Source organism: Brevibacterium sp. UBA7493 (assembly GCF_002479565.1).
Lineage (GTDB): Bacteria > Actinomycetota > Actinomycetes > Actinomycetales > Brevibacteriaceae > Brevibacterium > Brevibacterium luteolum.
Window position 1 is genome coordinate 115,343 of the sequence record NZ_DLOD01000014.1, and the last position, 57,671, is coordinate 173,013.

Sequence of the window (57,671 nt, forward strand, 5' to 3'; positions counted from 1 at the left end):
CACTCGTGTGCCGGAGCGACTGGTCGGCCTGGTTCTTACCCGCCCGGGCCCGAAATTGGGAGAGTAACCGAAACGTGTCTATCTTCACCGCGGCGAATTCTGTGATTCTGGCAGCAGGGGACGGCGGGTTCCACCCGCCCACGATGCAGGAGTTCTTCCCGCCGGCGATCTTCTTCGAAGGCACGCCATTCGAGTTCAACCGCGTGATGCTCGTGCGGGTCATCGCCGCTGCAGCGCTGTGCATCCTCATGATCGTCGCCGCCAAGCGCGCCAAGCTCGTTCCCTCCCGCGGCCAGTCGATGGCCGAACTCTCCCTTGACTTCGTGCGCAGCAGCATCGCCGAGCAGACCATGGGCAAGGAGCGCGGCCGCAGGTTCCTGCCGCTCATCGCCACCATCTTCTTCATGGTCCTTGCAATGAACCTCACCGGCCTCATCCCGTTCCTCAACCTGGCCGGCACCTCGGTGGTGGGCGTGCCGCTGCTGCTGGCCGTCGTCGTGTACTTCACGTACCACATCGAGGGCATCCGCTCACTCGGTGTCGGAGGCTACCTCAAGAATGCGCTCGTGCTGCCGAACGTCCCGCCGGTCATGCACGTTCTGCTCGTCCCGATCGAATTCCTCACCAAGTTCGTCATCCAGCCGTTCACGCTCACCCTGCGTCTGCTGGCCAACATGCTCGTCGGCCACCTGCTGCTCGTGCTGTGCTTCTCGGCGACCTGGTTCTTCTTCTTCGACGCAGCCCTGGGATTCAAGTTCTTCGGATTCCTCACCCTCTTCGGCGGATTCTTCATGACCGCCCTCAAGCTGCTGGTCTCCGTCCTGCAGGCCTACATCTTCGCGCTGCTGGCAGCGGTCTACATCGACCAGGCCGCTTCCAAGCACTGATCTTTACTGACCTGATTGCAAGACTTGTAACGAAAATCCGTTACGCGTACCGCCCGGTACACAACCGAAAGGAAACATCCAAAGTGGATATTCTCGCTGAAGTCAACGGCTCCATCGCCACTGTCGGCTACGGCCTCGCCGCGATCGGCCCGGGCATCGGCCTTGGCATCGTCATCGGCAAGACCATCGAGGGAACCGCACGTCAGCCTGAGCTCGCCAACGCTCTGCGCGGCAACATGTTCCTCGGCATCGCCCTGATCGAGGCTCTGGCTCTCATCGGCATCGCCACGCCCTTCTTCCTTTGATATCGAGGACTGACTCAATGACTCCGATGATTCTTGCGGCCGAGGGGACACCGAACCCCCTCTTCCCCGCTACCTATGACATCGTCTGGAGTGCGGTGATCTTCCTCATCATCCTCGTGGTGTTCTGGAAGTTTGTTCTGCCGACGTTCAACCGGGTCCTCGACGAACGAGCTGAGAAGATTCAGGGAGGCATCGAAAAGGCCGAACGCGTTCAGGCTGAAGCCGATGCCGCACTCGCTGAATACCAGAAGCAGCTCGCCGACGGCCGTGCCGAGGCAGCGCGCATGCGCTCGGAGGCACAGGAAGACGGCGCTCAGATCATCGCCGAGATGAAGCAGCAGGCCAATGCAGAGGCCGAGCGCATCATCTCCCAGGCAAAAGCACAGATCGAAGCCGAGAAGCAGGCGGCCATGGTCGAACTGCGCGGAGACGTCGGCGGCCTGGCCACCGACCTCGCCTCACGCATCGTCGGTGAGAGCCTCACCGACGACGCCCGTTCGGCCCAGGTGGTCGACCGCTTCATCGCAGATCTCGAAGCAAGCACCCCGGCCCAGTCGGTTAAGGAGTCGTGATGCTGCAGTCGAGCAGGAACTCGCTCAACGATGTGCTGGACGCAGTCGACTCCCGGCTCCAGGGTGCCGCCGGCGCGGCCGCAACCGGACTCGGTGACGGGCTGCTGTCGATCGTCTCCGCAATGGCCGACAGCGCTCAGCTGCGCCGCCTCATGGCAGACGGCGCCATTGCCGAGGAGCGGAAACGCGGTGTGCTTGACACGCTGTTCTCCGGCCGGGTCGACGCAGCCGCACTCGACATCGCCAAGCGCGCCGCCACACTGCACTGGGCTCGCCCTCAGGACAGCGTGACCGCACTGGAGGATGCCGGCGTCACTGCGATCGCGGCACAGGCACAGGCTGAGGGACGCCTCGGCGAGGTCGAGGAGGAGCTGTTCCGCTTCACCCGCCTCATCGAGTCCGATCACGAGCTGGGTTGGGCCTTCGAGTCCGCAGCACCGGCCGAGACGAAGCGCGCACTCGCAGCCAACCTGCTCGACGGCAAGGCCGCGACTGAGACCGTCAAGCTGGCAGCACAGGCTGCTGCACACCCGCGCGGCGCCCGCGTCTCCGAGACGCTCGACCGCTACTCGGAAGTGCTGGCCCGCCGTCAGGCGCGCTCCGTCGCCGAGGTGACGGTCGCCAAGCCGATGAGCGATGAGCAGCAGGAGCGCCTGGCTGCAGCGCTGTCGGCCCACTACGGCCGCGAGCTGGTCCTCAACGTGCATGTGGACCCCGACGTCGTCGGTGGTGTGCGTGTGCAGGTCGGCGACGAAGTGATGAATTCGACGATCTCGAACCGTCTGTCCGACCTTCGCCGTCGCCTGGCAAGCTGATCAACCGCCCGCGCCAAGGGCTACATACACACGTTCAGACAGCGGTCTGCAGAGAAACCGGGTCGCTGCGAGAGAGATTTAAGGAAGCAGGGAAACCAGATGGCGGAACTGACAATTCGTCCGGATGAGATCCGGGACGCCTTGGGGAAGTTCGTTGAGTCGTACAACCCCGAAGGCGGAGACAAGACTGAGGTCGGAAAGGTCGTCACCGCAGGCGACGGCATCGCCAGCGTGTCCGGACTCCCCGGCACCATGGCCAACGAGCTGCTGCGCTTCGAAGACGGCACCCTCGGCCTCGCACAGAACCTCGACGAGCGCGAGATCGGCGTCGTCATCCTCGGTGAGTTCGCCAGCATCGCCGAAGAGCAGCCTGTGTACCGGACCGGCGAGGTCCTCTCGATCCCGGTCGGCGACGGCTTCCTCGGCCGTGTCGTCGACCCGCTCGGCCAGCCGATCGACGGCCTCGGCGACATCGAGTCCGACACCCGCCGGGAGCTCGAGCTCCAGGCTGCCGGCGTCATGGCTCGCCAGGAGGTCCGCGAGCCGCTGCAGACCGGTCTGAAGGCCATCGACGCGATGATCCCGATCGGTCGCGGTCAGCGCCAGCTCATCATCGGTGACCGTAAGACCGGTAAGACCGCTCTTGCGCTCGACACCATCATCAACCAGAAGGCCAACTGGGAGTCCGGCGACCCGAAGAAGCAGGTCCGCTGCATCTACGTCGCCTGTGGTCAGAAGGGCTCGACGATCGCCTCGGTGCGTCGTTCGCTCGAAGAGGCCGGCGCGATGGAGTACACGACCATCGTCGCTTCGCCCGCCTCGGACCCGGCTGGCTTCAAGTACCTCGCTCCGTACTCCGGTTCGGCCATCGGTCAGCACTGGATGTACGAGGGCAAGCACGTCCTCATCGTCTTCGACGACCTGTCGAAGCAGGCTGAGGCCTACCGTGCGATCTCGCTGCTGCTGCGCCGTCCGCCGGGCCGTGAGGCATACCCGGGTGACGTCTTCTACCTCCATTCCCGCCTGCTGGAGCGCTGCGCGAAGCTCTCCGATGAGCTCGGCGGCGGTTCGATGACCGGTCTGCCGATCATCGAGACGAAGGCCAACGACGTCGGCGCGTTCATCCCAACCAACGTCATCTCGATCACCGACGGCCAGATCTTCCTGCAGTCGGACCTGTTCAACTCGAACCAGCGTCCGGCCGTCGACGTCGGCGTGTCCGTCTCCCGTGTGGGTGGCGCCGCCCAGACGAAGGCACTCAAGGGTGTCTCCGGCACCCTGAAGATCTCGCTGGCCCAATACCGCTCGCTCGAGGCCTTCGCGATGTTCGCCTCGGACCTCGACGCCGCCACCAAGCGCCAGCTTGCCCGTGGTGCCCGTCTGATGGAGCTGCTCAAGCAGGGCCAGTTCGATCCGATGCCGTTCGAGAAGCAGACTGTGTCCGTGTGGGCCGGCTCCGAGGGCTACCTCGACGATGTCCCGGTTGACGATGTGCTGCGCTTCGAGAAGGAGTTCCACGACTACCTCGAGCGCAAGACCGGTGTCCTCGATGCGATCCGCGAGACGCAGAAGCTCGAAGACGACACTAAGGATGAGCTCACCACTGCCATCAAGGACTTCTCTGACGGCTTCCAGACCTCCGAAGACAGCGGCGTGCATGTCGGCTCCGAAGAGTTCGACTCCGCTGATGACGACGAGGTCCAGCAGGAGCAGATCGTCAAGCAGAAGCGCTGAGCGCGCTTTGCCCATGACGATCGCTAGCGAAAGGAAGTACTGATGGGAGCCCAGCAGAGGGTCTTCAAAGCGAAGATCAACTCCACCAAGTCCTTGAGGAAGATCTTCAAGGCCATGGAGCTCATCGCGGCATCCCGGATTCAGAAGGCCATCGGCCGGGTGAGGGCTGCCAGCCCGTACGCGAACGCACTCACGCGTGCGGTCTCGGCAGTCGCCACCCAGTCCAACGTCGATCACACCCTGACGACTGAGCCGGATGAGATCCGGCGCGCAGCCGTCGTGGTGATCGGCCCGGACCGCGGGTTCGCCGGTGCGTACTCGGCCAACGTCATCCGCGAGGCCGAAGAGCTCATCCGGCTGCTGACCGAGAACGGCAAGGACGTCCACCTCTACTCGGTGGGCCGCAAGGCCGAGACGTACTACACGTTCCGCGACCGCGACCTGAAGAAGTCCTGGACCGGATTCTCCGAGTCCCCGCAGGCCGAACACGCCCGCGAGATCGGCGAGGTCCTGCTCGAGGACTTCGGCACCGCCTTCGAAGAAGACGGCGTCGACGAGATCTTCCTCGTCTACACCCGCTTCAAGTCCAGCGTGACCCAGGAGCCGGAGTACCGGCGCCTGATCCCGCTGGAGGTCGTCGAAGCCGACGATGCTGTCGAGACCGAGCAGGTTTCGCAGTCCGGCGGCCTGCCCGACCGGGACAAGGCCAAAGCCCATGACGAGGTCTTCCCGCTGTACGAGTTCGAGCCCGGCCCGGCAGAGGTGCTCGACGCACTGCTGCCGCGCTACATCGACTCGCGCATCCTCGCGGCACTGCTCAACGCCGCTGCCTCCGAGCAGGCGGCACGTCAGCAGGCCATGAAGACCGCGACCGACAACGCGGACGAACTCATCAAGACCTACACCCGGCTGGCCAACACGGCTCGCCAGGCCGAGATCACCCAGGAAATCTCTGAGATCGTCGGCGGTGCGGATTCCCTCGCGGCATCCGGCGCCGACGACTGATCGGCCACAGAAGAGAGCAGAAGAGAAAGTAGACCATGACTGCCACAGTTACGGAAACCCCGCAGACGCAGGGAACCGCTGGCCGGATCTCCCGCGTCATCGGCCCTGTCGTGGACGTCGAGTTCCCGCTCGACTCCGTGCCAGCGATTTACAACGCTCTGACCACCGAGGTGTCCCTCTCGGAGGGCACCCGCAAGATCACCCTCGAAGTTGAGCTCCAGCTCGGCAACGGCATCGTCCGTGCCATCTCGCTGCAGCCGACCGACGGCCTCGTTCGCGGCCAGGAGGTCATCGACACCGGTGCACCGATCTCGGTGCCAGTCGGCGACGTCACCAAGGGCAAGGTCTTCAACGTCACCGGCGATGTCCTCAACGACTCGATGATCGATGAGCCCTACGAGATCACCGAGCGGTGGCCCATCCACCGCGAGGCGCCGAACTTCGACCAGCTGGAGTCCAAGACCCAGATGTTCGAGACCGGCATCAAGGTCATCGACCTGCTGACCCCGTACGTCCAGGGCGGCAAGATCGGCCTGTTCGGCGGTGCCGGCGTCGGCAAGACCGTCCTCATCCAGGAGATGATCACCCGTGTCGCCCAGGACCACGGCGGTGTCTCCGTGTTCGCCGGTGTCGGTGAGCGCACCCGTGAGGGCAACGACCTCATCATGGAAATGGACGAGTCGGGCGTGCTCGACAAGACCGCTCTGGTCTTCGGCCAGATGGATGAGCCGCCAGGCACCCGTCTGCGCATCGCCCTGACCGGCCTGACGATGGCGGAGTACTTCCGCGACGTCCAGCAGCAGGACGTGCTGCTGTTCATCGACAACATCTTCCGCTTCACCCAGGCAGGCTCCGAGGTCTCGACCCTGCTCGGCCGCATGCCCTCGGCCGTCGGCTACCAGCCGACCCTGGCCGACGAGATGGGCGTCCTGCAGGAGCGCATCACCTCGACCCGCGGTCACTCCATCACCTCGATGCAGGCGATCTACGTTCCGGCCGACGACTACACCGACCCGGCTCCGGCAACGACCTTCGCCCACCTCGACGCGACCACCGAGCTCAGCCGTGACATCGCCTCGCGCGGTCTGTACCCGGCTGTGGACCCGCTGGCTTCGTCCTCTCGCATCCTCGACCCGCTGTACGTGGGCCAGGATCACTACGACGTCGCCACCCAGGTCAAGCAGATCCTGCAGAAGAACAAGGAGCTGCAGGACATCATCGCGATCCTCGGTGTCGACGAGCTCTCCGAAGAGGACAAGCTCACCGTGCACCGCGCACGCCGCATCGAGCAGTTCCTGTCGCAGAATACCTACACCGCTGTCCAGTTCACCGGTGTCGAGGGTTCGACCGTGTCGATCCAGGACACTGTCGAAGGCTTCCGCGGCATCTGCAACGGCGACTTCGACCACATCCCGGAGCAGGCCTTCTTCAACGTCGGCCCGATCGACGATGTGCTGCGCAACTACGACAAGCTCCAGAAGGAGAACTGATCCCTCATGAGCCTGAATGTCACCGTCGTGGCCGCCGACCGGAGCATCTGGTCCGGTGAGGCCAAGCGCGTCGTCGCTCGTACGACCGAAGGTGAGATCGGCATCCTGACCGGCCACGAGCCCGTTCTGGCGATCGTGGCCGGCGGGGAGGTGCGCATTGTGACGGCTGACGACCAGACCGTCCGGGCGCAGGCCGACGGCGGCTTCCTGTCCGTCGAGAACGACAGGGTGAACATCGTCGCCGACCAGGCCGAGCTCGTCTGAAACATCGCATACACTGGTCAACGTGAACCCATCGACCCTGCTGATCATTCTGCTCTCGTTGGTAGGGCTGGCCGTGGTCCTTGTCGTGCTGTTCCTGGTGCGACGACGGGCGATCACGAAGCTTCAGGGCGCGTTCGACTGTTCTATCAGCGTGGGCGAGGATACTCCTCGCCCACGCTGGCGTTTGGGTGTGGCGGTCTTCACGATCAGCTCGCTCGACTGGTACCCGATCTTCAGCCTCACCCGGTCACCGGCGATGAATCTGCCGCGGCAGGACATGGAGATCGTCCGGCGCGAAGAGCCGGATTCCGCTGAGCGCTATGCCGTCATGCCCGGCGCTGTCATCGTCACGGCTGCCTACGGCACCGCAGACGGCTCATCCCATCAGACCCGGCTGGCCCTCGACTACGAGGCGCTGGCCGCTTTGGCCTCCTGGCTCGAATCAGCGCCACCGGGCTACAACCGCACCGTCGGCCGTTTCACCTAGGCGGCCTTGACGTCCTAGACTGATATGTCCTGTGGGGCTGCGCTCCGCAGGACACTTTTCTGCCAGCGCATCATTCGCCCGAGGAGGACCACGCCCATGGAGATCCTGTCCGTCAACGGACCGCACCGGCTCACCGGTGACGTGACCGTGCGCGGGGCGAAGAACAGCATCCTCAAGCTCATGGCCGCCACGCTCCTGGCCCCGGGCCGCTCGGTGATCTCGAACGTGCCGCGCATCCTCGATGTGTCGATCATGACCGAACTGCTGCGCCGCCTCGGCTGCGAGATCGACTACGACCCCGAGGCCGGGGTCATCGACATCGATGTGCCGGAGGAGCCGGGCATCCAGGCCGACTACGAACTCGTGCGCGCCATGCGCGCCTCGATCTGCGTGCTCGGCCCGCTGACCGGGCGGATGCGCGCCGCCCACGTCGCGATGCCCGGTGGTGACGCCATCGGCTCGCGCGGACTCGACATGCATCAGGCCGGGCTCGAGGCGATGGGCGCGAGCGCACACCTCGACCACGGCTACTTCATCGCCGAGGCCCCAGACGGGCTGACCGGCGCCGAGATCCACCTGCCCTTCCCGTCGGTGGGTGCGACCGAGAACCTCCTCATGGCCGCCACGCTGGCCGATGGCACCACGATCATCGACAACGCCGCCAAAGAACCGGAGATCATCGACATCTGCCTCATGCTCCAGGCGATGGGTGCGCAGATCTCCGGCATCGGCACCAAAACGCTGACAATCGAAGGCGTTGATCGCCTGCACCCGGTGAAGCACCGCGTCGTCGGCGACCGTATCGTCGCCGGCTCCTGGGCGTTTGCCGCAGCGATCACCGGTGGGGACATCACCGTGCGCGGCATCGACCCGCAGCTGCTGCCGCACGTCTTCGAGCACCTGCGCGCCGCCGGCGCCGAGGTGTCGGTCCTGTCCGGCAGCGCGGACACAGAGGGACTCGTCGCCGGAATCGCAGCAGCCAACGAGCACGGTGCCCAGGACATGGGCTTTCGGGTCATCGGGCCGCAGCGTCCGCACAGCATTCGCGTTGCCACCCTGCCGTTCCCCGGCTTCCCGACCGACCTGCAGCCCTTCGCCGTGGCCCTCAACGCGATCGCCGACGGAGTCGGGCTGCTGACCGAGAACCTCTTCGAGGCCCGCTGGCGCTTCGTCCACGAGCTCGCACGTCTCGGCGCTGAGATCACCATCGACGGCAACCATGCACTCGTCACCGGTGTCGATTCGCTCTCCGGCGCCGAGGTGGAGGCCTCTGACATCCGCGCCGGTGCCGCGCTCGTCATCGCCGGTCTGGCAGCCGAGGGCCGCACCGAGGTCTCCGGGGTCGATCACATCGACCGCGGCTATGAGGGATTCGTCGAGCAGCTCCAGTCACTGGGTGCAGATGTGCAGCGGGTGGACAAGCCCGAGCCCTTCGACATCGACTCCCTGGCCTGAGCGTCCGCCGTCAGCGTCACCCCGGCAGGGGAGAGCAGCGCTGCAGGGGAGCGGTGCTGCGCCTGACTCAGAACAGCCGTGAGTCGGGGTCATCCATCCCGCGCAGCGCATCGTAATCAAGGACCACGCAGCGGATTCCGCGGTCTTCGGCCAGCGTGCGCGCCTGCGGTTTGATCTCCTGGGCGGCGAACACGCCGGTGACCGGGGCGAGGAGCGGATCGCGATTCATGAGCTCCAGATAGCGGGTGAGCTGCTCGACACCGTCGATCTCCCCGCGGCGCTTGATCTCGACAGCCACGGAGGCACCGTCATCGTCCTTGGCGAGGATGTCGACCGGACCGATGGCGGTCATGTACTCCCGGCGGACGGTCGAGTAGCCGGAGCCGAGGGTCTCGATGTGCTCGGCAAGCAGCTCCTGCAGGTGCGACTCGACGCCGTCCTTGACCAGCCCGGGATCGACACCGAGGTCGGCTGAGATCTCATCGCGGATCTCTGCGATGCTGATGATGAGGTGATCGCCGGTCTTCTGGTGGGTGACGGTCCAGATCTCGGTGATGCCGTGCTCGGCCTGCTCGTCGCTGGGCTCACTGATCGTCGTCGTGCACGGCGGGCTCATCCAGTTGAGAGGCTTGTAGGAGCCGCCGTCGGAATGGACGAGGACGCTGCCATCGGCCTTGAGCATGAGCACCCGGTCTGCCATCGGCAGGTGGGCCGTCAGCCGGCCGGCATAGTCGACACTGCACTTCGCGATCACTAAACGCACGGCATTACTGTACGTGAGACAATGACGCCATGCCACGTTCGTCGTCTTCGCGCCGCGCAAACAAGTGGGCCCGGCCGCACCGCGAGCTGGGTGCGAGCCTGAATTCCGTGCCCCGGGCCACCGAGGGACCTGACGGTACCTGGGTCGTCCAGCAGGTGCGCGGCAGCAGCTCCGGCAAGGTCTACACGTGCCCCGGCTGCCGGCAGGACCTGCCGGCCCGCATTGATCACATCGTCGCCTGGCGCTCCGAAGAGGAGTTCGGCTTCAACACCGGAGTCGGTGCCCGCCGCCACTGGCACAAGGCCTGCTTCCGCAGCCGCCCGCCGCGGTGAACGACTCGGCACCTGAGCGCAAGACAAAGGCGGGGACTCCCATTCGGAAGCCCCCGCCTTCAGTTGTCGGTGTGTGCTCAGCGCAGACGGTTCGAGTTCTGCGACTTGCGGTTGAGCGAACCGCGGTTGCCGCTGCCGGTAGCCGTCGAACCTGACTGGCCGCCTGACTTCGAGGCGTTCGACTGCTGGCCTGCATTCGCCTTCGCGCCGCCCTGAGCGGGCTTGGCACCGGGCTTCTTGGCGCCGGTCTGTGATCCGCCGGACGAACCGTCAGGACGGGTCTTCATCTCCTGCGTCTCGTCCTCGCCGACGACCTCGGCGTCTTCGATGTCCTCGCCATCGCCATCGGCGGAGGCGCTGTCACCATCAGAGGCCTTCTGATCCTTCGCAGACGCGGTCGACGCATCGCCCTTGGCGTCCTCAGCGGCAGTGAGCTCGGCGAGCTCATCATCGGAGGCGATCTTCTCCGTCGGCAGCGCGGCAGCGGCCTCCTGGTCGGACTTGTCCTCGGTGAAATCGACATCGTCGAACAGGCCGGGTGCTGCGAACATCGACCGCAGCTGCTCGAGCTGGGCGGTGATCGTCCGGCGCTGCTTGGTCAGCAGATCGACCTGCGCCTGAGCGGAGGAGACGTTGCGCTTGGCCTCAGCAGCCGACTCCTCGATCGTCGCCTCGGCAGTCGAACGCGCCTCGGAGATGAGATCCTGGGCGCGCTTGCGACCATCAGCGATGATCTTGTCGGCCTTCTCGACCGCTTCCTTGCGGGTGCGCTCGGCACGCTCGGCAGCGGCCTTCGCATCGTCGTCGGCCTTCTTCGCCCGGGCCTGGGCTTCCTCGGTCAGCTTCTTGTGCTCGGCAGCAGCGGTGTCGAAGCGCTCCTTCTCAGCCGTTTCGGCCTTCTGGCGCTTATCGGCCAGCTCCACGTCGAGCTCATCGGCAGCCTTGCGGATCTCCTCATCCTTAGCCTTGGCGGCAGCGAGGATCTCGTCGGCTTCCTTCTTGGCCTTCGCCCGGATGTCAGCGGCATCCTTCTCTGCGTCGGCCCGCAACTGAGCGATCTCGCGCTTGAGCGACTCACGCGACTCCTCGGCTTCGGTCGAGGCGGTCGAGGCCAGTTGCTCGGCTTCGCGCTCGGCCGCGGTCTGGATCTCCTCGGCGCGGGTCTCAGCAGCCTGGATCGTCTCCTCGGCGCGCAGCTCGGCAGCCGAGCTGATCGCCTCGGCCTCGGAGCGGGCGTTGTTGAGGGTGTCGTTGCTCTCGGTGTGCATGCGGGCGCGCTGGCTGGCGGCATCGGCACGCGCCTTGTTGCGGATCGTCTCGGCATCGGCGGTGGCCTGGGCGAGGGTTTCGCGGGCCTGCGACTCGGCGATCTTGAGCAGGTGGTCGATCCGGGAGCCGGGAGGGCCAGCCGCCTCTGCTTTGTCGCTGGCGGCATCCTTGAGCTGCTGCTTCGCCTCGGAAAGCTCTCCGGCGATCTGCAGCTTCGCCCGGTCAGCGCTGATGACCTGAGACCGCGCATCGGACAGGGCCTTGCGCAGGGATTCGATCTCGGTCCGCAGCTGGCCGATGCGCGCATCGACTTCGTTCTTCTCGTAACCGCGCATCGCGGTCCGGAACTCTTCGGGAGGCGTCACAGTCTTCGACTCCGTTTCATTCATTGCGTGGGAATTTCGGGGGCTCACCATCCCACTCTACTCGTCGCGCGCGCCAACATCCGCCCGATGCCGCCATCTGAGCGGTGCAGGTCACACCACTGAGGGAATTCACAGCCGGCAACCCGGAATTCTCGGCAGTTGGGCCCTCGACTAGGCTGGGATCTGTATCACTACGTGTGGACTGCGGAGCCGTGCACAGGACTGCCAGGACGGCCGCATCCGTCGAAGGAGGAATCATGACCGAAGCTGTGATCGTTGCCGGTTCGCGCACCCCGTTGGGACGCATGAGCGGAGCCCTCGGATCGCTGAGCGCAATGGATCTCGGCGCCGAGGCGATCTCCGGGGCGCTCGACCGCGCCGGCGTCAAGCCCGAGGCCGTCGAGTACGTCATCATGGGTCAGGTCCTGCAGGCCGGCTGCGGTCAGGGACCGGCACGCCAGGCCGCCGCCAAGGCCGGCATCCCGATGTCGGTGCCGGCCATCACCATCAACAAGCTGTGCCTCTCCGGCCTCAACGCCATCACCCAGGCCGCCATGCTCGTGCGCGCCGGTGAGTACGAAGTCGTCGTCGCCGGCGGCCAGGAGTCGATGACCAACGCCCCGCACATGCTGGAGAAGTCCCGTGCCGGCTACAAGTACGGCACCGTCAAGGTCCGCGACCACATGGACTACGACGGACTGTGGGACGCCTTCACCGACCAGGCCATGGGCGGTCTGACCGAGGCCGCGAACAAGGGCGAGCGCGAGTTCAGCCGCGAACAGCAGGACGCCTTCGCCGCCCAGTCCCACCAGCGTGCAGCCGCTGCCTGGGACGCTGGTCGCTTCGACGACGAGGTCACCCCGGTGACGATCAAGACGCGCAAGGGCGAGACCACGGTCGACCGCGATGAGGGCGTGCGCCCGGACTCGACGGCTGAGTCAATGGCCAAGCTGCGCCCGGCCTTCAGCAAGGAAGGCACCATCACCGCCGGCAACGCCTCGCAGATCTCCGACGGCGCCTGCGCTGTCGTCGTCATGTCCAAGGAGCGCGCCGAGCGCGAAGGCCTGGAGATCCTCGCCGAGATCCGCGCCCACGCCTGGACCGCGGGCCCCGACTCGACCCTGCAGTACCAGCCCAGCCAGGCGATCAAGGTCGCTGCCGAACGCGAGGGCATCCCGGCTGACGGCTTCGACCTCTACGAGATCAACGAGGCCTTCGCCGCTGTCGGCCTGGCCAGCGCCAAGGATCTGGGCATCAGCGAGGACAAGGTCAACGTCAACGGCGGCGCCGTCGCCCTCGGCCACCCGATCGGCGCTTCCGGTGCACGCGTGGCGCTGACGCTGGCTCTGGAGCTCAAGCGCCGCGGCGGCGGCACCGGTGTCGCAGCCCTGTGCGGTGGCGGGGGACAGGGCGATGCCCTCGTGCTCTCCGTGCCGAAGAACTGATCAGCTGAAATCTGAAGGAGGACCACATGCTTGTCGCATTCTCCGTCGCCCCGACAGGAGACGCCGAGACCGGTTCGATGCACGAGGCCGTCGCCGCTGCGGTGAAGGTCGTGCGCGACTCGGGCCTGCCCAACCGCACCGACTCGATGTTCACCACCATCGAAGGCGAGTGGGATGAGGTGTTCGACGTCGTCAAGCGCGCCACCGACGCCGTGGCCGCCTACGGCCCGCGCGTCTCACTCGTGCTCAAGGCCGACATCCGGCCCGGGCACACCGGTGAGCTGACCGGCAAGCTCGAGCGCCTCGAAAAGGCCCTCGACTCCGAGTGAGGCGCCACCGCCTCGGGAGCGGACACAGCAGGGGCCCGGCACCAGTGCTCACCACTGGTGCCGGGCCCCTGCGGACTCTGCGCCCCCAGCAGGAATCGAACCCGCATCTTCCGGGTAGAAACCGGACGTCGTGATCCTTTGGACCATGGAGGCACTGGACATCTTAGCGCTTGCGCGCCCACCGTGCCCGCCGGGGGCTGGCGGCCAACTGCGGCAGCTGCGGCGTGGTGAGTGGTGTCAGCCTGGGAAAACCGAGAGAGTAGGAACGTGACTCAAGGACCGAACGACACCAGCCTGTCCTCAGGCGTCGCGCCCGCTTTCAGCGACCTCATCAAACGGGTGCGCGATGCGCGCTTTCCGCTGCACACACCCGGCGCCGAGACCGGCCGCAGCCTGCAGCGCAGCCTCGATGACCAGCTGACCGACTACCTGCTGCCGCGGGTCAGCCAAACTGATGCCCCACTGCTCGTCGTCGTCGGCGGCTCGACAGGTGCTGGCAAGTCCACGCTGGTGAACTCGATCGTCGAAGCTGACATCTCCGCCACCGGCGTGCTGCGCCCGACGACCCGCTGGCCGGTCCTCATCCACCATCCTGATGACCAGGAGCACTTCGCCTCCGACCGGATCCTGCCGAGCCTGGAGCGAGTCATCGGCGAATCGACTGACCTGGAGCGTCCGCAGCTGCGGCTCGTCTCCAGCACCAGCGTGCCGCCGGGCCTGGCCCTGCTCGACTCACCGGACATCGACTCCGTCCGCGAGGAGAACCGCACATTGGCCCGCCAGCTTCTCGCGGCCGCCGACCTGTGGCTGTTCGTCACCACCGCCTCCCGCTACGCCGACGCTGTGCCGTGGGAGCTGCTCAAGCAGTCCGCCGAACGCGGCACCGCCGTCTCGATCGTGCTCGACCGCGTGCCGCCGAAGGCCAACCGGGAAGTCCGCCATCACCTCTCTGGGCTGCTCGCCGAGGCGGGGCTGGGCTCAGCGCCGATCTTCACCGTGCCCGAGCTCGTGCTCGTCGATAGCCGGATCCCTGAGGCCGCAGTGTTCCCCGTGCAGTCGTGGATCATGAACCTCGGTCGCAACTCCCGGGCCCGTGACCGGGTCATCGCCCAGACGCTGACCGGAGCGCTGGCGGCCGTGCCGGCCCGCGCGCGCACCCTGGCCGACTACGTTGAAGAGCAGGAATCGGCCCACCAGCGCCTGCAGGAGACCGTCACCCGTGAGTTCGGCAGTGCCCGCGAGGAACTCGCCGAATCACTCGTCGACGGCCGGGTGCTGCGCGGAGAGGTGCTCGCCCGCTGGCAGGATTTCGTGGGCACCGGACAGTTCTTCCGCGGACTCGAACCCACCGTCGCCCGGATCCGCGACCGCATCACCTCTGCGGTGACCGGCAAGCGCGACGCCGCCGAACCGCTCAACCAGGCGATCGAAGACTCTGTGGCGCTTCTCATCCGCGAGCAGGTCGTCACCGCCGTGTCGAACACCGCCCACGCCTGGCAGGCCAATCCCGAAGGCGATGCCCTTGTGAAGGCGAACCCGCAGATGACGCGGGTGCCAGCCGAGTTCGACGCCGATGTCGGGCGGATGGTCGCCCACTGGTCCGATGACGTCAACGAACTCGTCCGCGAAGTCGGGCAGAGCAAGCGCGCCAAGGCCCGCATCCTGTCCTTCGGCGTCAACGGCGTCGGCGCAGTGCTCATGCTCGCCGTGTTCGCCGGCACCGGCGGACTGACCGGAGCCGAGGCCGGTGTCGCCGGCGGCACGGCGCTGGTGGCCGGCAAGCTGCTCGACACGATCTTCGGCGACCAGGCCACCCGCGACCTGGCGCAGATGGCGCGCACCCGGCTCATCGACAGCGCATCCGAACTGCTCGAGCGCTACCGGGCGCCGTTCGACGCGGCCCTGAATGACAGCGAAGTCCCGCCCCGCCAGGCAGGCAATCTGCGCGGCGCCGGCGACCGATTGGAGGAAGCACTGTGAGCGATGCCACGCGCAGCGAGATCGCGACGCTGACAGAGGGCATCAACCGCGCTCTCACCCTGGGACCGCGCAAGATCTCCGACGAGACCCGCGCGGCAGCCACCGAACTGCTGGACAAGGCCGAAGCGCGCCTGAAGCTCGGCGAGGAATCGACCGTCGTCGCCTTTGCCGGCTCCACCGGATCCGGGAAGTCCTCCCTGTTCAACGCGGTGGCCGGTCTGGAGATCGCCGAGGTGGGCGTGCGCCGGCCGACGACCTCGAAGCCGACCGCCTGCGTCTGGGGCGCCGGTGGCGAGGAGATCATGTCCTGGCTCAAGGTGCCGGTGACCAACCGCACCTGGCGCGAAAGCGCCCTCGACGGAGACGACGAGGAGAGCCTGCACGGTCTCGTGCTTCTCGACCTGCCCGACCATGACTCGACCTCAGCTGAGCACCGCGTCGAATCCGACCGGCTCGTCAACCTCGTCGATGTCGTCTTCTGGGTCGTCGACCCGCAGAAGTACGCCGACTTCTCCCTGCACTCGCACTATCTGTCAGAACTGGCAGCCCACGCCTCGTCGATGGTCGTCGTACTCAACCAGGTCGACACGCTCTCAGCAGACGAGCGGGTTGCCTGCAGTGAGCACCTGCAGCAGCTGCTCGCCCACGACGGGTTCGACAACGCCCGCGTCGCCCTGGCCTCAGCTGTGACCCGCGAAGGCGTGCCGGAGCTGCGCCAGATCCTGACCGAGACCGTGCTCGCCCAGGCTGCTGCCTCCGAGCGGCTGCTGACTGACCTCAAGGAGATGGCCGGCCGGATCCGCGGTGAGCTCGGCACCCCGGTCGACCATCCTGAGCAGCTGCAGGGCGCGGACCGGCTCATCGACGCGATGGTCGATGCCGCCGGCGTGCACGCGGTTGCCCAGACTGTCGAAGACGACTACCTGCGCCGGGCCTACAAGAAGACCGGATATCCGCCGCTGGCGATGGCTCAGCGCGGTCAGGCCGACCCGCTCGGCGCCCGCCACGGTGGTGACCGCGAGGATCTCATCCGCGCTGCCGTGCCGGAGACGTCGCGCACCCAGAGCGCACGCGTCAACCTCGCCGCTCACGAACTCGTCGTCGACGCCGTGTCCACACTGCCGATGGCCTGGCAGGCCGATGTCGCCAAGGCGGAGAAGCAGTCGACTGCCGAACTGACCCACACCCTCGATGAGGCGGTCACGGCCGTGCGCATCGAACGGCGTAAGCCCGGCTGGTGGACGTTGGCCGGTGTGCTGCAGAACCTGTTCTTCCTCGCCACTGTCATCGGCGCCCTGTGGCTGGTCATCCAGCTCGTCCTGCTGCTGACCGGTGTCGACGTCACCTCCGGGTCGACGCTGCTGTGGATCATCCCCGGCGCGCTGCTGCTCATCGGCATCACCGGTTCGGTCATCACGAGCCTCGCTGCGGCCTCAGCTCGGCGCAAGGGCGCGAAGGAAGCCGCCGATGACGTTGCCGAACGACTGACGCAGGCGGTCCATTCGGCTGCGGCCAGCTCGTATCTGGCACCGATCACCGGCGTGCTACGCGAGCATCGCGAGGTCTACGACAGCCTGCGCTGAGCATTGGAGACCGGCGCTTGTGGATGCCAGACGTGCATCCACAGGCGCTGAGTCATATCTGGGCTCTCACTGGCCAGGTTGGGAAGAGTGACAGGCAGGTCTCAGCAGAGGCAAGAGAAAGGACCTGCTCATGAAACAAGTCAATTACTTCGTCGGCACTGCAGGCGGTGACTGTCAGACCGGCACCCTCAGCGATGGACGCGTGTGGGCGTCCTTCAGGCTGGCGGTCAACTTCGGGTTCTACGACAACGAGAAAGGGGAGTACCGGGAGATCGACACCTCCTGGTTCGATGTCTCCTGCTACGGCGACCTCGCCCTCCACGTGAACTCATCGGTGCACAAGGGCGATGCCGTCATCGTCGCCGGCCGGCTGCGGATCCGCGAATGGACCGACACGACTGGCACGAAGTCCGGGAAGAACCCGCAGATCATCGCTGAGGCCGTTGGCCACAATCTGCGCTTCGGCACAGCGAACTGGGCTCGCAACACCCGCAGCGGCGCCAAGAGCACGGCAAGCGGCAGCTCCGGCGGTTACGACAGCCTCGGCAGCCCGCCGCCGGCATCGTTTGCAGCCTCAGCGTCGAGCGACGATATCGACGAGACCATGGTTGACACCTCAACAGGGGAGATCCACGACGATCACGCCATGGAGCCGGCCGGGCAGAGCTGAGCACAGGCACGTCATCGGGCAGGTTCGGGGCGTGACTTCGGCGCGCACGGCCTGTCCGGCGACATGCCGGTGAATCTGTGTCGCTTCGGTGAGACGAGTCTGCTCAGTCCGGTTAGAGTAGGACTGTTGTGTGGCACTGACTGAAGGACGACAATGCTTCGACGGTTTCTCGCTGCCGGAACGCTGGCCTGTTCTGCAGCACTCATCAGCGGCTGTTCGCTGCTGAACCAGCAGGCAGCCGAACCGAACCCGGTGCAGACCAAAGAGGTTCCGGCTGTTGTGGACGAAGTCGTCGCCGCACTCAAACCGCTTGAAGGCCGTGACGATGTGCCGAGCACCCAGGAGTTCTTCGACACGATGACCGAAGCCGGGTACAAGCCCGAGCAGCTCGAAGCGACGATCGACGCATCACCCCTGGGAAATGACGTGCCGGCGAAGATGTTTGGCGTCAAGGTCGACGACGGCTGCGTCGTCGGTGAGATCCGCTCCGGCAATATCACCGCCCATCTGGCCAAGCCCACCGAATCGACTGGCACGTGCCTGCTCGGATACGTCGAACGGCCCGAGGGCGTCGACGCGCCCACGGGCGATGAGCGCGATGAGGATTCCGATGACAACGGCGCCGGGCACATGCCAGGTGAGGACATGAACGGTGAGGACACCGAGGAGCCGAGCGAGACCGGCGGTTCCGACGAGGGAACCGGCGACGGCGGCGGTGAAGGCAGCGGTGAAGAGGAAGAGAGCACCGAAGCGCCGCAGCTCGGCGGCTGACCCGCTCCCCAGATGCGCTCGCGCACCGGCTGTAGGGCAGGCGCGGAGGAATGGCCTAGCCATGTGGGAACCGATAGTCTGAGACCACTATGGCCGAATTCATTTACACCATGCATAAGGCGCGCAAGGCGCACGGTGACAAAGTCATTCTCGACGACGTGTCGATGTCGTTCTACCCCGGAGCGAAGATCGGCATGGTCGGCCCGAACGGTGCCGGTAAGTCCACCATCCTCAAGATCATGGCAGGCATCGACCAGCCATCGAACGGCGAAGCCCGCCTCAGCCCCGGATACTCCGTCGGCATCCTGCTCCAGGAGCCGCCGCTGAACGAAGACAAGACCGTCCTCGGCAATGTCGAGGAAGGTGTCGGCGAGATCAAAGCGAAGCTGGACCGCTACAACGAGATCTCCGAAGAGATGGCCAACCCGGATGCCGACTTCGATGCCCTGATGGAGGAGATGGGCAAGCTGCAGGAAGCCATCGACGCAGCTGATGCCTGGGATCTCGACTCCCAGCTCGAACAGGCGATGGACGCACTGCGCTGCCCGCCGCCGGACGCCGACGTCAAGGTCCTCTCCGGCGGTGAGCGCCGCCGTGTGGCACTGTGCAAGCTGCTGCTGGAGAAGCCCGACCTGCTGCTGCTCGACGAGCCGACCAACCACCTCGACGCCGAGTCGGTGCTGTGGCTCGAACAGCACCTCAAGACCTACCCCGGCGCCGTCATCGCCATCACCCACGATAGGTACTTCCTCGACCACGTCGCCGAATGGATCGCCGAAGTCGACCGCGGCCACCTGTACCCCTACGAGGGCAACTACTCCACCTACCTGGAGAAGAAACAGGAGCGCCTCAAGGTCCAGGGCAAGAAGGACGCCAAGCTGCAGAAGCGCCTGAAGGACGAACTCGAATGGGTCCGCTCGAACGCCAAGGCCCGCCAGACGAAGTCCAAGGCCCGCCTCGCTCGCTACGAAGAGATGGCAGCTGAAGCGGAGAAGACCCGCAAGCTCGACTTCGAAGAGATCCAGATCCCGCCCGGCCCGCGCCTGGGCGACATCGTCATAGAAGCCAAGGACCTGCAGAAGGGCTTCGGCGACCGTACGCTCATCGACGGCCTGTCGTTCTCGCTGCCGCGCAACGGCATCGTCGGCGTCATCGGCCCCAACGGCGTCGGCAAGACAACGCTGTTCAAGACGATCGTCGGACTCGAAGAGCTCGACGGGGGAGACCTCAAGGTCGGCGACACCGTCGAAATCTCCTACGTCGACCAGTCCCGCGGCGGCATCGATCCGGAGAAGAGCCTGTGGGAGGTCGTCTCCGACGGACTCGACTTCATCCAGGTCGGCAATGTCGAGATGCCGTCGCGTGCCTACGTCTCCGCGTTCGGCTTCAAGGGACCCGACCAGCAGAAGAAGGCCGGCGTGCTCTCCGGCGGTGAGCGCAACCGCCTGAACCTCGCGCTGACCCTCAAGCAGGGCGGAAATCTGCTTCTGCTCGATGAGCCGACCAACGACCTCGACGTCGAAACCCTCGGTTCGCTGGAGAACGCACTGCTCGAATTCCCCGGCTGTGCCGTGGTCGTCTCCCACGACCGCTGGTTCCTCGACCGCGTCGCCACCCACATCCTCGCGTGGGAGGGCACCGAAGAGAATCCGGCCAGCTGGTACTGGTTCGAAGGAAACTTCGAAGCCTACGAGAAGAACAAGGTGGAGCGCCTGGGCGAAGAAGCCGCCCGCCCGCACCGCGTCACCCACCGTCGCCTCACCCGCGACTGACGCACACGCGCATCGACAGCACGAGGCCGGCTGCTTCCGATCGGGAGCAGCCGGCCTTCGGCATTCATGTCACAATTGGGACTTGATGCGGACCATGCCCTCCTGCGCGACCGTCGCCAGCAGCTGACCGGACTGCGAGAAGATCCGCCCGAGCCCCAGCCCGCGGCCCCCGCGCGCTGACGGGGAGGTCTCGGAGTACAGCATCCACTCGCCGATCCTCACCGGCCGGTGCCACCACATCGCATGGTCGAGACTGGCCATCCGCAGTCCCGGCGTCATCCACGTCAGGCCCTGGCGACGCAGCACCGGGGCGAGCAGACTGAAATCACTGGCATAGGCCAGCGCGGCGGCATTGAGCAGCGGGTCATCGGGAAACGCCGCCGAGGCGCGGATCCACATCCGCTCCTGGGCGCGTGCCTGAGGATCCGGTTCGAAGTAGATCGGCGGTTCGACCGGCCGGACATCGAAGGGCCGCTTGCGCAGCCAGTCGCGCATGAAGGGGATGTTGATGTCAGCGAGCAGCTCGATGATCTCCGGACAGTCCTCCGGGCCCGGCACATCGGAGGGGAACTCATCTCCGTGCTCCAGACCGTCCTGCTCGACCTGGAAGGAGCAGATGAGCGAGAGGATCGGCTCGTCGCGCTGGTAGGCGTGCACCCGGCGGGCAGAGAACGACCCGCCGTCGCGCAGCACCTCGACGCCGAAGGTGATCGGCTCGCTGACATCGCCGGGGCGCAGGAAGTAGCCGTGCAGGGAGTGGATGTGACGGGCGGGATCGACAGTCTGCCCGGCTGCCATGACACATTGGGCCAGCACCTGACCGCCGAACACCCGGCCATCGGGTTTGTACTGGCTGCGCCCGAGGTAGAACTCCGACTCCCGTGTGCCGGGGATCGGGTCGGTCGGGGTGACCTGCAGCAGGTCGATGAGCTGGGCTACGTTGTCTTCGGCACCCATCAGTGCCCTCCTCGCTGTGTGATGGACTGTTGGCAGTCTACGCGCCTGCACGCCCATCCGCCCTGACCAGCCGCCAGGCTGGTGTGCCTGCCCACCGGCACCGGTGGCAGAATGGAGCCATGCCCGAATCCCTGTCGAACCCGCTGCTGTCCGGTCCCTTCGCCCGCGTGCTCATCGAACTGCGCTGGGGTGATATGGACGCCTACGGGCACGTCAACAACGTCACCCAGCTGCGCCTGCTCGAAGAGGCCCGCGTCCGCGCCTTCGGCTCCCCAACCGCCGACCGCGACGCCGCCGCTCCAGCCGACATCCCCGGCGCCGGGCAGCCGGTGCAGGGCCGGGCCTTCCCGCCGGTGCTCGGCGAGGCGGCAGGGGAGACGAACCTGCTCGTCTTCTCCCACCGCATCGAATACCGCCGCCCCATCGGTTTCCGCACCGGCCCGATCGCCGTCGACACCGTCATCTCCGGGGTGACCCCAGCGACCATGGAGGTCGGCTACGTCATCGCCGAACCCGACGGCAGCGAGGTCTACACGCTGGCTGAGACCGTGATCGCCTTCGTCGATGCCGCAACAGGCCGGGCACGTCGGCTGAGCGAGGCCGAAACGGCGGCGATCGAACCGTTCGTCACCGACCCGGTGCCGCTGCGTCCGGTGCGGGCCCGCCGCTGATGCGCAGGATCGGCATGCACACATCCGCACACATCCGCCTCACCACGTCCGAGGCGCTGGCCGACTGGAAGGTCTTCGCCTCCCGCGCCCAGCGCATCGACTCCGAGGGCGCGATGCGCCTGACGGTCACCGGCGATGTCCTCGTCGTCTCAGCAGCACCCCTGTTCCCGCACGGGCTCGGTGACGCGACGCCGCTGACGGTCGGGATGCGCATGTTCCGGCTGGTCGGCACCGGCCTCGACGGCCTCGACGTCGTCGTGCCGACAGCGGCGATCTGTGACCGCTTCGCCCGGCTGCGCAGCACCGGTGAGGAGGCGATGCCGATCCCGCCGCAGGAGATCCAGGTGTCGTGGGCCGGCATCGCCCCGCCGCGCGGGCCGTGGCTGCCGGTGGGCCAGCTGGCCGATGCTGAGCTCATCGCCGCCGCCGAAGCAGGTATCGCCGAGGTGGCCGCCGGGACGCCGGAGGTGGCTGGGATCCACGCGGTGACCGGTCTGCGCCGCCGGGTGTGGAGCCGGCCGCTGCCCGGCGAGTTCGAGGACCGGCTGCCGGCAGCAGTGGCCTTCGCGATGTTCGGGCTGGGATTCGTGCAGCCCGGTGGCGTCACGAGTGTGTTCGAAGCGCCGGGCTGGCTGCGGCTGAGCTCACCGCGCGGTCATGTGCTCACCCGCGGCCGCGGCGACCGCGCCGCCTGAGTCTCAGCTTCCTGCCGGGCGGTCCCGGCAGTCCAAGCTCAGCTGTTGGGGGTCAGTGGCCCCAGGCTCGTGCGCGGGGTTTCGCCGGGTTCATCGAAGCGGTTGACCATTGCGGTCGCAGCACGCTCGAAGTAATCCCACACCATCGTGTCGTGCAGCGGCGGCAGCTCCAGGGAGTCGAGTGCCGTGCGCATGTGCCGCAGCCAGTGCTCCCGGGCCTTCGGGGTGACCGGGTACGGGTTGTGCCGCATCCGCAGCCGCGGGTGGCCGCGCTCCTGGGAGTAGGTCGTCGGCCCGCCGAAGTACTGCTCCAGGAACGTCTGCAGCCGGTGCTTGGCGCCGTCGAGCTCCTGGCCTTCGGGGTACATCGCGATGAGGTACTCATCGGCTGCGACCTCCCGGTAGAAGACGTCGACGAGCTGGGTGAAGGCCGCATGGCCGCCGATGATCGTGAACATGGTGTCTGGGCGCTGAGTCGTCACGCTTCGATCCTATGAGTCACTCGGGTCGCGCCGCGAACTCTGCTGCGTGATCCCGTAGGAGGGATCCTTCGTCGCGGTGCTCTTCTGGTTCGCCCGCGCCGGCAGCGGGTCGTCGGCGATGTCCTCATGCTCCTCATCGTCTCGCTCTGCCGTGGCGGTGGCGGTGCGGCCGGTGGCAGCGGGGCTGCCGGCAGTCTGCTGGCGGGAGGGCAGCGTGCCGGTCGTGCCGAAGTCCGAGGCCGAGGCGGTGGTCTCGACCGGCTGGGCGCGCACGACGGTCTGCTGGGCCAGCGGGATGCGGATGCCCTGCTCGTCCATCATCCGCTTGACGGTGCCGCGGAAGGCACGGGCGACGGCCCACTGTTCGTTGGGTTTGGTCTTGATGAACGCGCGGATCGTCATCGCCTCACCGGTCAGATCCTGCACACCGAGGATCTCGGGGTCTTCGAGGATCGAGGTGGTCATCGCCGGGTCGGCGCGCAGCTCAGCGACAGCGTCTTCGATGATGCCGTTGAGCACGTTCGGGTCGGAGTCGTACGGCACGGCGATGTCCATCACCGCGCGCGCCCAGCCCTGGGACTGGTTGCCCACGCGCATGATCTCGCCGTTGCGCACATGCCACAGGGTGCCGTCGATACCGCGCACCTTCGTCGTCCGCAGCCCGACCTCCTCGACGGTGCCGACGGCCTCACCGAGGTCGACAGTGTCACCGATGCCGTACTGGTCCTCGACGACGAGGAAGAAGCCAGACAGGTAGTCCTTGACGAGCTCCTGGGCACCGAAGCCGATCGCCACACCGGCGATACCGGCGGAGGCGAGCAGCGGGCCGAGATTGAAGTCGAGTTCGGTCAGCACCATCATGACCGCCAGCGTGGCGATGATGATCGTCGCGATCGACGACAGCATCGACCCGACGGTCTGCGCGCGCTGCGCCCGGCGGGCCTTGGTGATCGCATCGGAGCCGTTGATGCGCGGGGTCTCGTTGGACCTCTGCCGGCGCCGGTTCTCCGCAGCGTTCGAGCCATCGGCGATCTTGCCGGCGAACTTGCGGATGATCTTGCGGGCGACGAGGTTGAGGATGACCGCGCCGACGATGATGAAGGCGATGCGCAGGGGAGCGCCCAGCAGCCACATCCAGTCGAAGTTGGCGGTCTTGTCCACGGTCTCGTTCACCGCTTCCTTGATCTGCTCAGCGGGAGGTGTCGTTGAAGTGCTCATACGGGCGCAATCTTAGAGACCGCATCTGAAAGGGCAGTCAGAACAGGCCCGCCTCCGCTGGACATCGCATGAGGACGCGGTGTGGCATTGGCCACACCGCGTCTCAGGTTCGATCCAGCTGCCGGTCAGCTGCCCGCTTCCGCCCCGGCAGCGCTGAGCGCTTCCACGGCGGTCTGCTGGGCGCGCAGGTCCCGTTCGGCGTTGTCGAGGTTCTCGGCCATGAGCCGCAGCAGCCCCTTCGGGGCGGCCGGATGCTCCTGGAGCCACTGCCGGGTCCGGGCCACCGCCTCGGGCGTGGCCGGCGGGTAGAGCCTGAGCGTCAGCGTCTGCGCGATCTCCAGGGTGCGTGACTCCCACCAGCCGGCGACCCGGTCGAAGTACTCGGTGACGAAGCTGCCGACCGGTTCCTCAGCAGCCACCAGCGACCCGTCGGGCAGCTGCAGGCCGGCAGCGAAGCCCAGCGCGGTCGCAGCGACGACCGAGTTCGGCAGCTCGCGGTCATCGGCCAGGGAGCGGAATGCCGCGGTCTTGGCCGCCGGGGTCTGCGGGGAGGCCTTGGCCGTCTGAGCCTTGTTGCGGCCCATCGCGGTGTCATCGGCTTCCAGCGCGGCACTGATGCCGGCCTCATCGAGGCGTCCGGCGGCGGCCAGTGCGATGACGAGGCTCCAGCGCAGATCGGTGTCGATGCTCACGCCTTCGACCGGGGCGGAGCCGGTCTCAAGCATCTGGGCGACTCGGTCGAGCTGGCTGTCGGTCTCGGCGGTCTCGGCGAAGCCGATGAGGAACTGCAGCTGGCTGTCTGAGCCCGGGGCGGCGTTGTGCAGCTGTGTCCACAGGTCATCCGCGAACCGGGCGCGCGCATCGGCGCGCAGGTGCGGCGGCAGGAACCGGGTGATCGCGGCCTTCGCCTGCCGCAGCTGGGCGAGCAGCCCGGCCGAATGGGTGATGGATCCGGCATGTGCGCCGACGAGGGCGAGGTAGTCCTGGGCGGGGATCTCCCCGTCGCGGACCATATCCCACACGGTCGAGAAGACGAGCAGCTGGGTCAGCGAGTCCTCGAAGCCCGAGGCGTGGGCGACCGCATTGCGCAGGCTCACCTCATCGAACCGGGTCTTGGCATAGGTGAGGTCACCGTCGTTGACGACGATGATGTCCGGGCGAGACGAGGCACCGGCCGGGACCTCCACCTCGGCGACGGGGCCGTCGAGATCGATCGACTGGATGTGGGTGCGCACCACCTGGCCGGAGTCGGTGATGTCATAGCAGCCGATCGCCACGCGGTGCGGGCGCAGTGAGGGGACCGGGCGGCCGGGCAGCTCGACGGCCTCCTGGCTGATCGCCAGGCGGGTGAGCTGGCCGGACTCGTCGGTCTCGACGATCGGGCGCAGCAGGTTGATGCCCGATTCCTCCAGCCACAGCTGCGACCAGGTGCGCAGATCCCGGCCCGAGGTGGCCTCGAGTTCGGTGAGCAGGTCGTCCAGTTCCGTGTTCGCCCAGGCGTGGGCGTCGAAGTAGCGCTTGACGCCGGCGAAGAACGCATCTCGGCCGACCCAGGCGACGAGCTGCTTGAGCACGGCTGCGCCCTTGGCGTAGGTGATGCCGTCGAAGTTGACCTCGACGTCGAAGAGGTCCTCGATCGGGGCGACGATCGGATGGGTGCTCGGCAGCTGATCCTGCTGATACGCCCAGGCCTTCTCGACTGTTGCGAAGCTCGTCCACACATCGGAGAACTCCGAGGCCTCGGCAGTCGCCAGCGTCGAGGTGAACTCGGCGAACGACTCGTTGAGCCACAGGTCGTTCCACCAGCGCATCGTGACGAGATCGCCGAACCACATGTGCGCCAGTTCGTGCAGGATCGTCACCGCGCGGGACTCGACGGTGCTGCGCTTGGGCCGGGAACGGAAGACGTAGTCCTCGACGATCGTGACGGCACCGGCGTTCTCCATCGCCCCGGCGTTGAACTCCGGGACGAAGAGCTGATCGAACTTCTCGAACGGGTACGGGATGGCGAAGAGGTCTTCGAAGAAGGTGAACCCGGCACGGGTGAGCTTGAAGATCTCCTCGGCATCGACGTGCTCGAACAGCGATGCGCGGGCGTAGACGCCCAGCGGCACCTCCTCGCCGTCACGGCTGAGCAGCGAGGAGTGCGCGGACTTGTACGGCCCGGCGATGATCGCAGTGATGTAGGACGAGAGCGGGGGAGTGGGAGCGAACTGCCACAGCGCCATATCCGCTGATTCGATGCCGAGCTCGGCGAGCGCCTCATGCGGTTCGCCGGCGACCGGGGTCGGGGAGTTCGACACCACCGTCCACGACTCCGGGGCGATGATCGTGAAGGAGAACGAGGCCTTGAGGTCGGGCTGCTCGAACACGGCGAACACGCGGCGGGCATCGGGCACCTCGAACTGCGTGTACAGGTAGGTCTCGTCGTCGACCGGATCGACGAAACGGTGCAGGCCCTCACCGGTGTTCATGTAGAAGAACTCGGCGTCGATGCGCAGCTCGTTGTCCGGAGCCAGGCCCGGCAGGCTGATGCGGGCGGCCGAGACGTGCTCGTCGACAGGCAGCTCCTCGCCGTTGAGCCGGATGCTGTGCACCTTCGCGGTGACCGCGTCGATGAAGGTCGAATCATCGCTGTCGGCAGCGAAGCGCACCGTGGTGACTGAGCGGAACGTCTCTCCCTGACCGTCGAGAACGAGTGTGACGTCGTAGGACGTGACCGAGACCTGCGCGGCGCGCTCGGCCGCCTCGGCGCGGGTCAGGTTGTGCTGTGCCACGGACGGGCCTCCGGAATATCAGCTGGTGGAATGATCGGACTAGGCTCATTGTTGCATGATCGGAAGCCGTGCCGGGCGCATCCGGCGCGGTCATCGCACATCCGGCCGCAGCCCTGCGGCAGACCGACACGGAAGGACTCTGATGAGCACTGAGACACTTGATTTCTGGTTCGACGCGACCTGCCCCTGGGCGTGGATGACCTCCCGCTGGGCGCTTGAGGTCGAGAAGGTCCGCGACGTCAAGGTCGCCTTCCACCCGATGAGCCTCTCAGTGCTCAACCAGGGCCGTGAGGAGCTGCCCGAGGAGTACAAGGAGAACATGAAGCTCGCCTGGGGCCCGGCCCGCGTCGTCACCGCCGCGATGGTCGAACACGGACCCGAGGTGCTCGCCGATCTCTACACCGCCCTGGGCACCCTCATCCACGTCGAGGGCCGCCGCGACTTCGACGAGGTCATCCCCGCCGCGCTCGCCGAGGCAGGACTGCCGGCCGAACTCGCTCAGGCCGCCAACACCGATAAGTACGACGAGCAGCTGCGCGCCTCCCATCAGGAGGGCATCGACAAGGTCGGCGAAGACGTCGGCACCCCGGTCATCTCGCTGGGCGAGGTCGCCTTCTTCGGCCCGGTCGTCAGCCCTGCCCCCAAGGGCGAGGCTGCCGGTAAGCTGTTCGATGGAGTGCTGGCCGTGGCAAGCACCGACGGGTTCTTCGAACTCAAGCGCACCCGCACGGTCGGCCCGATCTTCGACTGAGTCTCCGACTGACACGCTGCGAAAGGGCAGGCAATGAAAGTTCATCTCGGCACCGACCACGCTGGCTTCGAGTTCAAGGAGGCGCTCAAGGCGCACCTCGCAGCCCAGGACTACGACGTCGTCGACCACGGCGCCCACGAATACGATGCACTCGATGACTACCCGGCCTTCTGCATCGCCGCCGCCGAGGCGGTGGTGACCGACAACGCCTCGGGCACCCCCGCACTGGGTGTCGTCATCGGCGGTTCGGGCAACGGCGAGCAGATGGCTGCCAACAAGGTCGAAGGCGCCCGCGCGGCCCTGGCCTGGAACCCGGAGATCGCCCGGCTGGCCCGCCAGCACAACAACGCCCAGATCGTCTCGATCGGCGCACGCCAGCACACCGAGGCTGACGCATTCGCCATCGTCGACGCGTTCCTGACCGAGCCGTTCTCCGGCGATGAGCGCCATGAGCGCCGCATCGGCATCATGGCCGCCTATGAGAACGGTGAGACCATCTGAGGCTGACGCTTGAGCGAGCCCTGAGCTGAGCCCGCCTGGCCGTCCCGGTCAGGCGGGCTCAGTCATGCCCAGGGAGCGAGTGCCCAGCGCCGACCGGTTCAGTACCAGAAGATCGGCAGGGCACCGGGATGGTGGGCATGCACGATGGTGAGGAAGACGATGAGGTCGAAGAGCAGGTGCACGCAGATCGTGTAGGGCAGTGACTTCGTGCGGGTGAAGATGAGCGCCTGGACGAGCGCGAACGGGATCGTGAGCACCGGACCCCAGGCCTGGTAGCCCAGCTCCCACAGGAAGGACACGAAGATTACCGAGGTGAGCACGTTGGCCGTCCAGAACGAGAAGTGCCGGTACAGCAGCGTGAAGACGGTGCAGATGAAGAACAGCTCATCCCAGATGCCCACGGCGTTGACGCCGAGGAACAGCCGGATGATCTCACTTGGGGTCTCGACGGCAGGCCAGTTGGTGTAGACCCCGGAGCTGATGAAGTACCGCGGCAGGATGAGCCAGCCGAGGAACAGCACGATGAACAGCCACGACCATTCGAGCTTCGACCACGGCTGGCCGATCCGCCGCGGGAACCTCACGGCATGATCGCGGTAGATCCAACGGCTGATGGCATAGGGGATGATGACCGCGCCGGAGAGTACGGCCCCCATCAATGCGATGTTGCCCCAGGAGATATCGGCCTTGAGTGAGATCGTCGAGATGAGCGCCAGCGCCAGGCAGATGAGCAGCACGTCCCGGCCCAGCGCCCGGTCGATCGCCCATGATCCGATGAGCCCGACGGCAAGCGGGAGATAGCCCCAGTCCGACTCGAAGCCGAAAAGCAGCACCGCTGCAGCAGAGACACACGCCACCGCTGCAGACGCCGGGCTGAGCGCGCGGTGCTGACGCGGGCGGTAGGATGCAGGACCTGCATGGGAGGGTTTGTGTTCGCTCACGGACTCATTGTGCCAAAGACCCAGCAGTCGCAGAATCGGGCACATGTCGGCGTACGGGGATAGAGAACCGCCGGCCCACATGTGGACCGGCGGAATGCGGAGGGGATGACGGGAATCGAACCCGCACCATCAGTTTGGAAGACTGAGGCTCTACCATTGAGCTACATCCCCGATGCGCCCGTGTGAGCGCTGTAGAAATGTTAGAACAGATCAGCTCCGAATGCAAAGCGAGGCGAGGGCTGGCCGAGTGGTGGTGACACCGTGACGTGGGCTGATGTGCGATGCCGGCAGCCGCGCTGCAGATTAGGAGGAAGACTGCGCAGGCGGCTAGAGTAGTGTCTCGTTGAGCCGGGGTGTGGCGCAGCTTGGTAGCGCATCCGCTTTGGGAGCGGAGGGTCGCAGGTTCAAATCCTGTCACCCCGACGGAGCGAAGTGCCGCGGGTTCTCTCGCGGCACTTCGTCTATTCACACGCCGCGTGTTGTGTTTCCAGACCCGGGGCCGGCATCGGTTTCGGGTGGGTTGGAAGCTTGGAACAGGAGCTTGCGTGCGAATGCTGTGGGCACGACCATGCGCTCAGGTGTAGCGGATGCGTGCGCCTTCGCTGCGCGTCCACGTGATGTAGCCGCCTTGGAAGTCCTGGCGCACCTGGGATGCCGACGTGGTCGAGCTGGCGCAAGAGGTGACCGCGGTTCCCGAGGGCAAGCGCGCGGAGCGCGTGCGGCAGCCCCTGCATCTGGACGATTGGTCAGCGTGCACTGTATAGTTCAGTGCATGCTGACTATTGCTTCGCGCCTCGACGTGATGAACCGGCTTGGCCGGGCCATGGCCGACCCGACGCGCTCCAAGATCCTGATGTCCCTGCTCGACGGCCCGAGCCACCCCGCCGTGCTCTCGCGCGAGCTGGGGCTGACCCGCTCGAACGTGTCCAACCATCTGACCTGTCTGCGCGACTGCGGCATCGTGGTCGCCGAGCCCGAGGGGCGGCAGACTCGCTACGAGATCGCCGACCCGCACCTGGCCGCGGCGCTGACGGCGCTGGTGGACGTGACGCTGGCGGTGGACGAGAGCGCCCCGTGCATCGACCCGCACTGCTCGGTGCCCGGCTGCTGCGGCCCGAGCGGCTCCGAGGACGCCTCGTGAGCGCCGCCTGCGGCTGCGACGAGCCGACCACCAACGCCGCCGAAGAGGCAGAGGAGACCGAGCGCCCGTGGTGGCGCGACCCGGGCCTGGTGGTGCCGATCCTCTCCGGGGTCGCGTTCGGCACCGGCCTGGTGCTGGAGTGGTCGGGGATGCACGTCGCGGCGCTGGTCGCGTTCTGGGCGGGCCTGCTGCTGGGCGCGTACACGTTCGTGCCCGGCGCGCTGCGGAACCTGTTCGCCAAGCGGAAGCTCGGGATCGCGCTGCTGATGACGATCAGTGCCGTCGGCGCGGTCATCCTCGGCTACGTGGAGGAGGCCGCCGCGCTGGCGTTCCTGTACTCGCTCGCCGAGGCCCTGGAGGACAAGGCGATGGACCGCGCCCGCGGCGGCCTGCGCGCGCTGCTCAAGCTCGTGCCGGAGACCGCGACCGTGCTGCGCGACGGTGCCTCGGTCGAGGTCCCGGCCAAGGAGATCGCCGTCGGCGACGTGCTGCTGGTCCGTCCGGGCGAGCGGGTCGCCACCGACGGGATCGTCCGCGTCGGACGCTCCAGCCTGGACACCTCCGCGATCACCGGCGAGTCGATCCCGGTCGAGGTCGCCCCCGATGACGCGGTCTCGGCGGGGGCGATCAACACCGCCGGCGTGCTGGAGGTCGAGGCGACCGCGGCGGGCACCGACAACTCGCTGACCACCATCGTGGAGCTGGTCGAGCAGGCCCAGGCAGAGAAGGGCGAGCGTGCGCGCATCGCCGACCAGATCGCCCGCCCGCTGGTGCCCGGCGTGATGGTCCTCGCCGTCCTGGTCGGCGTGCTCGGATCGCTGCTCGGCGACCCCGAGACCTGGATCACCCGCGCCCTGGTCGTCCTCGTCGCCGCCAGCCCGTGCGCGCTGGCGATCGCGGTGCCGGTCACCGTAGTGTCCGCGATCGGGGCGGCGACGAAGTTCGGCGTCGTCATCAAGAGCGGTGCCGCGTTCGAGCGCCTCGGCGGCATCCGCCACCTCGCCGTGGACAAGACCGGCACCCTGACCCGCAACCGGCCCGAGGTCACCGCCGTCGTCGCCGCCGACGGGTTCGACGACGCGCAGGTGCTCGCCTGGGCGGCGTCCGTCGAGCAGCACTCGACGCACCCTCTCGCCGCCGCCATCGCCGCCGCGGGCCAGGGGGCCCTCGCCGCGCAGGACGTGACGGAGGAGGCCGGGCACGGCATCGGCGGCACCGTCGACGGCCGCCGGGTGACGGTGGGCAGCCCCCGCTGGATCGACGCCGGACCGCTCAAGGCCCGGGTCGAGGACCTGGAGGCCGAGGGCCAGACCTGCGTGCTCGTGGCCGTCGACGGCCGCCTGGCCGGGGCGATCGGCGTCCGCGACGAGCTGCGCCCCGAGGTCCCCGAGGCCGTGCGCACGCTGCGAGGGCAGGGGGTTGAGGTGAGCATGCTCACCGGCGACAACGCCCGCACCGCCCACGCGCTCGCGCAGATCGCCGGGATCGGCGACGTGCACGCCGAGCTGCGGCCCGAGGACAAGGCCCGCATCGTCGCCCAGCTCTCCGAGGCCTCGCCGACGGCGATGATCGGCGACGGCATCAACGACGCCCCCGCCCTGGCCGGTGCGACTGTGGGCATCGCGATGGGCGCGACCGGCTCCGACGCCGCGATCGAGTCCGCCGATGTCGCCTTCACCGGGCACGACCTCGGCCTGATCCCGCAGGCGCTGCGGCATGCCCGCCGCGGCCGGGCGATCATGAACCAGAACATCGTGCTGTCCCTGGCGATCATCGCCGTGCTGCTGCCGCTGGCCATCACCGGCGTGCTCGGCCTGGCCGCGGTCGTCCTCGTCCACGAGGTCGCCGAGGTCGTCGTCATCGCCAACGGGCTGCGCGCCGCGCGTGCCCGCAAGAGGCAAGCGGCGGCCGCGTCGCCTGAGACGGCGTCACCGGCCGCGGTCCGCGCGGACAGAGCCTGAGAGGAGTGGATCATGGAGATCACGTTGCAGTACTTCGACGGGTGCCCGAACTGGGAGGTGCTCGACCGGCGTCTCACCGAGGCCCTCGACGGCCGATCGGACGTCCGCGTCGTGCATCAGCGAGTCGAGACTGCCGAGGACGCCGCCCGCCTCGGGTTCCACGGGTCCCCGACCGTCCTCATTGACGGTTCCGACCCCTTCGCCGACGAGCACACGCCGGTGGGGCTCGCCTGTCGAGTGTTCCGCACTCCTGCCGGGCTGGCTGGTTCGCCCACCGTCGATCAGCTGCGCGAAGTACTTGATGCGCCTCTATGAGGGTGGAGCACCGCCGGGTTGCGCGATCATCGCACCGACGCTCAGCGCAGGAAGAGCCGCCTTCATCGAAAACCAGCCAGGATTGCCGTCAGCGTTGTGCTGTAAAGCGCGCCGACGCTGACAACGGGTGCTACAACCCGGGCATGCGCTAGCGCAGATCGATGACGCCTGTGCCCACCTCGATGCGCTGCGTGCGCGCAGCGATGGCGGCCAGCAGCGGCATCGGGGCAGCCGACTGGCGGGCGACATGATGCACCCGGAAGTACGCGCCGTTGACACCGAGCTCATCGGCCCGTTCGGCGATGGTGATGGCATCGTGGAGCATCTGCCGGGCATCGGGATCACCAAGCCCGCGCCCGTGACCGTAATGACCGAATGACAGGAATCCGAAAGCTCTCATACCCAGCCAACACAATTGAACTCTCAACTGTTCCCCTGCGGTGCCGACGGGAGCCCGCGGCGCTGCACCGGTCCGATGTGCAAAACGGCGGCCTCCATGACTAGACTGGAGAGCTGTGCGTTGCCGCCGGAGTCTGTGCGGTGATGAGACTCATGACTTAGGCGGATCGCCTCCGCCGATCCCACCGTCCGAACGAGAGGTACATCGTGAAGAGCTCCGTCGAGAATCTCGACCCGACTCGGGTCAAGCTCAGCGTTGAAGCGCCTTATGCCGAACTCAAGCCGAGCATCGACGAGGCATACAAGGAGATCTCCAAGCAGATCACCGTCCCCGGCTTCCGCCGCGGCAAGGTTCCGGCCCGCATCATCGACCAGCGCGTCGGCCGTCCGGCCGTCCTGCAGGAGGCCGTCAACAACAGCCTGGACGATTTCTACCGCCAGGCTCTGAACGAGAACGACGTCCGCCCGCTCGGCAGCCCCGAGGTCGAGGTCTCCGAGATCCCCGGACTCGACGGAGCCGAAGAGGGCAACCTCGTCTTCACCGTCGAGGTGGACTGCATGCCGAGCATCGAGCTGCCGGCCTACGACTCCATCGAGGTCGAGGTCGACACCTACGAGGTCACCGACGAGGACATCGACAAGGAGATCGACGAGCTGCGTGCCCGCTTCGGCACCCTCAACCCGGTCGACCGTCCGGCCGCTGAAGGCGACTTCGTCACCATCGACCTGACCGCCAAGGTCGATGACGAGGTCATCGACGAGGCCACCGACATCTCCTACGAGGTCGGCGCCGGCACCATGATCGACGGTCTCGACGATGCTCTTGTCGACCTGTCCGAGGGCGAGGAGACCACCTTCAACACGACGTTGGCCGGTGGAGAGCACAAGGGTTCTGAGGGAGTCGTCACCGTCAAGCTCAACGCCGTCAAGGAGCGCGTCCTCGCTGATGCCGATGACGACTTCGCTCAGATGGCCTCTGGTTCGGACACCATCGAGGAGCTGCGCGAGGAGACCCGCGAGAGCGTCGCCAAGCAGAAGGAGCTCGAGCAGAGCGTCCAGGCGCGCGAGAAGGTTCTCGACGCCCTGCTGGAGACGGTCGAGCTGCCGCTGCCGGAGAAGTTCCTCGCCGAGGAGGTCTCCCGCCAGGCTGAGGCCGCCGGTGTCGAAGAGGGCGACGAGCGCTACCAGGAGATCCAGGACGAGACTGCCAGGGCCGTCCGCACCCAGTTCCTGCTCGACGCGATCGCTGAGAAGGAAGAGGTCGAGGTCTCCCAGGCCGAGCTCATCGAGTACATCATGGCGATGGCCCAGCAGTACGGCATGCAGCCCCAGGAGTTCATCCAGATGCTGCAGTCCTCCGGCCAGGTGCCGGCCATCAGCGGAGAGGTCGCCCGCCGCAAGGGCCTGGCTGCTGTCCTCGCTGAGGCCAAGGTCGTCGACACCGACGGCAACGCCGTCGACATGACGAAGTTCGTCACCCCGGAGTCCGAAGAGGACGACGAGGAAGGCGACGACGCCGACGACGCTGAGGCCGACGAGACTGCTGAGGCAGCCGACGACGCCGAGGCTGAGAAGCAGGACTGACCTGCTGCTCACCAGCCGCTGAGACAGGGCGGGCACGGGAGACCGTGCCCGCCCTGCGCCGTCTGTGATCAACCCTCATATGCTGAGGGCGAACACAAGGCGGTGCGGGACTAAAACCCGGTGCCGACGGGTTAGAGTCCAGTAAGCATGGAACCGAACCACAGGAGTGACACGTGACGACACACGAGTACGCCTCCCAGCCGGTCGCGCAGGACAAGCCGGCAGGACTGGGACTGGATGATCACATCTTCAACCGGCTGCTCAAGGAGCGCATCATCTGGTTGGGTTCAGAGGTGCGCGACGAGAACGCCAACGCCATCTGCGCGCAGATGATGCTGCTGGCAGCCGAGGATCCCGACCGCGATATCTGGCTCTACATCAACTCACCCGGCGGCTCGGTCACCGCGGGCATGGCGATCTACGACACCATGCAGTACATCCGCCCCGACGTCGGCACCGTCGCCATGGGTATGGCCGCCTCGATGGGACAGTTCCTGCTGTCCTCGGGTGCGAAGGGCAAGCGCTACGCCACCCCGCACGCCCGGATCCTCATGCACCAGCCGCTGGGCGGCATCGGCGGCACCGCCACCGACATCAAGATCCAGGCCGAGCTCATCCTGCACATGAAGAAGCAGATGGCCGAGCTGACCGCCGAGCAGACCGGCAAGTCCCTGGAGCAGATCCTCAAGGACAATGACCGCGACCACTGGTTCACCGCTGATGAGGCCCTCGACTACGGGTTCATCGACAAGGTCATCACGAAGTCCGACGACCTCGACGGCGAAACCTCGCTCAACGAAGCATAAGGAGACATAGATGACTCGTATCGATCCCTGGAGCACCGCCGGTGCGATGCCGACCTCGCGCTATGTCATGCCGCAGTTCGAAGAGCGCACTCCGTACGGCTTCAAGCGGCAGGACCCCTACACCAAGCTGTTCGAGGACCGTGTCATCTTCCTCGGCGTGCAGGTCGACGACACGTCTGCCGATGACGTCATGGCCCAGCTGCTCGTCCTCGAATCGCAGGATCCGGACCGTGATATCACGCTCTACATCAACTCTCCGGGCGGTTCGTTCACCGCGCTGACGGCGATCTACGACACGATGCAGTACATCAAGCCCGAGATCCAGACCGTCTGCCTCGGTCAGGCCGCCTCGGCTGCCGCTGTGCTGCTGGCTGCCGGCACCCCGGGCAAGCGCCTGGCGCTGCCGAACGCCCGTGTGCTCATCCACCAGCCGGCCATGCAGGGCCAGGGCCACGGCCAGGCCTCGGACATCGAGATCCAGGCCGCCGAGGTGCTGCGCATGCGCACTTGGCTGGAGGAGACGCTGGCCAGGCACACGAACAAGTCCGCTGACCAGATCTCCAATGACATCGAACGCGACCTGTTCCTCACCGCCGAGCAGGCCAAGGAGTACGGCCTGGTTGACCAGGTGCTCTCCTCGCGCAAGAACGCCTGAGGACAGCCGCCGACAGCGCAGCCTCGCCGGCCCGCACCCCGTTTCGGAGTGCGGGCCGGCGCCGTCTGCGAAGCAGCGGCCTGATCGGCCCAGACGCGCACCTCACGGTCGCCGCCGCAGCGGTGTCCGAGCAGTTCTCCGGGGCTGTGCCGACACGCGCCTCCTCAGGTGGCAGGCGATGTCTGTGCCGTGTGACATGCTGTTGAGGTACTGAACAGAAGCGGGTTAGGCTGATAGCGTGTGCCCCTTGGAAAGGTTGTGACCGTGGCGCGCAAGAGCGATAGTGCAGATCTTCTCAACTGCAATTTCTGCGGCAAGTCGCAGAAGCAGGTTCGCAAGCTCATTGCCGGTGGCGGTGTCTACATCTGCGATGAGTGCATCGGGCTGTGCAACGAGATCATCGAAGAGGAGCTCAATCAGCCGCTGGCCGAGGTCGAGGAGACCGAGCTGCCCAAGCCGCAGGAGATCTACGATTTCCTGCAGGAGTACATCGTCGGTCAGGAGCCCGCGAAGAAGGCCCTCGCCGTGGCGGTGTACAACCACTACAAGCGCATCCGCGCCTCCCGCAGCCTCGATGACGACGACATCGAGATCTCCAAGTCCAACATCCTGCTCGTCGGTCCGACCGGTTCTGGCAAGACCTATCTCGCTCAGACGCTGGCGAAGAAGCTGAATGTGCCCTTCGCTGTCGCCGATGCCACCGCCCTGACCGAGGCCGGCTACGTCGGTGAGGATGTTGAGAACATCCTCCTCAAGCTCATCCAGGCCGCTGACTTCGATGTCGAGCGCGCCCAGACCGGCATCATCTACATCGACGAGATCGACAAGATCGCCCGCAAGGCCGAGAATCCCTCCATCACCCGCGATGTCTCCGGTGAGGGCGTGCAGCAGGCGCTGCTGAAGATCCTCGAAGGCACCCAGGCGTCGGTGCCGCCGCAGGGTGGGCGCAAGCACCCGCATCAGGACTTCATCCAGATCGACACGACCAATGTGCTCTTCATCGTCGCCGGCGCGTTCGCCGGTCTGGAGGAGATCATCTCCTCTCGGAAGGGCAAGCACGGCATCGGCTTCGGCGCGATGCTGCAGTCGAAGAACGACGCTGAGGACATCTACAGCCAGATGCTGCCCGAAGACCTGTTGAAGTTCGGGCTCATCCCCGAGTTCATCGGCCGTCTGCCGGTCATCGCCACCGTTTCCAACCTCGACCGCGATGCGCTCATGACGATCCTGACCGAACCCCGCAACGCACTGGTCAAGCAGTACCAGCGGATGTTCGAGTTCGACAACGTCGAACTCGAGTTCGAGCACGAGGCCCTTGAGGCGATCGCCGACCTCGCGCTGCTGCGCGGCACCGGCGCTCGCGGCCTGCGCTCCATCATGGAAGAGGTCCTGCAGCCGGTCATGTTCGATGTGCCCAGCCGCGACGACGTCGAACGCGTCGTCATCACCAAGGACGTCGTCGACTCGAACGTCGCCCCGACGATCGTGCCGCGCAAGGCGCAGCCGGCTCGCCGCAAGAAATCGGCCTGACCCTCCCGCTCGCAGAGGAGTCTGCGCGAGAGCCGGCGTGCACTCGGTAGACCGTTCTGCAGCCGCTGAGCTTTGACTCCATGACGCATAGTGCAGCCATTCAGTTACCGCAGCTGAATGGCTGCGTTATTGCCTCAGGGAGCACCCATGGAACACCTCATCATCAACCGCAGCAATGAGATCGCTGCGTCCGCTCCAGCCGTCTTCGCGCTGATCTCACAGCCCGGATAGTTCATCAACGATGGAGAGCTGCGCGATCACACCGTTACGCGCAGCGATGACCTGGCCTTCGTCACCGCCCCGGTTCATGGCACTTTCGCCATTCACGCCGTCGAGCTCAGGCCTCCGCACTACGCGGCCTCCAGGTGGACAGCCGGTGAGCCGCTCGACGGCCCCGCTGAAGCCGTCGTCGCCAGGGAGCTTCCGATGACGCTCACAGAGTCCTTCATCACTGAAGGATCTGAGGGTGTGACGCTGCGTGTGCGCGAAACCGGATTCGAGAACCTCGATGTCGACGTCATAACCCAGCGGTCCTGCTTCGACGCCAACGACTCCGGCTGGCGAGAGAGCTCGTCCTGGCCAAAGCCGCCCTGGAGCAGACTGCCGGCCCGTAAGCAGGTGCGGAGGCAGGGATGCGATGAGTCGCCGGCGCCGACGAGACAGTGCAGGTCCTGCGCGCGCTGGGGGAGAGCACCAGGCGGGAGCTCATACTCCGGCTCGGGAAGGCTCCGGCATCTGCTTCAAGGCTGCACCACGAACTCAGCATCTTCGCCAGGTCACCAGGAATCACCTGGAGATTCTGCGCGAGGCGGGTCACGTCTCAGCCGAGCGCGGCCGGGCCGTTGTCTATCAGGTGGCACCGGCACGCCCTGGCGGCATCGCTGCCGCGCTCGAAGAGTTCAGCAGGGGCTGCGACCGGCCCCTGGCTGCGATCAGACGAGCCGCAGAGACCGGCGACAGCGCGCAGACTGAGCGACTGTTCTGACCTGTGCTGGCTCAGTACGTCTCTGCCGGCTGAACGACGACGAAGCCCGGACCGTGGAAGCGCATCTGGATCCCCTCACCGGAGCCCCGGCCGAAGAATGAGCCGAGGGTGACATCTGTGTGGATGTCCGGAGCGAGGTTCGCCGACCAGCACACCGCCGCCTGCGGGTCGACGAACGTCGGAGTGCGCGAGCAGTCGAGGACCATCGGCTGGCCCTGCGCACAGATCGCGGCCGTGCCGTGACCGGAGAGCTCAAGGTTGAACAGCCCGGAACCCGAGGTGAGCGCGCCGATGCCGCGCAGCGGCTGGATGTCCCAGCGCAGCGAGGCGTCGAAGGCGAGCATGCTCGACGTGTTGACGGTCAGCGCGTCCTGCGGACCTTCGAGCTGCATCATGAAGATGTTCGCGGCCATCCGGGCGAAGAAGATCTCGCCGTGACCTTCGACCCGCATGAGCTGGCCGCCCTCACCTGTGGCAGCCTTCTTCATGAACTGCCCAACCGAGGTCGAACCCTGGTGCTTGAAGTTGACGTTGCCCTGGTAGGCGACCATCGCACCCTTCGTGGCGATCATCGGCTCCTGCGGGGTCACCACCCCTCGCACCATCCGGCTGGACTGCATCGTCCATCGCTGATTGAGCTCCTGCTCCTGGTGCTGTTTGGCGAAGAGTTCGCTGCGCATCGCTGTCTCCTGGTCGTGCGCGCCGGGCCGGTGCCCGACTGGGGGATATGTAGCTGGGGGCGTGCAGATCGACTGCACGCCCCCAGCTTAAGCCCACATCAGGCTCAGCGAGCCGCTTCAGTGTGGCTGTTCGGCAACACTCACTCGGCGGTCTCGAACTCGACGTCGGCGACCGTGATGTCGTCACCGCCGGCCGACAGTGTCCACGCCTGCACGCGGCCGGCGGCCATGATGTCACTCTCAGCACCCTGTGCGGCGGCGAGCACTGCCTCGGGAACGGTCACGGTCACCGAGGTGATCGGGGTCTTCTGTGAGACCTTCGCCTCGGTCTTCGCGCGGCGCAGCTCGCCGAGCACATCGCCGACGTGCCCGAGAGCCTGAGTGTCGGCGTCGAATACCGGCAGGTCGTCCGCCTGTGGCCAGACAGCTCGGTGAACGGAACCGGACCGCCACCACGACCACACCTCTTCGGTCACGAACGGCATGAACGGGGCGAAGAGACGCAGCAGCACATCGAGGGCGGTCGCCAGAGTCGCGTGCGCCGAGAACTGGCCGGCTTCGCCGACCGAACCGTAGGAGCGGTCCTTGGCCAGTTCGACGTAGTCGTCGGTGAAAGCCCAGAAGAACGACTCGGCGGTGCGCAGCGCATGAGCGTAGTCGTACTCGGCCATGAAAGCCGAGCACTCGGCTGCGGTCTCGCGCAGCGCCGCCAGCACAGCCTGGTCGAGGCTTTCGGTGATGAGGTCGGTGCGGCCGATGAGATCGGCGTGCACACCCTGGGCGAGTGCGAACTTCGAGGCGTTGAGGATCTTCATCGCCAGGCGCCGGCCGATCTGCATCTGCGTGACCTCATAGGCGGTGTCGGCACCGAGCCGGGCCGAACCGGCCCAGTAGCGCACGGCATCCGGTCCGAAGCCGGGCTTGGACTCCTCGAGGATGTCGCTGGGCACGACGACATTGCCCTTGGACTTCGACATCTTCTTGCGGTCCGGATCGAGGATCCAGCCTGAGAGCGCAGCCCGGGTCCACGGCACATCGTCGTTCAGCGAATTGGCGCGCACGACGGTCGAGAACAGCCAGGTGCGGATGATGTCATGGCCCTGCGGGCGCAGGTCGAACGGTGCCGTCTGGGACCACAGCTTCTCGTCCCGCGACCAGCCGCCGGCGATCTGCGGGGTCAGCGACGAGGTCGCCCACGTGTCGAGCACATCCGGCTCACCGGTGAAGCCACCGGGCTGATCGCGCTGCTCGGCGGTGAACCCGTCTGGCACATCTGCCTGCGGGTCGACCGGCAGCGAAGCGTCATCGGGCACGATGGGGTTGTCGTAATCGGGCTCGCCGGCCTCATCAAGGCGATACCACAGTGGGATCGCGACACCGAAGTAGCGCTGGCGGGAGATGAGCCAGTCGCCGTTGAGACCCTCCACCCAGTTCTCGTAACGGGAGCGCATGAACGAGGGATACCAGTCGAGTTCCCGGCCGCGGGAGATGAGCTTCTTGCGCAACCCGGAATCGGTGCCGCCGTTGCGGATGTACCACTGCCGGGACGTCACGACCTCCAGCGGCTTGTCGCCCTTCTCGTAGAACGGCACCGGGTGCGTGATCGCCTCCGGCTCAGCGAGCAGATCGCCGGACTCAGCGAGCATCTCGGCGATCGTCCTGCGTGCGGTGAACGTCGTCTTCCCGGCCAGCTGCTCATAGTTGGCCACCGCCTCGGGAGCGGGGGAGGAGACGATCCATTCCGGGACCTCGCGCTGCAGACGGCCATCGCGGGTGATGACCGCGCGGGTGGGCAGCTGAAGCTCACGCCACCACGTGACGTCGGCGAGGTCACCGAAGGTACACACCATGGCGATGCCGGTGCCTTTCTCCGGCTTGGCCAGCTGGTGGGCACGCACGTCGACGGCCACGCCGAACAGCGGGGAGACGACCTGGGTGCCGAAGTAGTCCTGGTAGCGCTCATCATCCGGGTGCGCGACGAGCGCCGCCACCGCCGGGATGAGCTCCGGACGCGAGGTGACGATCACGATCGGCTCAACCGACGTGTCAGCCGTGCCGTCAGCAGCAGCCGGGTAGAACGCGACCCTGTGGTATGCGCCTTCGCGCTCCCGGTCCTCCAGCTCAGCCTGCGCCACAGCGGTGCCGAAGGTGACGTCCCACATCGTCGGGGCTTCCTGCGAGTACACATGCCCGCCGGCGAGGTCCTTGAGGAACGCCCGTTGAGACACAGCGCGGCAGTCGGCGTCGATGGTGCGGTAGGAGTGATTCCAGTCGACCGAGAGGCCCACCGAGCGGAACAGCGCTTCGAACACCTCACCATCGGAGCTGGCGAGCTTCTCGCACAGTTCGATGAAGTTCCGGCGCGAGACCGGTACGAAGTCCCGTGGGTTCCTCGCCGGCTTGGCGGGCGGCGTGAAGCCTGGGTCGTACGGCAGAGTCGGCTCGCAGCGCACTCCGTAGTAGTTCTGGGTGCGGCGCTCAGTCGGCAGGCCGTTGTCGTCCCAGCCGAGGGGGTAGAAGACGTTCTTGCCCATCATCCGCTGATAGCGGGCGATGATGTCGGTCTGGGTGTAGGAGAAGACGTGCCCCACATGCAGCGATCCCGACGCCGTTGGCGGGGGAGTGTCGATCGAGTAGACCTCCTGGCGGGAGGTCTCAGGGTCGAAGGCGTAAGTCTGCTGCTCGGACCAGCGGGAGTCCCACTTGTCCTTCAGGCCTTCGAGAGCGGGTCGGTCCGGGAGGTGCACCGAGTCATGTGTGCGTGAGGCAGGTTGAGTCATACCGGTGATTATCCCCGCACCGCGCAGCCGAACTCAAACCACCGGCGACCAGCGGCTTCATGTCAGGATAGGAGTGTGAGCCCCCTGCCGCCGACCCCGCGCTACGCCGAGAACGCAACGTCGACTGCCTGGATGAACCCGGCCCGCTCTCTGGCGATCCTCTTCGTCGTGGCCATCCACAGTGTCAGCGCCACCGTCGAGACCGATCTGAGCTCCCACGGCGACGCCACATGGTGGTCGGCCAACCTCATCGACGCGACCGCCCGCTGGTCAGTGCCGGTGTTCCTCATGATCTCCGGCGCGCTCGCCCTCGACCCCGATCGCGGCGTGCGGCCACGCGAATTCCTCATCAAACGCTTCTACCGCATCGGCATCCCGCTGGTGGTGTGGACAATCGTCTACATCCTCTTCCGTCTCTTCTACGAAGGTCGCATCCACACCACCTGGAGCCCGATCGCCGCGATCCTCACCGGCTCCCCGTATGTGCAGCTGTACTTCCTATACGTGCTCGCCGGACTGATCCTGCTCACCCCGTTCATGCGGCTTCTGTCGCTGCACGGAACGAAGCGCCTGCAGTGGGGCACTGCCGGGATTCTGCTGGCGATCGGGATGGCCGATCACGTCATCTCGACGTTCTTCGACGTCGGCGAGCCCAACGCCGCCACCCGGTTCCTGCCGCTCATGGGCTACTATGTGCTGGGCTTCGTGCTGCGCGACTGGATCCTCACCCGCAAACAGACGATCCTGGCGTGGCTCGTCTTCTTCGCCTCATACAGTGCGATCCTGGCATGGTCTGCGATCGGGCCGGGGGACAGGCCATGGCGGTTCGCCTACGAATACGTCTCCCCGTTCGTGGTGCCGATGTCGCTGGCCGCCTATGTGCTGCTGCACACTCACATGCGCACCGGCTGGCGGTTCCTCACCAGGATCTACCCGTACTCATTCGGCGTCTTCCTCCTCCACCCGCTCATCCTGTTCCCCATGCGGCAGGTCATCGGCCACCCCAACACGGTCGGCTCTGTGCTGTTCCACGGACTCGTCCTGCCGATCATCTACACACTCATCTGCACGGCCATCACCTGGCTGATGCTCAAGATCCCGTTCGTACGCGGAGCCTTCGGCGCCGGCAAACCGTTCCTCACCCGCGGCTGAGACACCGGGGGAGACCCGCCATGCTCGTGCTCGCCTTCAGCCCGCCGACTGTCGGGACGACGGCAGGCCGGCGCGCGGTCGTTACCGGCAGCGGGAGGACGCTCGCCACCTTGTGCAGGGCCAGGCCTGCGGCAAGGATGGAGACGACACCACATCCGGCTCATGAGGAGATGCCACGATGACGACCCTGCGCGCAGTAGTGACCGGAGCCAGCTCCGGGATCGGAGCAGCCACCGTCCGCCGCCTGACCGCCAGCGGCTGGCACGTCACCGCAGTCGCCCGCCGAACCGAGAAGCTCGCCGCGCTCGCCGACGAGACCGGGTGTACTGTCATCACCGCCGACCTCACCAGTGATGACGACGTCGCAGCGATGGCTGAGCAGGTCATCGCTGCAGGCCCTGTCCACGCTCTCATCGCCAACGCGGGCGCTGCCTACGGTCATGCAGAGATCGCCGACGCCGCGGTGACCGACTGGCAGAAGACCATGGACATCAACGCGTTCGGACTGCTGCGCAGCATCAACGCCCTGCTGCCTGCTCTGACCGCCTCGGGGCGCGGAGACGTGCTCATCATGGGCTCGACCGCCGGACTCGTCACCTATGAGGCAGCCGGTGCCTACACCGCCTCAAAGCATGCGGTGCATGCCATCGCGCAGACCCTGCGACTCGAGCTGGCGGGCAGTCCGGTGCGCGTCATGGAGATCGCCCCGGGCATGGTCAGGACTGAGGAATTCAATCGTAAGCGCTTCGGTTCACAGGAAGCCGCCGACAAGATCTACGAGGGGGTCGAGAATCCCCTGACGGCTGAGGACATTGCCGACGCGGTGGACTGGATGCTCAGCCGCCCGCATCACGTCAACGTCGACCTCATGGTCGTCCGGCCGCTTGCCCAGGCCGCCCAGCACAAGGTGGCCCGCCACCAGGGGCTGTGAACCGGTATTCCTCTGCGACGAAAGCCGTAACGACGCTGAGCGCGCCCCGGTGTGGCCTGGAAGCACCCGCCCGGCGGCGCATCCGCAACCGCCGGGCCGGGTGACGAGAGGAACCGATGTTGCACGCAGCCCTGGAGACACACCCGGGCACCGCCCCTGCCACCGGCTGGCGCTGGCGCGGCGTCGCCCGAGCCGCGGTCCTGTTCGCTCCTTCAGCGCTGTTCCTCGCCGGCTGGTTCTCCTCACTGCCGCCACAGGGCGCCCTCGATGCCGGGCTGCGCGCGCTCACCGTGGCGCTCTTCGTGCTCGCTGCCGGCCGCGGCCCCCGCATGCATCCGGTGCGGGCCCGGTTGCTGCTCGTCGCAGCGGCGCGAATCATGGCCGCCGCCGAATGGGCCCGGCATGTCCACCTCTCCGGCGCCACGGAGCTCGACGTGTCCTTCGCGCGGGGGGTACACGGGCGTGCTTCTCGTCATGCTGCTGATCGCGGCAGTTCGGTTCATCCGCGACCGCCGTGCACACACCGCTGCGGCAGCTGCTGACACCGCCGAGCCCGCCGCCCCCCAGCCGCGCGGACTGAGCCGGGCAGCGGAGCTCGGCAACCCACCGGTGCAGTTCGGAATCCGCATGCATCTGCGCTAAGATGTCTCCTGCGACGATCCGGCCATCACCGGGGAGCATCCGGAAGAACAGGCACCACTCCAGACAACTGGAACCGGTGCCCCACTAGACCCGGACGGGTAGGCCCGTCACAGCCTGGAAATGAGCGATCGGAGAGCTCCCACGCCCACCCGGGTCACGCCTCGGCGGCGGGAAGAACTCCGATAAGCGAGGTGGTACCGCGGCGGAAGCGTCGTCCTCGTCACCGGACCGCCGACCGCATCAAGGACGCTCATGACCGATCAGATCTATCCCAAGCAGAAGACCTCCGCTGCAGGCCTGACCGCATCGCCGTCGTTCCCTGCCATCGAAGACGACGTGCTGCGCTTCTGGAACGCCGACAACACCTTCCAGGCGAGCATCGACCAGCGTGAGGCCGGTTCCGAGGGCCAGAACGAATTCGTCTTCTACGACGGCCCGCCCTTCGCCAACGGCCTGCCGCACTACGGCCACCTGCTCACCGGCTACGTCAAGGACGTCGTCCCGCGCTACCAGACGATGCGCGGCAAGCGCGTCGAACGCCGCTTCGGCTGGGACACCCACGGACTGCCCGCCGAACTCGAAGCCGAACGCCAGCTCGGCATCACCGACAAGTCCGAGATCGGTGACATGGGCATCGCCCGCTTCAACGAAGTGTGCCGCTCCTCGGTGCTGACGTACACGAAGGAGTGGGAGGAGTACGTCACCCGTCAGGGCCGCTGGGTAGACTTCGACAACGACTACAAGACGCTCAACGTCGAGTACATGGAATCGGTCATCTGGGCGTTCAAGCAGCTGTGGGACAAGGGCTACGTCTACGAGGGCTACCGCGTCCTGCCGTACTGCTGGAAGGACCAGACGCCGCTGTCGAACCACGAGCTGCGCATGGACGAGGAAGTCTACAAGTCCCGCCAGGACCCCGCGGTGACGATCGGCTACAAACTCGCCGACTCCGATGAGTACGTCGTCATCTGGACCACCACCCCGTGGACTGTGCCGAGCAACCAGGCGGTGGCCGTCCACCCGGACGTCCAGTATGTCGCGGTGCGTCCCGGGCCCGAGGCGCCGGCTGAGCACCTGCGCGGCATCACCCTCATCATGGCCAAGGACCGGGTGGCCGCCTACGCGCGCGAGCTCGGCGAGGACCCCGAGGTGGTGCGCGAGATGACCGGCACCGATCTGCTCGGCCTGCGCTACGAACCGCCCTTCGGGTACTTCGAGGGCCGGCAGGAGGAGTTCGGCGAGGCGATGCACTCGATCCTCGCCGCCGACTTCGTCACCACCGATGACGGCACCGGCATCGTCCACCAGTCACCGGCCTTCGGTGAGGAGGACAAGGTGCTCACCGATGCCGCCGGGATCCACGCCGTTCGTCCCGTCGACGACGCCGGCTGCTTCGAAGCCCCGGTCACCGACTACGCCGGCCAGCAGGTCTTCGAGGCGAACAAGGCGATCATCCGCGACCTGCGCGACCACACCGGCCCGCTGGCCGGACGTTCGGCGCTGCTTGTGCGGCATGAGACCTACGAGCACTCCTACCCACACTGCTGGCGCTGCCGCACCCCGCTCATCTACCGGGCGGTGTCCTCGTGGTTCGTCAAGGTCACCGACTTCAAGGACCGGATGGTCGAGCTCAATGAGCAGATCAACTGGGTGCCGGAGAACGTCAAGCACGGCCAGTTCGGCAAGTGGCTGGAGAACGCCCGCGACTGGTCGATCTCTCGCAACCGGTTCTGGGGGTCGCCGATCCCGGTGTGGGTCTCGGACAACCCCGAATACCCGCGCACCGACGTCTACGGGTCGCTGGCCGAACTCGAAGCCGACTTCGGCCGGCTGCCGCTCAACGACAAGGGCGAACCGGACCTGCACCGGCCATGGATCGACGACCTCACCCGCCCGAATCCGGATGATCCGACCGGCCAGTCGACGATGCGCCGCGTGCCCGATGTCCTCGATGTGTGGTTCGACTCCGGTTCGATGAGCTATGCCCAGGTCCACTACCCGTTCGAGAACGCCGACTGGTTCGAACACCACTTCCCAGGCGACTTCATCGTCGAGTACATCGGCCAGACCCGCGGCTGGTTCTACACCCTCCACATCCTTGCCACCGCAGTGTTCGACCGCCCGGCCTTCCGCAACTGCATCAGCCACGGCATCGTGCTCGGCTCCGATGGGCAGAAGATGTCCAAGAGCCTGCGCAACTACCCGGACGTCAACGAAGTCTTCGACCGCGACGGCTCCGATGCGATGCGCTGGTTCCTGATGTCGAGCCCGATCCTGCGCGGCGGCAACCTCGTCGTCACCGAGCAGGGGATCCGCGACGGCGTGCGCCAGGTGATCCTGCCGCTGTGGAATGCTTGGCACTTCTTCGCCACCTACTCCAACAACGCCGACGGAGATGCCGGCACCCGCGGCTATGCCGCGCAGCCGCGTCACGAGTCCACCCGCGTGCTCGACCGCTACCTCATCGCCAAGACCCACGACCTCATCGTCGACTTCCAGCAGGCGATGGACGACTACGACGTGTGGGCGGCCTGCGAACTGGTCCGCGAGCACCTCGACATGTTCACCAACTGGTACATCCGCCGCTCGCGGCGGCGCTTCTGGGAGGGCACCGCCGAAGTGCGGGAGTCCTTCGACGTCTTCTACACCTGCTTCGAGGCGTTCCTGCGTGTGGCGGCCCCGCTGCTGCCCTTCACCGCAGAGGAGATCTTCCGCGGGCTCACCGGTGAGCGCTCCGTCCATCTGGCCGACTACCCCGACGCTGAGGCTTTCACCGCCGATGCCGATCTCGTCACCGCGATGGACCGCACCCGTCAGGTCTGCTCGACCGGCTCCTCGCTGCGCAAGGCCAACAACCTGCGTGTGCGCCTGCCGCTGGCCTCCCTGACGGTGGCCACCGATGAGGAGCTCGGCGCCGACTTCCGGTCGATCATCGCCGATGAGCTCAACGTCCGGGACGTCACCGTCATGGGCGTCGACCAGGCCGCTGCCGCCGGTTTCACCCTCGAACAGAAGCTCACCGTCAACGCCCGCGTCGCCGGCCCGCGCCTGGGCAGGAACGTGCAGGCGGCGATCAAGGGCTCGAAGGCCGGCGACTGGTCAGTCGCCGATGACGGCACCGTCACTGCCGGCGGGATCGAGCTCGAGGAAGGCGAATACACGCTCGACGAAGTCGCCGACGCCGGGGCAACGAGCGCTGCCCTGGCAGCGATGGATCGCGGCTTCGTCGCCCTTGACATCGAGGTCACCGACGAGCTGCGCGCCGAAGGCGTCGCTCGTGATGCGATCCGAGCGATCCAGAACGTGCGCAAGCAGCTCGACCTCGACGTCGCCGACCGGATCACGGTGCTGCTCTCGGCCCCCGAGCAGGTCCGTGCGGCCGTCGACTCCCACCGCGACATGGTTGCCGGTGAGGTGCTCGCCGTCGAATTCGGCACCACGAGCGAGCGGCTCAGCGGTGAGGAGGTCTTCACCGCCGGCGAACTCGCCTCCGATGCGGCCGTCCAGGTGAAGCGCGCATGAGCGAACACGACCCCGTCCACGGCACTGACGCTGCAGACATTGGGCCCGATGGCTCCGAGGTGCCGCAGCTGCCGGATTTCGAGGACAGCCCGCTCGTCCCACTCGTCCCCGACGACCCGGACGCAGCCGAGGTCGATGCGCTCGTCGCCGCCTCCCAGGGCGACGATGAGCCCGAGGCCGCTGTGCCCGCTGAGGCATGCGGCACCTCGGCGCTGGCCCGCGTGTACTCCGCGCTGCTCTCCCGGCAGGGGGAGACACAGGTCGAGCGCCGACTCGATGCGACCGAACGAGCCTGCCGACTGCTCGGCGACGTGCACAAGAGCGCTCCGGTCGTCATGCTCACCGGCACCAACGGCAAGTCCTCGACGGCGCGGATGGTCGATGCGATCCTCTCAGCGGCCGGGCTGCGGGTCGGGCGCTTCACGAGCCCGCACCTGCACCGGGTCACCGAACGCATCGCCGTCGACGGTGAGGAGGTCAGCGAACGCGTCTTCGTCGATGCCTATGACGCTGCCGCCCCGATCCTGGAGATGGTCGACGCGGAGCTCGTCGCCGCCGACCGTCCGAAGCTCACCTTCTTCGAAGCGCTGACGGTGCTCGCCTTTGCGATCTTCGCTGAGGCGCCCGTCGACGTCATGGTCATCGAGGTCGGGATGGGCGGCGAATGGGACTCCACCAACGTCGCCGATGCCGCCGTGTGCGGTTTCGCGCCGATCGGCTATGACCACCAGGCCTACCTCGGTGACACGCTCACCGAGATCGCCGCGACGAAGGCGGGAATCCTCAACCGCTCGATCGACCCGACTCCGTCCCCAGACCCGGTGGCAGTCATCGCAGGGCAGACTGCGGAGGCCGCCGAGGCGCTGGCAGTCCAGACAGCTGCACGGGGTGCGCCTGCGCTGTGGGCGGGGCAGAACTTCGGGTTGCGCGGGCGCGAACGCGCCGTCGACGGCCAGCTCATCGACGTGCAGGGACTCTACTCCGGATACCCGGACCTGTTCCTGCCGCTTCACGGGGAGCACCAGGCGCACAACGCCGCCTTGGCGATCGCCATGTGCGAGGCGTTCCTCGCCGATGCCGACAAGCCGCTGAACAGCGAGATCGTCGCCGAGGGAATGTCCCAGGTGACCTCGCCGGGACGCGCGGAGATCCTGCGCACCGAACCGACGATCCTCGTCGACGGGGCACACAATCCCGCCGCAGCCGAGGTGCTCGCTGACACGATCGACGAGGCGTTCGACTTCGAATTCGTCGTCGCAGTCGTCGCGATGTTCGCCGACAAGGACCCGCACGGAGTCCTCGAATACGTCCACCGGTTCGCCGACCGCATCGTCGTCTCCGAAGCGCTCTCTCCGCGAGCCCTCGAACACGGCGAACTCGCAGCAGCTGCCGCTGAGTGGTTCGACCCGGAGGACGTCACCGACACCCCCGACCTCAACGCTGCTCTCATGGCCGCGATCGACCTGGTCAACAGCCAGGACAGCCGGCACGCCGGGATCGTCGTGACCGGTTCGCTGCTGACCGTCGCCGAGGCCCGCACACTGCTGGGCAAGGGAGGCATCCAGTGACCGCCGAGCATCCGAACGCCGCAGGACGGGACAACCCGGGACCCAAGCCCGACGGGCCGCTGAAGTCGAAGCTGCCGGTGCTGTGCGGTTCGATCCTCATCTCAGAGATCTGCGTCGTCTACTTCGCCGGTCTCACCGGCATCGGGCTGAAACCGGTCAGCCTGCCGCTGCTCATCGCCGGCGTCGCAGTCATCACCGTTGTGCTGCTGGCCGCAGCGATCCTGCTGCCCCGCCGGATCGGCCAGAAGCGCCCTGGCATCCTGCTCGGGTGGATCGGTCAGGTGCTCATCGTCGCGTGCGGATTCGTGCTGCCGGCGATGTTCTTCATCGGTCTCGTCTTCACCGGCCTCTACGCGGCCGCCGTGTACTGGGGCAAGCGCATCGACCGCGAGGTCGTCGAGTACTTCAGCACCGGCGGGGGAGAAGCCACCACCTGATACCCGCGGTGTGAGCTGATTCTCACCGGCCGGGTGCGCCCGGTGGTGATGCAATAGACTGGCACCGCATTGCCCTGCTCGGCGCACGGAACGTCGACTGATGACGAAGGAGAACCTGGTGACCGAACGCACGCTCGTGCTCGTCAAGCCAGATGGTGTGCAGCGCGGCCTCATCGGCCAGATCATTGCACGCATCGAAGCCAAGGGATACAGCATCGAGAAGCTCGAGCTCGTCCACGCAACCGCGGAGCAGCTCGCCGCCCACTACGAAGAACACGAGGGCAAGCCGTTCTACCAGCCTCTCGTGGACTTCATGTCCGAAGGACCGCTCGTCGCACTCGTGGCCTCCGGCCACGGCGTCATCCCCGGATTCCGGTCACTGGCCGGAACCACCGACCCGACGACCGCTGCACCGGGCACCATCCGCGGCGACTTCGCCCGCGACTGGGGCGTCAACGTGCAGAAGAACCTCGTCCACGGTTCCGACTCCGAGGAATCAGCTGCACGCGAGATCGCCATCTGGTTCCCAGAGGACTGAGACAGACAGCTTCGCAGACAGATTCGGGGTGGGACGCGCACAGCGCATCCCGCCCCGACGTCGTTGCCGAGTGCTTCAGATCAGCCCGGAGAAGAACGTCCAGAACTTCACGATGATGAGCCCGTAGACGATGCACATCCACAGCACGCCGATGAGCAGCGCATGCTGGGCGAACACACGGGCATAAGGACTGGCCGTCACGCCGGCGCCGAAGAAACCGCGCAGCGCCGCATACCCGGTCACGACGCAGAACATCGGAATCGTCACCGTCCACACCACGATGCACCACGGGCAACCGACACCGATGGCGAAGATCGAGGTGTAGAAGAGGTACATGCACAGCAGCGCACCCGCCCCGAGACCGGCAGCCAGGCCCGTCCACAGCCAGCCGGGGAGTTCGACCCGGGCAAGGACGAGCACTCCGAACATGAGCGGCACGACGAAGGCCACGATGCCGAGGAACTGATTGGGAAATCCCAGCAGCTGTGCCTGCGGGTACTCCATGACCGACCCGCATGAGAAGAACGGGTTGAGATCGCACGACAGTGTGATGCCGGGATTCTCCAGCTTGCGCAGCTTGTCGATCGAGAGCAGGAACGACATCCACAGACCGATGACCGATCCGATGATGAGGAAGATCCCGAAGGGCAGCCGGCGCAGGAACCATGCATCGGCAGCCGGTCCGGCTGCAGGGGATGAAGCAGGGGAGGACGCCGCAGGACGTGTCTGGGCAGGAGGAGTATTCACCCCAACAGCATGCCGTGTCGGTTCGGTCCGCGACAAGTGTGCCCGGATGCCGAGGCTGATCTGCCCACAGTTGAACCTGCGCCGCTGCAGGACGGCACACTGTGCCTGTGACATAATGATGATGGCGACAGGCTGAACACACCCGGCCAGTTGCCCGCTTCCACCGAGCGGAGGTCTGACTCCCGCAGGTCAAAGCTGAAGCGGCACATGCGTGCCACCGCGCTGACGCAATTCGCGCGAGCCCATGTGTACCCACAGTTTTTCTGCCCGCCGGCACGGCTGCGACGCCGCGAGACGGGCACCGCCATCGCCCATGGCGCAGCTGGAAGGTGTGCCGGCTGCGGTGGGCAAGGAGCTCTATACAGATGAATCATGAACCCGAGGATCAGCAGAATCCGACAGAGGGCATTCTCGCCGATCTCGAAAACCTGCGTGCGCAGTCCGAAGCCAAGCGCACCGAAGACGACGCCAGCTCACGCGATGACGCACTCGCCGTCCTCGACGAAATAGCCGAAAAAGCCGAATCGCTGCGCGCCGGTCAGAGTGACGCAGCCGATGACGACGACAGCGCCGATGAATCCGATGCTGCCGAGGAGCAGACAGCACCTGCAGCCACTCGCCGCAAGGGCTCCGGGCTTCCAAAGTCAGCGCGTTCGGCTGTCGCCAACCGCGGCCTGATCTTCGAATCCTACGTCGGTGACTCCACCGAGGACGATGACGACGACTCCGACGACGATGATGACGACACCCCAGCACAGCAGGCCGTCACCCTTGACGTGCGCAACCCGTTCTCGTTCGGGTTCAATGCCGCGCGGGAGGAAACGGATGACGAGCCGCTGCAGCCGGTGAGCGTTCCGGCCGGCGGTGGCCTGCTGTTCCAGACCCCGCAGGCAGAGCTCGGTCAGCAGGTCGATCCTGACTGGACCCCGGATGACGACGACGATGATGATGACGACGACACGGATGACAGCGATCGTGATGACCGCTCTGACCGTGACGACGACAGCGATGACGACCAGCCGCGCCGCCGCCGGCGCGGAGGACGGGGCAAGCGCTCCCGCGGCCGAGGCGGTCAGAACGACGGCGACTCCGGTTCCGATAACGACAACCGCGGCAGCCGTCGCCAGCGCGGCGACGACAGCGACTCCAGCCAGGACGACCACAGCAAGTCCGACGACAGTACCGACTCCGGCAGCCGCGGCAGCCAGAATGACCGCGATGATCAGAAGCAGGACCGCAGCGACGATTCCGGTGACTCTGACGACGACTCGAGCAGCTCGCGCCGTCGTCGCCGTCGCCGCAGCCGGTCGGGCTCCGGCTCCGGCAGCGGCACCAGCGCCTCGGAAGTCACCGGCGTCAAGGGCTCAACCCGCTTGGAGGCCAAGCGCCAGCGCCGCCGTGAGGGCCGCGAAGCAGGTCGCCGCCGCCCGGTGATCTCCGAAGCGGAGTTCCTTGCACGCCGCGAATCCGTTGAGCGCACCATGCTCGTCCGCGACCGCGACGACCGCACCCAGCTCGTCGTCACCGAAGACGGCATCGCCGTCGAGCACTACCTCAGCGAGTCGAAGGCCCAGGCCTCGCTCATCGGCAACGTCTACCTCGGCAAGGTGCAGAACGTGCTCCCGAGCATGGAGGCTGCCTTCGTCGACATCGGCAAGGGCCGCAACGCCGTCCTCTACGCCGGTGAAGTCAACTGGGATGCCCTCGGTATGGACGGCAAGCCGCGCCGCATCGAGCTCGCGCTCAGCCCCGGCGATTCCGTGCTGGTGCAGGTGACCAAGGACCCGATCGGGCACAAGGGCGCGCGCCTGACTGCGCAGATCTCCCTGCCCGGCCGGTTCCTCGTCTACGTGCCCGGCAACGACATGACCGGCATCTCCCGCAAGCTGCCGGACAACGAGCGTCAGCGGCTGAAGAAGCTGCTCAAGCAGATGGTGCCCGAATCCGCCGGCGTCATCGTCCGCACCGCCGCCGAGGGCGCCTCGGAGACCGAGCTCGGCCGCGACATCGAGCGGCTGTCGAAGCGCTGGGCGTCGATCGAGAAGAAGTCGAAATCGACGAAGACGACTGCCCCGCAGCTGCTGTACAAGGAACCGGACATGATCGTCCGGATCATCCGCGATGTCTTCAACGAGGACTTCAGTGCGCTCGTCGTCGACGGTGATGAGTCCTGGGAGACGATCCACGAATACGTCGAGGCTGTCGCCCCCGACCTGCTCGCGCGGCTGAGCCGCTACGAGGAGGACGGTGACATCTTCGATCACTACCGCGTCAGTGAGCAGATCGACAAGGCCCTGCAGCGCAAGGTCATGCTGCCCTCCGGTGGTTCCCTCGTCATCGACCGCACCGAGGCGATGACGGTCATCGACGTCAACACCGGAAAATTCACCGGCTCCGGCGGCAACCTCGAAGAGACGGTCACGAAGAACAACCTCGAAGCAGCCGAAGAGGTCATCCGCCAGCTGCGGCTGCGCGATATCGGCGGCATCATCGTCGTCGACTTCATCGACATGGTCCTCGAATCCAACCGCGACCTCGTCGTGCGCCGGCTCGTCGAGTGCCTCGGCCGCGACCGCACCCGCCACCAGGTCGCCGAGGTGACCTCCCTGGGCCTCGTGCAGATGACGCGCAAGCGGATCGGCACGGGCCTGGCCGAATCGCTGGCTGCCGCCGGCGAGGACCTCTCCGGGCGCGGACTCGTGCTGCCGGGCACCGAGGAGGACGGCTCGGCGCGCAATCAGTACAAGTCGCGCAAGCGCCGCGGCCAGGACAACCGCCGTTCGAACAAGGACGCCCAGTCGCGCGAGGACGAGGAGAAGCAGTCCGCCTCACGCTCAGCTGTCGCTGCGATCGCCAAGGCGACGCTGAAGTCCGATGACGATGCGGAGGCCGCGAACGACGCGAAGGCGAACGCTGAGAACCAGGCGAAGGCCGAGGTTCAGGCGAAGGCCGATCCGCAGGCCGGCGATGCCGGCGAGCAGGCGAAGGCCGATGAGCACAAGAGCGACGCCGATGGCCAGTCGCAGCGCGGCAGCGGCTCCTCACGCTCGGGCCGGTCGCGCCGGGCGAAGAAGCAGGACGCCAAGCAGGCTGAAGCCAAGCAGGCCGAGGCCGATCAGTCTGATGCCGCGCAGGAAAGTGCCGGCGCATCTGACAGCGCAGCTGCGGACGCCAGCACCGGCAACCAGGACGCCGGCACCGCTGACACCGCCGAGGCGGGGGAGCAGAAGCAGAAGCGCAGCCGCTCCCGCCGCTCGCGCAAGCCTGCCGAGCCGAGCGGTCCGGCTCCGCTGATGATCGGTGCCGACGCTGAGACCCGCGTGCAGGAGGCTCCTGTGCAGCCTGCTCCGGTCTCTCAGGAGCTGGCGCAGGAGGAGGCGCAGTCCACGCGCACAGAGCCTGCGCAGCAGGCCGAGGAGAAGAAGGCCGAGGAGAAGAAGGCCGTGGCGCCTCCGATCCTCATCATCGGCGCCGACGACTGAGCGCACGACGCAGCCGGCGGCGCTGAGCTCAGCGAAGGGCTGACGCAGCTGCCGACCCACGCGTGACAGTGCCCGCTTCCGCATCTGTGCGGAGGCGGGCCCTGTCGCATGCTGCGGCCCCGCCGACCACGAGCGCAGAAACTCGAATCCAGCCTGCCGGACAAAAGTATTCCCTGGTCAGAGCGCTGTAAGCGCCGCACTCGCGGATCGGCCAGCCCCTTTGCTCTGGTTCTGCGCAGAGGCGTCTCAGCGGTGCTCAAAGTGTGATGCAGATAACGGTTGTGTAACTGAATGTTCCATGAGGGCCGTTAGCTGTTGCGATGGTCCGCGAATTCGTGGAACTTATTGCTTCATGAGCACCTTTGTGAGCGCCGCCACACTCCTACCTCTGGCGGCAAATGCGTCCATCGAAGAAAAGGTCGACGGCATCCTTGCTCCGTTCGTCGACCGTTTCGAAACAGTCATCTTCTACCCCATCTCGATCGGAGCAGTGTCGTTCCCGATCGTCGTCGCCTGGCTGATCATCGCAGCCTGCGTCTTCACCATCTACTTCGGCTTCATCCAGTTCCGCGGATTCGGCGTCGCGCTCGAAGTTGTGCGCGGCAAGTTCTCCTCCAAGGACGACCCGGGTGAGGTCACCCACTTCCAGGCACTGTCCTCGGCAGTCTCGGGCACGGTCGGCCTCGGCAACATCGCCGGTGTCGGTGCCGCGATCGCCATGGGCGGTCCGGGTGCCGCGTTCTGGATGGTCGTCGCCGGTATCCTCGGCATGGCCACGAAGTTCGTCGAGTGCACCCTGGGCGTCAAGTACCGCGAGATCGACCAGGACGGCGTTGTCCACGGTGGTCCGTTCAAGTACCTGCCCATCGCCTTCAAGTTCCTGAGCCGCCCGGTCGCAAAGGCGCTGACCGGCGTGTTCGCCATCGCCATCCTGCTGTTCGGCGTCGCCGGCGGCGGTATGTTCCAGGCCAACCAGACCGTCGTGCAGATGCAGAACTCCGCCGGCGGTGCCGACGGCCCGCTCGGCGACGGCATGGTCCGCCTCTTCATCGGCATCGGCATCGCACTGCTCGTCGGCCTCGTCATCATCGGCGGCATCAAGTCGATCGGCAAGGTCACCGACAAGCTCGTTCCGGGCATGGCGATCTTCTACGTCGTCTCCTGCCTCATCGTCATCCTCGGCAACATCGGCTTCGTCCCGACCGCCATCGGCATCATCATCAGCGGCGCCTTCAGCCCTGAGGGCATCGCCGGCGGTGTCGTCGGTGTCATGATCGTCGGCTTCCAGCGCTCGGCCTTCTCCAACGAGGCCGGCATCGGCTCGGCTCCGATCGCCCACTCGGCAGTCAAGACCCGCCGCCCGGTCTCCGAGGGCTTCGTCGCCCTGCTGGAGCCGTTCCTCGACACCGTCATCGTCTGCCTCATGACCGCTCTGACGATCATCATCGCCAACCAGCCGTCCTACAGCGAGGCCATCGAAGAGACCGCTGCCGGCGGTTCGGTCGACGGTGTCACCCTGGCATCGGATGCGTTCTCGACCATCACCGGCTGGTGGCCGATCCTGCTGACCGTCGCGGTTGTGCTCTTCGCCTTCTCCACCCTCATCACCTGGGCCTACTACGGTGAGAAGGCCTGGCACTTCCTGTTCGGTCGCCGCAAGTCCACCGACCTGGTCTACCGCCTCATCCTCATGGCGTTCATCGTCATCGGCTCGGTCGCCTCGTTCGGCAAGGTCATCGCCTTCGCTGACGCAGCACTGTTCATGTGTGCCTTCATCAACATCCTCGGCCTCTACATCCTCATGCCGGTCGTCAAGCGCGAGATGAAGCAGTACCTCGCCGACCGCAAGCACGGCAAGCTCTACGAGCTCGGTGCTGAGGACGAGGCGCACCTGGAGGAGATCCGCCAGGACCAGGGACTGAAGTGACCACCGCCTCGGCGCCGGCGAGCACCTGACCGGCACCGAGCCCGACCCCGAGCGCGGGAGGACAGCCAGCCTGTCCTCCCGCGCTCACGTCTATCCACTAATCTGAAGGCATGGCGCACATGACTCCGCTGCACGACCTCGCCGCCCGCTGCGGCATCAGCCCGGTGACCCGCGATGACGACGGCACCCAGCGCCCCGTTCCCGAGGCGGTCCTCACCGGCCTGCTCGAAGCTCTCGGGGTGGCCGCCACCACCGACGACGACGTCGCCGCCAGTCTGCAGCAGCTCGCCGATGACGAGGTGCGCCGGGGACTGCCGCGCTGCGTGACGATGCGGGCAGGCGCACCCGAAGGCGTGCCGGTCCACGTGCGCGAGGGAGCGCCCTACCGGCTCCTCATCGAGACCGAAGACGGTGCCGTGCTGCCGGTCGAGGCGATCGGCGAGGCGACCGCGACCACCTCGGTGATGGTCGACGGGACACCGCAGCTGCGTCAGTGCCGCACCGCCGTTCTGCCCGAAGGGCTGCCGACCGGCTACCACACCCTCGTGCTCACCGACGGCGACGCCGAGCACGGCTGCCCGCTCATCGTCGCCCCCGCCGCCA

At 66.6% G+C, this 57,671-nt stretch carries 49 protein-coding genes, 3 tRNA genes and 1 pseudogene (1 of these 53 cut by a window edge); 40 read left to right on the top strand and 13 right to left on the bottom strand.

From position 1 onward, the window contains the following. Positions 1-101 precede the first annotated feature (101 nt). The 10 genes from atpB (at position 102) to murA (ending at position 9,014) form a co-directional block, all read left to right on the top strand. Positions 102-887 (top strand): F0F1 ATP synthase subunit A, encoded by a 786-nt coding sequence (gene atpB, locus B4E96_RS08555; RefSeq protein ID WP_349680649.1) that lies wholly within the window; start codon positions 102-104, stop codon positions 885-887. 83 nt (positions 888-970) lie between these two features. Then, positions 971-1,192, top strand: a complete 222-nt coding sequence (atpE, locus tag B4E96_RS08560) for a F0F1 ATP synthase subunit C (RefSeq protein ID WP_102159700.1) — start codon at positions 971-973, stop codon at positions 1,190-1,192. A gap of 17 nt (positions 1,193-1,209) precedes the next feature. After that, positions 1,210-1,764 (top strand): F0F1 ATP synthase subunit B, encoded by a 555-nt coding sequence (locus tag B4E96_RS08565; RefSeq protein WP_286957177.1) that lies wholly within the window; start codon positions 1,210-1,212, stop codon positions 1,762-1,764. After that, positions 1,764-2,579, top strand: coding sequence for a F0F1 ATP synthase subunit delta (locus tag B4E96_RS08570; protein ID WP_286957178.1), 816 nt, complete (start codon positions 1,764-1,766; stop codon positions 2,577-2,579). The genes B4E96_RS08565 and B4E96_RS08570 overlap by 1 nt, the downstream gene beginning before the upstream one ends. 99 nt (positions 2,580-2,678) lie before the next feature. Next, positions 2,679-4,313, top strand: a complete 1,635-nt coding sequence (gene atpA / locus B4E96_RS08575) for a F0F1 ATP synthase subunit alpha (RefSeq protein ID WP_286957180.1) — start codon at positions 2,679-2,681, stop codon at positions 4,311-4,313. 42 nt (positions 4,314-4,355) lie between these two features. After that, a complete protein-coding gene (locus B4E96_RS08580; protein WP_286957181.1) occupies positions 4,356-5,318 on the top strand; it encodes a F0F1 ATP synthase subunit gamma in 963 nt (320 codons plus the stop codon). Positions 5,319-5,353: 35 nt separating this feature from the next. Next, positions 5,354-6,808: a F0F1 ATP synthase subunit beta gene (atpD, locus tag B4E96_RS08585; RefSeq protein ID WP_102159709.1), complete on the top strand. Its 1,455-nt coding sequence runs from the start codon at positions 5,354-5,356 to the stop codon at positions 6,806-6,808. A 6-nt stretch (positions 6,809-6,814) separates the two neighbouring features. Beyond that, positions 6,815-7,072 (top strand): F0F1 ATP synthase subunit epsilon, encoded by a 258-nt coding sequence (locus B4E96_RS08590; protein ID WP_165883127.1) that lies wholly within the window; start codon positions 6,815-6,817, stop codon positions 7,070-7,072. A gap of 73 nt (positions 7,073-7,145) precedes the next feature. Further along, positions 7,146-7,559: a DUF2550 domain-containing protein gene (locus tag B4E96_RS08595; protein WP_259845782.1), complete on the top strand. Its 414-nt coding sequence runs from the start codon at positions 7,146-7,148 to the stop codon at positions 7,557-7,559. A gap of 96 nt (positions 7,560-7,655) precedes the next feature. Further along, positions 7,656-9,014, top strand: coding sequence for a UDP-N-acetylglucosamine 1-carboxyvinyltransferase (gene murA / locus B4E96_RS08600; RefSeq protein WP_259800407.1), 1,359 nt, complete (start codon positions 7,656-7,658; stop codon positions 9,012-9,014). A gap of 67 nt (positions 9,015-9,081) precedes the next feature. Here murA and nucS read toward each other — a convergent pair whose 3' ends face one another. After that, positions 9,082-9,777: an endonuclease NucS gene (gene nucS, locus B4E96_RS08605; protein ID WP_102159717.1), complete on the bottom strand. Its 696-nt coding sequence runs from the start codon at positions 9,775-9,777 to the stop codon at positions 9,082-9,084. A gap of 107 nt (positions 9,778-9,884) precedes the next feature. Here nucS and B4E96_RS08610 point away from each other — a divergent pair, with 107 nt between their 5' ends. Beyond that, positions 9,885-10,109, top strand: coding sequence for a hypothetical protein (locus B4E96_RS08610; RefSeq protein WP_165883123.1), 225 nt, complete (start codon positions 9,885-9,887; stop codon positions 10,107-10,109). A 77-nt stretch (positions 10,110-10,186) separates the two neighbouring features. Here B4E96_RS08610 and B4E96_RS08615 read toward each other — a convergent pair whose 3' ends face one another. Further along, entirely contained in the window at positions 10,187-11,743 is a 1,557-nt protein-coding gene (locus tag B4E96_RS08615) for a cell division protein (RefSeq protein WP_170273955.1), read from the bottom strand. Between the two features lie 257 nt (positions 11,744-12,000). On the opposite strand from B4E96_RS08615, the gene B4E96_RS08620 reads away from it, so the two are divergent. Then, positions 12,001-13,188: an acetyl-CoA C-acetyltransferase gene (locus B4E96_RS08620; RefSeq protein WP_286957186.1), complete on the top strand. Its 1,188-nt coding sequence runs from the start codon at positions 12,001-12,003 to the stop codon at positions 13,186-13,188. Between the two features lie 26 nt (positions 13,189-13,214). Further along, complete coding sequence (locus B4E96_RS08625; protein WP_165883121.1) at positions 13,215-13,517, top strand: thiamine-binding protein; 303 nt, start codon at positions 13,215-13,217, stop codon at positions 13,515-13,517. An 80-nt stretch (positions 13,518-13,597) separates the two neighbouring features. On the opposite strand, the gene B4E96_RS08630 is transcribed toward B4E96_RS08625, so the two are convergent. Then, positions 13,598-13,670 (bottom strand) — tRNA-Arg (locus tag B4E96_RS08630). A gap of 114 nt (positions 13,671-13,784) precedes the next feature. Here B4E96_RS08630 and B4E96_RS08635 point away from each other — a divergent pair. The 5 genes from B4E96_RS08635 (at position 13,785) to ettA (ending at position 20,293) form a co-directional block, all read left to right on the top strand. Further along, the gene (locus tag B4E96_RS08635; protein WP_286957188.1) at positions 13,785-15,497 is read left to right on the top strand and encodes a dynamin family protein; all 1,713 of its coding nucleotides are present in this window, start codon (positions 13,785-13,787) and stop codon (positions 15,495-15,497) included. Continuing rightward, a complete protein-coding gene (locus B4E96_RS08640; RefSeq protein WP_286957189.1) occupies positions 15,494-17,080 on the top strand; it encodes a YfjP family GTPase in 1,587 nt (528 codons plus the stop codon). The genes B4E96_RS08635 and B4E96_RS08640 overlap by 4 nt, the downstream gene beginning before the upstream one ends. Positions 17,081-17,210: 130 nt before the next feature. Next, the gene (locus tag B4E96_RS08645; protein WP_102159729.1) at positions 17,211-17,750 is read left to right on the top strand and encodes a single-stranded DNA-binding protein; all 540 of its coding nucleotides are present in this window, start codon (positions 17,211-17,213) and stop codon (positions 17,748-17,750) included. Positions 17,751-17,903: 153 nt separating this feature from the next. After that, entirely contained in the window at positions 17,904-18,521 is a 618-nt protein-coding gene (locus B4E96_RS08650) for a DUF6993 domain-containing protein (protein WP_165883118.1), read from the top strand. 89 nt (positions 18,522-18,610) lie between these two features. Further along, positions 18,611-20,293: an energy-dependent translational throttle protein EttA gene (gene ettA / locus B4E96_RS08655; RefSeq protein WP_102159733.1), complete on the top strand. Its 1,683-nt coding sequence runs from the start codon at positions 18,611-18,613 to the stop codon at positions 20,291-20,293. A 69-nt stretch (positions 20,294-20,362) separates the two neighbouring features. Here ettA and B4E96_RS08660 read toward each other — a convergent pair whose 3' ends face one another. Beyond that, entirely contained in the window at positions 20,363-21,250 is an 888-nt protein-coding gene (locus B4E96_RS08660; protein ID WP_259800350.1) for an acyl-CoA thioesterase, read from the bottom strand. A 119-nt stretch (positions 21,251-21,369) separates the two neighbouring features. Between B4E96_RS08660 and B4E96_RS08665 the strand changes: the two genes are divergently transcribed. Both B4E96_RS08665 and B4E96_RS08670 read left to right on the top strand, forming a co-directional pair. Then, the gene (locus tag B4E96_RS08665; RefSeq protein WP_259800351.1) at positions 21,370-21,921 is read left to right on the top strand and encodes an acyl-CoA thioesterase; all 552 of its coding nucleotides are present in this window, start codon (positions 21,370-21,372) and stop codon (positions 21,919-21,921) included. Positions 21,922-21,935: 14 nt separating this feature from the next. Further along, positions 21,936-22,616 carry a hypothetical protein gene (locus tag B4E96_RS08670; RefSeq protein ID WP_259800352.1) on the top strand — a complete coding sequence of 227 codons (681 nt, stop codon included), beginning with the start codon at positions 21,936-21,938 and terminating at the stop codon, positions 22,614-22,616. A 38-nt stretch (positions 22,617-22,654) separates the two neighbouring features. Here the strand turns inward: B4E96_RS08670 and B4E96_RS08675 are convergent, their stop codons facing one another. From B4E96_RS08675 to pepN, 3 genes are all read right to left on the bottom strand, one after another. Continuing rightward, positions 22,655-23,074, bottom strand: coding sequence for a globin (locus B4E96_RS08675; protein ID WP_102159742.1), 420 nt, complete (start codon positions 23,072-23,074; stop codon positions 22,655-22,657). Positions 23,075-23,107: 33 nt separating this feature from the next. Next, a complete protein-coding gene (locus B4E96_RS08680; RefSeq protein ID WP_286957191.1) occupies positions 23,108-24,316 on the bottom strand; it encodes a mechanosensitive ion channel family protein in 1,209 nt (402 codons plus the stop codon). A gap of 125 nt (positions 24,317-24,441) precedes the next feature. Beyond that, positions 24,442-27,093, bottom strand: a complete 2,652-nt coding sequence (gene pepN / locus B4E96_RS08685; RefSeq protein ID WP_102159746.1) for an aminopeptidase N — start codon at positions 27,091-27,093, stop codon at positions 24,442-24,444. 142 nt (positions 27,094-27,235) lie between these two features. Between pepN and B4E96_RS08690 the strand changes: the two genes are divergently transcribed. Continuing rightward, positions 27,236-27,844, top strand: a complete 609-nt coding sequence (locus B4E96_RS08690; RefSeq protein ID WP_286957192.1) for a DsbA family protein — start codon at positions 27,236-27,238, stop codon at positions 27,842-27,844. A 33-nt stretch (positions 27,845-27,877) separates the two neighbouring features. Further along, positions 27,878-28,345 carry a ribose-5-phosphate isomerase gene (locus B4E96_RS08695; protein WP_102159750.1) on the top strand — a complete coding sequence of 156 codons (468 nt, stop codon included), beginning with the start codon at positions 27,878-27,880 and terminating at the stop codon, positions 28,343-28,345. A gap of 98 nt (positions 28,346-28,443) precedes the next feature. On the opposite strand, the gene B4E96_RS08700 is transcribed toward B4E96_RS08695, so the two are convergent. Continuing rightward, positions 28,444-29,286: a CPBP family intramembrane glutamic endopeptidase gene (locus B4E96_RS08700; protein WP_375544707.1), complete on the bottom strand. Its 843-nt coding sequence runs from the start codon at positions 29,284-29,286 to the stop codon at positions 28,444-28,446. 100 nt (positions 29,287-29,386) lie between these two features. Then, positions 29,387-29,457, bottom strand: a tRNA-Gly gene (locus tag B4E96_RS08705). A gap of 178 nt (positions 29,458-29,635) precedes the next feature. Here B4E96_RS08705 and B4E96_RS08710 point away from each other — a divergent pair. From B4E96_RS08710 to B4E96_RS08725, 4 genes are all read left to right on the top strand, one after another. Beyond that, positions 29,636-29,709 (top strand) — tRNA-Pro (locus tag B4E96_RS08710). 349 nt (positions 29,710-30,058) lie between these two features. After that, complete coding sequence (gene cmtR / locus B4E96_RS08715) at positions 30,059-30,427, top strand: Cd(II)/Pb(II)-sensing metalloregulatory transcriptional regulator CmtR (protein ID WP_165883108.1); 369 nt, start codon at positions 30,059-30,061, stop codon at positions 30,425-30,427. Continuing rightward, positions 30,424-32,388: a heavy metal translocating P-type ATPase gene (locus B4E96_RS08720; protein ID WP_286957194.1), complete on the top strand. Its 1,965-nt coding sequence runs from the start codon at positions 30,424-30,426 to the stop codon at positions 32,386-32,388. The genes cmtR and B4E96_RS08720 overlap by 4 nt, the downstream gene beginning before the upstream one ends. Positions 32,389-32,400: 12 nt before the next feature. Continuing rightward, on the top strand, positions 32,401-32,703 hold the full coding sequence (locus B4E96_RS08725; protein ID WP_007321360.1) for a hypothetical protein: 303 nt from the start codon (positions 32,401-32,403) through the stop codon (positions 32,701-32,703). Positions 32,704-32,854: 151 nt separating this feature from the next. Here B4E96_RS08725 and B4E96_RS08730 read toward each other — a convergent pair. Further along, positions 32,855-33,103, bottom strand: a pseudogene (locus B4E96_RS08730) (LLM class flavin-dependent oxidoreductase); the annotation flags it as partial. A 206-nt stretch (positions 33,104-33,309) separates the two neighbouring features. Here B4E96_RS08730 and tig point away from each other — a divergent pair. The 4 genes from tig (at position 33,310) to clpX (ending at position 37,677) form a co-directional block, all read left to right on the top strand. Continuing rightward, positions 33,310-34,686, top strand: a complete 1,377-nt coding sequence (gene tig / locus B4E96_RS08735; RefSeq protein WP_259836150.1) for a trigger factor — start codon at positions 33,310-33,312, stop codon at positions 34,684-34,686. Between the two features lie 173 nt (positions 34,687-34,859). After that, positions 34,860-35,492: an ATP-dependent Clp protease proteolytic subunit gene (locus B4E96_RS08740; protein WP_102159770.1), complete on the top strand. Its 633-nt coding sequence runs from the start codon at positions 34,860-34,862 to the stop codon at positions 35,490-35,492. A 10-nt stretch (positions 35,493-35,502) separates the two neighbouring features. Next, the gene (locus tag B4E96_RS08745) at positions 35,503-36,147 is read left to right on the top strand and encodes an ATP-dependent Clp protease proteolytic subunit (RefSeq protein ID WP_102159772.1); all 645 of its coding nucleotides are present in this window, start codon (positions 35,503-35,505) and stop codon (positions 36,145-36,147) included. A gap of 264 nt (positions 36,148-36,411) precedes the next feature. Then, positions 36,412-37,677 carry an ATP-dependent Clp protease ATP-binding subunit ClpX gene (gene clpX, locus B4E96_RS08750; RefSeq protein WP_102160687.1) on the top strand — a complete coding sequence of 422 codons (1,266 nt, stop codon included), beginning with the start codon at positions 36,412-36,414 and terminating at the stop codon, positions 37,675-37,677. Positions 37,678-38,673: 996 nt separating this feature from the next. Here clpX and B4E96_RS08755 read toward each other — a convergent pair. Together B4E96_RS08755 and valS are read right to left on the bottom strand one after the other, a co-directional pair. Further along, on the bottom strand, positions 38,674-39,342 hold the full coding sequence (locus tag B4E96_RS08755; protein ID WP_259856018.1) for an AIM24 family protein: 669 nt from the start codon (positions 39,340-39,342) through the stop codon (positions 38,674-38,676). 140 nt (positions 39,343-39,482) lie between these two features. Further along, positions 39,483-42,122, bottom strand: a complete 2,640-nt coding sequence (gene valS, locus B4E96_RS08760) for a valine--tRNA ligase (protein ID WP_286957196.1) — start codon at positions 42,120-42,122, stop codon at positions 39,483-39,485. Positions 42,123-42,197: 75 nt separating this feature from the next. Between valS and B4E96_RS08765 the strand changes: the two genes are divergently transcribed. The 7 genes from B4E96_RS08765 (at position 42,198) to ndk (ending at position 50,912) form a co-directional block, all read left to right on the top strand. Further along, complete coding sequence (locus B4E96_RS08765) at positions 42,198-43,274, top strand: acyltransferase (protein WP_257994973.1); 1,077 nt, start codon at positions 42,198-42,200, stop codon at positions 43,272-43,274. 178 nt (positions 43,275-43,452) lie between these two features. Next, positions 43,453-44,205 (top strand): SDR family oxidoreductase, encoded by a 753-nt coding sequence (locus B4E96_RS08770; protein WP_102159782.1) that lies wholly within the window; start codon positions 43,453-43,455, stop codon positions 44,203-44,205. Between the two features lie 116 nt (positions 44,206-44,321). Further along, on the top strand, positions 44,322-44,747 hold the full coding sequence (locus B4E96_RS08775) for a hypothetical protein (protein ID WP_286957198.1): 426 nt from the start codon (positions 44,322-44,324) through the stop codon (positions 44,745-44,747). A 352-nt stretch (positions 44,748-45,099) separates the two neighbouring features. Further along, positions 45,100-48,369 (top strand): isoleucine--tRNA ligase, encoded by a 3,270-nt coding sequence (ileS, locus tag B4E96_RS08780; protein WP_170273972.1) that lies wholly within the window; start codon positions 45,100-45,102, stop codon positions 48,367-48,369. Continuing rightward, positions 48,366-49,937, top strand: a complete 1,572-nt coding sequence (locus B4E96_RS08785) for a bifunctional folylpolyglutamate synthase/dihydrofolate synthase (RefSeq protein ID WP_286957199.1) — start codon at positions 48,366-48,368, stop codon at positions 49,935-49,937. Before ileS ends, B4E96_RS08785 begins: the two co-directional genes overlap by 4 nt. Next, complete coding sequence (locus tag B4E96_RS08790) at positions 49,934-50,374, top strand: DUF4233 domain-containing protein (protein WP_257994974.1); 441 nt, start codon at positions 49,934-49,936, stop codon at positions 50,372-50,374. The genes B4E96_RS08785 and B4E96_RS08790 overlap by 4 nt, the downstream gene beginning before the upstream one ends. Positions 50,375-50,474: 100 nt before the next feature. Then, complete coding sequence (gene ndk, locus B4E96_RS08795; protein ID WP_170273974.1) at positions 50,475-50,912, top strand: nucleoside-diphosphate kinase; 438 nt, start codon at positions 50,475-50,477, stop codon at positions 50,910-50,912. Between the two features lie 75 nt (positions 50,913-50,987). Here the strand turns inward: ndk and B4E96_RS08800 are convergent, their stop codons facing one another. Further along, on the bottom strand, positions 50,988-51,659 hold the full coding sequence (locus B4E96_RS08800; protein WP_286957200.1) for a vitamin K epoxide reductase family protein: 672 nt from the start codon (positions 51,657-51,659) through the stop codon (positions 50,988-50,990). Between the two features lie 359 nt (positions 51,660-52,018). Between B4E96_RS08800 and B4E96_RS08805 the strand changes: the two genes are divergently transcribed. The 3 genes from B4E96_RS08805 to B4E96_RS08815 form a co-directional block, all read left to right on the top strand. Beyond that, positions 52,019-55,141 carry an Rne/Rng family ribonuclease gene (locus B4E96_RS08805; RefSeq protein WP_414632688.1) on the top strand — a complete coding sequence of 1,041 codons (3,123 nt, stop codon included), beginning with the start codon at positions 52,019-52,021 and terminating at the stop codon, positions 55,139-55,141. 352 nt (positions 55,142-55,493) lie between these two features. Beyond that, on the top strand, positions 55,494-57,068 hold the full coding sequence (locus B4E96_RS08810) for an alanine/glycine:cation symporter family protein (protein ID WP_286957203.1): 1,575 nt from the start codon (positions 55,494-55,496) through the stop codon (positions 57,066-57,068). A 119-nt stretch (positions 57,069-57,187) separates the two neighbouring features. Then, on the top strand, positions 57,188-57,671 hold the 5' portion of the coding sequence (locus B4E96_RS08815; RefSeq protein WP_286957204.1) for a 4-alpha-glucanotransferase. It continues 1,832 nt past the right edge of the window; the window shows 484 of its 2,316 coding nt (coding positions 1-484); its start codon is at positions 57,188-57,190; the stop codon falls past the right edge of the window.

Excerpts from the sequence above, each read along its gene's own strand:
- B4E96_RS08565 (WP_286957177.1), top strand. The coding sequence starts at position 1,210 with ATGACTCCGATGATTCTTGCGGCCGAGGGGACACCGAACCCCCTCTTC.
- B4E96_RS08570 (WP_286957178.1), top strand. The coding sequence starts at position 1,764 with ATGCTGCAGTCGAGCAGGAACTCGCTCAACGATGTGCTGGACGCAGTC.
- atpA (WP_286957180.1), top strand. The coding sequence starts at position 2,679 with ATGGCGGAACTGACAATTCGTCCGGATGAGATCCGGGACGCCTTGGGG.
- B4E96_RS08580 (WP_286957181.1), top strand. The coding sequence starts at position 4,356 with ATGGGAGCCCAGCAGAGGGTCTTCAAAGCGAAGATCAACTCCACCAAG.
- atpD (WP_102159709.1), top strand. The coding sequence starts at position 5,354 with ATGACTGCCACAGTTACGGAAACCCCGCAGACGCAGGGAACCGCTGGC.
- B4E96_RS08590 (WP_165883127.1), top strand. The coding sequence starts at position 6,815 with ATGAGCCTGAATGTCACCGTCGTGGCCGCCGACCGGAGCATCTGGTCC.
- murA (WP_259800407.1), top strand. The coding sequence starts at position 7,656 with ATGGAGATCCTGTCCGTCAACGGACCGCACCGGCTCACCGGTGACGTG.
- B4E96_RS08620 (WP_286957186.1), top strand. The coding sequence starts at position 12,001 with ATGACCGAAGCTGTGATCGTTGCCGGTTCGCGCACCCCGTTGGGACGC.
- B4E96_RS08625 (WP_165883121.1), top strand. The coding sequence starts at position 13,215 with ATGCTTGTCGCATTCTCCGTCGCCCCGACAGGAGACGCCGAGACCGGT.
- B4E96_RS08645 (WP_102159729.1), top strand. The coding sequence starts at position 17,211 with ATGAAACAAGTCAATTACTTCGTCGGCACTGCAGGCGGTGACTGTCAG.
- B4E96_RS08650 (WP_165883118.1), top strand. The coding sequence starts at position 17,904 with ATGCTTCGACGGTTTCTCGCTGCCGGAACGCTGGCCTGTTCTGCAGCA.
- ettA (WP_102159733.1), top strand. The coding sequence starts at position 18,611 with ATGGCCGAATTCATTTACACCATGCATAAGGCGCGCAAGGCGCACGGT.
- B4E96_RS08660 (WP_259800350.1), bottom strand. The coding sequence starts at position 21,250 with ATGGGTGCCGAAGACAACGTAGCCCAGCTCATCGACCTGCTGCAGGTC.
- B4E96_RS08665 (WP_259800351.1), top strand. The coding sequence starts at position 21,370 with ATGCCCGAATCCCTGTCGAACCCGCTGCTGTCCGGTCCCTTCGCCCGC.
- B4E96_RS08670 (WP_259800352.1), top strand. The coding sequence starts at position 21,936 with ATGCACACATCCGCACACATCCGCCTCACCACGTCCGAGGCGCTGGCC.
- B4E96_RS08675 (WP_102159742.1), bottom strand. The coding sequence starts at position 23,074 with ATGTTCACGATCATCGGCGGCCATGCGGCCTTCACCCAGCTCGTCGAC.
- B4E96_RS08680 (WP_286957191.1), bottom strand. The coding sequence starts at position 24,316 with ATGAGCACTTCAACGACACCTCCCGCTGAGCAGATCAAGGAAGCGGTG.
- B4E96_RS08690 (WP_286957192.1), top strand. The coding sequence starts at position 27,236 with ATGAGCACTGAGACACTTGATTTCTGGTTCGACGCGACCTGCCCCTGG.
- B4E96_RS08695 (WP_102159750.1), top strand. The coding sequence starts at position 27,878 with ATGAAAGTTCATCTCGGCACCGACCACGCTGGCTTCGAGTTCAAGGAG.
- cmtR (WP_165883108.1), top strand. The coding sequence starts at position 30,059 with ATGCTGACTATTGCTTCGCGCCTCGACGTGATGAACCGGCTTGGCCGG.
- B4E96_RS08725 (WP_007321360.1), top strand. The coding sequence starts at position 32,401 with ATGGAGATCACGTTGCAGTACTTCGACGGGTGCCCGAACTGGGAGGTG.
- B4E96_RS08745 (WP_102159772.1), top strand. The coding sequence starts at position 35,503 with ATGACTCGTATCGATCCCTGGAGCACCGCCGGTGCGATGCCGACCTCG.
- B4E96_RS08755 (WP_259856018.1), bottom strand. The coding sequence starts at position 39,342 with ATGCGCAGCGAACTCTTCGCCAAACAGCACCAGGAGCAGGAGCTCAAT.
- valS (WP_286957196.1), bottom strand. The coding sequence starts at position 42,122 with ATGACTCAACCTGCCTCACGCACACATGACTCGGTGCACCTCCCGGAC.
- B4E96_RS08770 (WP_102159782.1), top strand. The coding sequence starts at position 43,453 with ATGACGACCCTGCGCGCAGTAGTGACCGGAGCCAGCTCCGGGATCGGA.
- B4E96_RS08775 (WP_286957198.1), top strand. The coding sequence starts at position 44,322 with ATGTTGCACGCAGCCCTGGAGACACACCCGGGCACCGCCCCTGCCACC.
- ileS (WP_170273972.1), top strand. The coding sequence starts at position 45,100 with ATGACCGATCAGATCTATCCCAAGCAGAAGACCTCCGCTGCAGGCCTG.
- B4E96_RS08785 (WP_286957199.1), top strand. The coding sequence starts at position 48,366 with ATGAGCGAACACGACCCCGTCCACGGCACTGACGCTGCAGACATTGGG.
- ndk (WP_170273974.1), top strand. The coding sequence starts at position 50,475 with ATGACGAAGGAGAACCTGGTGACCGAACGCACGCTCGTGCTCGTCAAG.
- B4E96_RS08810 (WP_286957203.1), top strand. The coding sequence starts at position 55,494 with ATGAGCACCTTTGTGAGCGCCGCCACACTCCTACCTCTGGCGGCAAAT.